Genomic DNA, 46,395 nt, shown 5'->3' with positions numbered 1-46,395 from the left:
GAGCCGAGGGCGGGACTAACTTTTCCATGACCCGAAATTAACTCAAACAGCTTCTTAGCGCAGCTGATAGGGGTGGCTACGAGCGTTTGCCGGGCCGGGCGCTTCCCCGGGTGCCCCGGCTAGAGCTTTTCGGTTTGCCTGGGCCGCTAGCTGGGCGGCCAGGGCGAGTGCCGGGCTGACCAATCGGCCGCCCTGAGCCAGCCGCCCGTCCCGCCTTAGCCAGGCCGCTGGGCTTGGCCGATTTGCGACCAGCTGGCTTCTCTACCCACGCACCAGCCGGCTTGGCTTTGGACTTGCGGGGTGCATCTTCATTGGGAGAGCCAGAGGCCGGACGCGCGATGGTAGGCTGGCCAACGCTAGGGCGGGAGGTTTTGCGCGAAGGACGGTCGGCCCACTGCTCGGCGGTGGAAACGGTTTTGCGGCGGCGTGGTACGGAGCCATCGTCGGTGCTGCTGGAATGCTCGGTCATCTCGAACAGCACTTTCAATTCTTTCTCCGTCAGTTCCCGCCACTCACCTAAGCCCAGGCCTTTGATGCTGATGTTCATGACGCGGATACGCTCCAACTGCACCACTTCGTAGCCGAAATGCTCGCACATGCGCCGGATTTGGCGGTTCATGCCCTGGATGAGCGTGATGCGGAAGATGTAGTTGGTTTCCTTCGTGACCTTGCACTTCTGCGTCATCACGCCCAAAATGGGCACACCACTGGCCATAGCCTCAATAAACGGGTCGGTCAGCGGCTTGTCCACCATCACAATGTATTCCTTCTCGTGCTTGTTGCCGGCCCGCAGAATCTTATTGACGATGTCGCCGTTGCTGGTCAGCAGAATCAAGCCCTGTGATTCTTTATCGAGCCGGCCAATCGGGAAAATCCGCACGCTGTGCTTGATGGCGCGGATAATGTTGTCCTTGATAGTGGTGTCGGTGGTCGTGACGATGCCCGGCGGCTTGTTGTAAGCGATATAGATGGCATCCTCTTCGGCCCGCGGCTCAATCACGATGCCATTCACCACCACTCGGTCTTTGCTCGTCACCTGGTCGCCGATGTTGGCGCGCTTGCCGTTCACGAGCACGTTGCCCTGCTCGATGTGGCGGTCAGCCTCGCGCCGGGAGCACACGCCGCTTTCACTGATGTATTTATTGAGTCGGGTGGACATGATGCGGAAGGATAAACAAGAGAGGAAATTGCCCACCGGAAGCAGCGGCGGACCACAAAGATACGGCGGAAGCGGAGAGGGGATATAGGAATATAAGTGCAGCCCAACTCCAAGGCTTTTCGTGGGGCATCTCTAGGTTTCGGTAAATCAGCAGGTTTGGTAAGTCTTGGATTGGCGAGTTTAGCTTCTGCGAGCCACTCACTTTCTTACAGCGCCACTTCCTTTTCGCCCTTGTTCACTCCTAAAATAAACTTGGTTAGTCCGCGCATATACGTTTGCTGGTCGTCGTAGAGGCTCATGTGGCTGCCATTGGGGCAGATGAGGGCGGTGCCGTTTTGTACCTGCGTGGCAATGCGCCGCATGTGCTCCGGGTCCATGGTATCGTATTGGCCACCGATGGAAAGCACCGGCACGGCGAGCTTGGGCAGATCCTGGGTTCGGTCCCAGTTGGCCAGCTTGCCAGCAATACCAAACTCGCTGGGCCCCTGCATGGTCACGTAGAGCGATTTATTGACTTTGGCACCAGAGCGGAGCACGGGCTCCGGCCACTGCTCTAGCGGCAGGCGGAGCACGTGCTTGGCGTAGAAGTTGGGCAGCAGTAATTCCATGTAACGCGGGTTGTCGAAGTCCCGGCGAGCTTCAATCTGCTGGATTTCGGCCAGCACTTTCGGGTCCATCTGCTTAGCCAGCACGTCTTCGGCGTACTTGTCGTACGCTGGGCAGCTCATCATCATGTTGGAGATGATGAGACCCTTGAGGTTCTGTTGGTACTTGAAGGCGTACTCCGCCGCCAGAATGCCGCCCCACGAGTGGCCGAGCAAGTAGAAATTGTCCTTGGTCAGGTTGAGGGCCTGGCGCACCTGCTCCACTTCTTCTACGTAGCGCGGCAGGCTCCACATGGCCGTATCCTTGGGATTGTCAGAATTGCCGCAGCCGAGCTGGTCATAGTAAATGATTTCGATGCCTTCGGCGGGCAGGAAATTTTCCATGCACTCGAAATACTCGTGCGTATTGCCAGGCCCGCCGTTGAGCAGCAATAGCTTCATCTTCGGGTTGTTGCCGAAACGCTTGGTCCAGACCTTGAATGTACCCTTGGGCGTCGTAATCGGAATCACCTTCACGCCGCCGTCCTGCACCGCTTCGGTGGTATCGCGGGCGAAATAAGTGGCAGTAGTAGAGGCAACTTGCTGTTCTTTGGCGGGAGAAGAGCAGGCGGTGTTGCAGAGGCTTGCGAGCAGTAAAGCAAAACCAAGTAATCTGGGTGAGGCAGGCATAGGGAGCTAGGCTAGAGCAGGTAAAAACGTGATGCCGGTGTTTGGCGCTAAACGGCGCAACGGCACGGCTGAAGCTACCCATAATTTGTACCTGTCCAAAACTCACCCGACTAAATCGCGCCCCAAAAGACCACCCTTGCTTTTGTTCATTAGGTACCCCCACAAGTCGTGGCTCGTGAACTTGGTAACTTCTCGCGCAATCCGTTGCTTCTGCGGAAGTAACAGATTTCAGGTAAAGCAACTTCCCGCTGGGTTCTGCTCCAGCAAGTGCCATAGTCATGCAATACGATAGCCTCAAATCCTTCGAGTACCACAAATTTGTGCGCAACATTCTGCGCGGCGACGCGCGGGAGCAGCCTTTCTATTTGGCTACTGAACAGGATTTTCTCAAAGGAGACCTCGTGACATATCCGTACCGGAACTACTTCTACGGTATTGGGGTGGCCCACGAAGACAGCCGGCGCTTGCGCATAGGTGTACAAGAACTAGAGTTACGCGCCCACACCATGCTCGTTATCGGGCCGGGCATTCCCCGGTTGTGGCTCGATGAAAACTGGGGTCTGAAAAACGATACGTTATTTTTCACGCCCGCTGTTTTCCAGGCACCTTTCCACAGTAGCTTTCTCGCTAGCCTGCCGTTTTTTCGGGCCGGTGCTCAACATATAGTAACCCTAAATACCGAGCAATACTCCTTTATTACGGCGCTTTTCAAACTGATGCACCAGTGTCAGCACACCGCCACGCTTAGCGGGTTGCTTTACGCGCTATTAGCCCGTGTGAGTGATATATACCACCAGCAAGAAAGTGGGCAGACGGCAGTCCTAACGCGAGCCCAACACATTGGGCGACAATTCAGCGAATTACTACACCAGCATTATCTAGAACATAAGGACATAGCTTTTTATGCTGACCAGTTACACCTCAGTGCCAAGCACCTAGGAGAAGTTATCAGGCAGGAAACCGGAAAATCTGCCAAAACGCTAATTGATGACCTCGTCATACTAGAAGCCCAAAGCCTGCTGAAGCAAACAGCAATGAGCGTGCAAGAGATAGTGTATTGGCTTGGCTACGAAGACCCATCGTATTTCGTGAAGGTCTTTCGGCGGCGTACCGGTCTGACACCCCTGGCCTACCGCCGCCACAGCTGAGCCGAAAAAAGTACCAGCTTTACCGAAATACGTGCCAGCTCGCCGGGGCAGTTTAATCTACCTTTGACTTGTTGATCGGGACAGTGTTTGCCCCGTGTGTTTCACCTCACCAACTGTCCATTATCATGACAACGAGCACCCTGCAAACCAACCAACTGTCGGCTGAAGCATTTGAGTGGTACGTGGCCTACCTCCACACCCAAGACCAGCTCGATGTGCAAGCCTACGGCGAATTTCTGGCTGATGACTGCGTACTACAATTCGCTAACAACCCAGCCGTGACTGGTAAGGCGCCTATTCTGGAAATGCTGACACCGTTCTGGTCTGGCTTGGAGCACAACAACCACACATTGCTTAATATCTTCGGTACAGACCAGAAGTTTGCCCTGGAAGCTCTAAACTCCTTCACTCGCAAAGACGGCAGCGTGGTAGCCGTGCCAGCTATGGCCGTGACCGAGCGCAACGCCCAAGGGTTGGTCTGCGCCGTGCGAGTGTTCATGGATATGGCGCCAGTGTTGGCTCACTAATCGTTGCCGAAGAAACTCCTATCAGCAAGAAGCTGCAAAACGTTGTGGCACGGTAGCTAAACCGACACCTACAACCAACTAAACTCTTCACACATACTCAAAAACAGAACGGGCCGCCCCAGCCGGAGCAGCTCGTTCTGTTGTAAACAGCGTCCACAAAATCCGTGGAATCCGCTAAAATCCGTGCTAATCCGTGATCAGCCGAGCGTATGATACACCGCCTGCACGTCGTCGTCATCTTCGAACTTCTCGATGAGGTTCATCACTTCTTCTAGTTGCTCGCCTTCGAGGTGGACGGTGGTGTTGGGTACGCGCTGGAGCTGGGCCGAAACTACGGCGAGGCCCTTTTCTTCGAGGGCCTTCTGCATCTGGCCGAAGTCCTGGAAGGTAGTTTCCACCACGATAAAATCCTTCACGTTGCCTTGCTCGTCCTCTTCCTGATCGGCGTACACGTCTTCAGCACCCGCGTCGATGAGCTCCAATTCTAGCTCGTCAAGGTCGAGGCCCTCCGCGGCGAGGCGGAACACGCCTTTGCGGGTGAACGTGTAGTCGCTGGAGCCGGCCGTGCCGAGGGCGCCGTTGCCGCGGTTGAAATACATGCGCACGTTGGCCACGGTGCGAGTGGGGTTGTCGGTGGCTGTTTCGATGACGACAGCCACGCCGTGGGGCGCGTAGCCCTCATACACCACTTCCTGGTAGTCTTTTTCCTCCTTGCTGCTGGCGCGCTTGATGGCGGCTTCCACGCGGTCCTTGGGCATGTTCACGCCCTTGGCGTTCTGCATCGCCGTGCGCAGGCGGGAGTTGGTATCGGGGTTGGGGCCCGATTCTTTCACGGCCATCACAATTTCCCGGCCGATACGGGTAAAATCCTTGGACATCCGGTCCCAGCGCTTCATTTTGCGGCCTTTGCGGAATTCAAACGCGCGTCCCATCTATACGGAGGTGATTAGGTGAGTAAGTAATTAAGTGAGTAGGCAGGCCTATGCTTGGAAAGGGGCCGCAAGTTAGCAGAAAGCCGGAGCGGGCGCAACGTGGACCCTTTTGCCCCAGCCGGACTGGAAACAGATAAAGTGTACCTTATAATTGAAGGACTAAGAAATAAGGTACAAGTGTTGTACCCTATTTTTTAATTGTTGAAAAATAAGGTACAACACTTGTACCTTATTTTCTGATTATCGAATTATAAGGTACAACCCTGTGATGGCTGCCTTCACTACTTCTGGCGAGCGTCCAGTGCTTCACCCGCCATTAACTCGGCCTGCCCCAATGGGAGTGAGCTACCTCTCCGGCTGCCGTTCCGGGAGTGGCAAAGCAGAGAAGTCACACCTGCAACCCTGGAGTTTCGACAAGGAAGCTTACTGAGCCCGTAGCGTGTAGGTGCTCTGGTTGCCGGCGGGGTAGCCTTCGATGATGAGGGTAAGCAACCCATTGGCCAGCCGAAAGATGCCCTTGTCGGTGCGGGGCTGGCCTTTTTTATCGGTGTATGAGAAGCTGATGTGGTTGCCAGCAAAAATGAAGCGGCCAGTTTGGTCGAAGCGCATGATGCCGCCGTTGGCGTTTAGAGTCAGCTGCTTGTCATAGGTACCGTCGGGGCGGAGGGTAAGGGTGCCCCCGACACCCTGGGCCGCCATTGGAGCTGGATCGGTGCCTTTATCGAGAATAGTATAAGTGAGGTAGGTGTAGGTGGCGAAGAATGACGGCGCCAGCGTGGGCACTGTCGTTTTGGCTTTGCGTTGCGCTAGAGCCGCTGGCGCAGACAGCAGCAGGCTAACAAGTAAGGGAAGCAGGCGAAGTATCATGGCCGAAATGTAGGCTTAGGGAATGAGGAAAGAGCAATGAAGAATGCAGAACGACGAACAAGGAATTGGTTTTGCCGTCTGTCATCCTGAGCTTGCGAAGGACCTTACCACCACCGACTGGTTAGCGTTGAAAGGCATCGTAGCAACAACTCATACTGGCCTGATAAGGTCCTTCGCAAGCTCAGGATGACAGACGATTTTTCAATTTTTCATCTCTGATTCTTCGTTGCTCACTCTCAATTCTTCCTATGCCAATGTTTCTGCGTGAACTTATTCGCCCCGCCGCCGAGCTGCCCGAAGCTGACGTGTGCCTCGTAGGTCTGCCGCTCGATTTTGGGACGGTGCTGGAAGGCGGCCGGGCCGGCGCAGTAGCGGCGCCCGCGGCCATCCGGCGCGAGCTGCGCCGCTACCACAAAACCTACAACCTGGAGCACAACGTGCACCTCGACGCGCTCCGCCTCGCCGATGCCGGTGACCTGGACCTGAGCCACCCCGACCACGCCACCAACCACGCCCACATCCGAGAGCAGCTAGCGCAACTCCTGCGCCAGTACCCGCGCGTCGTGGTGCTTGGCGGCTCCCACGACGGCTCCTACAGCACCGTGCGCGGCCTCTTCGATGCGGTGGGCGGCCAGCCCTTAGGCGGCATCAACCTGGATGCTCACGCCGACGTGAAGGACAAACCCGACATGATCAGCAGCGGAACGCCTTTCGGGAAGCTGCTGCGCGAAGGATTTCTGCACGGCCCACACTTCACCGAAATCGGGCTGCATTCCAACCTCAACACCTACGAAGACATCAACTTTCTGCACCAGCAGCAGGTTACCATTGTGCCGCTGGCCCACGTGCAAGCCGACGGAATGCCGCTCTATCTGGGCCGGGCGCTGTCCAGAGCGGCGGGAGCCGGTGCCGCTTTTGTGAGCTTCGATATGGATGGTTGCGCCGAGGCCTTCGCGCCGGCCGTATCGGCTCCTAGCGCCGACGGTTTTACGCCGCGCCACGCTACGGAAGCGGCTTTTTTGGCCGGCAAAAAAGCGGAGGTCCGGCTGTTTGAAGTCGTGGAGTTCAACCCGGTTTTCGACCGTGATAATCAAACCGCCCGATTGGCGGCTACCATTATCACCGCCTACCTCACGGGCGTGGCCGCCGAAATTAGCGGGTAGGCTGATGCTTGGGTCAGTAATACGTAGGCAGCATTTATCACGGACCTGATGCAGATGCTTTAGCTTGCACCCACCGTTGCTACCGGTGTTTTTATTCGGCTAACCGCTCGCACTTCCGCTATGAAATGTTTGCTCTTTCTGTTCACACTGATGACGCTAACTGGCTCCGTTGCCGCTCAAACGGCACCTGCTTTCCAAAGCCATTGCGAAACCAAACCGGATAACCAACGGCAGAAAACGTACTGCCAAACCCGCGACCTGACCATGCCCGCACCACCCGTTGGCACTGCTCTCACCATTGATGCCCGCGAAAATGGCGGTATCACGGTGCGCGGCTGGAATGGGGCCAACGTGCGAGTCCGCGCCGTCATCGAAGGGCGTTCCGCGACCGTAGAAAATGCACGGGCCCTAGCTGCTAGCGTGAAAGTAAGTACCACCGCCAACACCTTGCGCGCCACCGCTGCCAGTGGTTCCGATACTAAAGATTGGTCGGTGAGCTATGAGGTGTTTGTGCCCACCCGGACGAGCCTGTCCTTACGGGCCAACAATGGCAGCCTCCGCCTCGAAAACGTGCAGGGTAAAATCGCCTTCGAAACCGTAAATGGCGGCGTAGACCTCACGGGTCTAGACGGTGATGTGCGCGGCAAAACCACCAACGGCGGCCTTACGGTAACACTCACCGGCCCCGCCTGGACTGGCACCGGCCTCGACGTGAGCACCACCAACGGAGGCGTGACCTGCCGAGTCCCGGCTACCTACGCCGGCATTGTGGTGGCCCGCACTAGTCGGGGCCGCGCCGCGGCCGTATTAGCGCCGGAAGTGCGTAAACTGCTCCAGCCGCACAACCTCACGGCTACTTTCGGCAAAGGCGGCCCGCAGTTGCGCCTGACCACCGTAAATGGAGGCGTTACGGTGCAACAGGAGGGGGCCAAAGCGGAAGAAGCACCCGTTCCGCCCTCCCCAGCAGCGTCGCAAGAGGACGAGTAGAAATAGGGTGACAACTAACACGAGGGCTCCTTCATTCCGCAAATGCAGAGCGAAGGAGCCCTCGTTTCTGTCGCTGACTAGCTGCTAATACGTTCGAACGGTGTAGCCCACGCCAGAGTGTTGATTGGCGGCTGGTTCTTGGGGCGCGTAAGGATACCGCTTCAAGTACATATTTTGCTGGTGTTTCTGCCGGTCCCTGAGCAGCAGAGCCGTGCCAATCAAGGCCCCTAGCGCCACGCCGGCAATAGTGAGCTTGGTGGTTAGTGGATCAGATGTGGGGGCGGGCGGCAACGATGCCACGCCGTTGGCATCGAGGCGGGCCGGCTCCTGCACGTAGCGGCCTCTGGTGGGCATCGGAAAATGGTCGGCGAGGTGCTGCAAGCCTTCCGTGGCCGCCGAGCCAGTGATAGCCGGGCCGTGGCCGCAACCAATGGCCTCCGGGCGCAACACTGCCAACTTCTGTACCGATTCGCGCACCTGCTGCCAGTCGTAGTTGAAGGGCGCGCCGGCTACGCTGATTTTGGGCAGTTGCAACAACACGGAGGGCACCGACTCGTGGTTGGTCGTGGCGAAGGCGTCGCCACCCAGCAGCGTCCGGTCCGATTCGCGGAACAAGGCCAACTGGCCGGGTGCGTGGCCAGGCACGTGCAGCCAGCGCCAGCCCGGCAGAAACGGTACCTCTTCCGAATCGGTAGGGAAAACCTGCACGTAGTCGCTGAGCTGGAACGACTGCGGCGGGAAAAACCGGGCCACGAAAGCCAAGCTGCCGCCATGCTCCACGGTTGGGTCGGCGGGCGGATACACAGCGCGGGCCGTTAGAAAAGGCAGTTCCAGCGGGTGAGCCAGGATAGGCACTTTCCAGTGTTCAGCCAGGGCCTGGGCAGCGCCGGCGTGGTCCATGTGGCCGTGCGTGAGAAGTATGGCTTCTGGGTGCGTGCCGGGGTAAAAGAGCTTGTCGGCAACAGCCAAGATATCCTTTTCCGAACCCGGCAGGCCGGTATCTACCAGCACCCAGGAGCCGGGCGTGCTACTTTCCACGAAATACACATTGACAAAACGCTGAATGGTGAGTTGGTGCACACCAGGGGCTAATTCTTTCATCTTGTTTTGGTGGTTGGTGAGTAAGGCATGGCAGTAGTACGAGAACTTCGCCTAATAGGAGAAGGTTGGACTCTGCCTAAATGATAAAGTCAAGAAAACATGCCTCATACTCGCGCCTCGCCCGCTTGGCAACTCAATAGGCTGCATCAGCGAAGTGCCAACTCATCAATACTGCCAGGCAAGCCAATCAGATTAATCATGCTGAAATAGATAAATCAACCTTGGGTGGCAGGCCACAAAACAAAAAAGCCTCCCTGTTCGGGAGGCTTTTTTAATAGACTGAGAACTCAGGTCAGGTTACTGGCCAGTCGTGCTGCCACCGCCACCAGCGGTTGAGCCACCAGCAGTGCTGCCACCGGCAGTCGAGCCACCAGCCGTGCTGCCACCGGCAGTCGAGCCACCGGCCGTGCTGCCGCCAGCCGTGCTACCACCTGCGGTAGAGCCACCGGCGGTAGAGCCACCAGCCGTGCTGCCGCCAGCCGTCGAACCGCCACCGGCAGTAGAACCACCAGCCGTGCTGCCGCCCGACATATCGCCACCGGCGCCGCCCGACATAGAAGATGTGTCGGAGCTCATAGCACCGCCGGCATCAGAGGTTGAAGATTCGGTGGAAGTGCCCGAGGCGTCGCTAGTGCCGCCGCCAGCTTGGCTGCCTTCGCCGGCGTTGTTGCCGCCGCAAGAAGCTACAGAGAAAGAGGCTGCTGCCAGGGCAATAAACAATACTTTTTTCATGGTGTTGGTTGGTAAAAGTGAGGATTAAATTCAGGTTTAATGCTGAGCTACAGCAGGGTTACCTGTTGCTTTATACCTTTGCTCTTACGGAGGTAACCCGGAATAGGATAAAAATTCTTCGTTTAGTTATAACTGACGAGCTTGCCTATCCAGCTTTTTTGCAATTGTCAGGTTGTTAACTCGCTTAGCCGCAGAACTCTGATAACTCACATCCGACGAGGGTACTGGCGTCGTCAGGCGGGCAGATTGGCGCTCAATCTCCGGCCTACGGTTGGCAGCGCCAACCAGCAAAAGGTCTACGAGCACGAATACGCGAAGGAAGTTGACAAAGTGAAGCATGGAAGTTGAGTTGTTAGGTCAGTTGGAAGGGCTGTTTGGGGTCAGCCCCGCTCCGATACGGAATGCTTCATTTTCCGGCTAACAAATTCAGATTAAGATTTGGTGAATGCGAGTTGTAGCTCTGCAGTTCTGCTTTGAGCGAGTTCAACGATGTCTTGAGCAACTCAAAAAACTTATCTTCCAGCCCCAACTCACCCCACCCACTCATGGCCCACTCTGCCTTCCAAACGCCCGAGCTTAACCTCGAAGCCACCTCCTTCTCCAGTGCCACTCAACCGTCAGCCAGCTCCTCTTTCGTCACAGGCGCGGCCAGTGGGGGAGGGCGGCCCCTGTACCCGGAATTCAAGCCTACCGAAACCATCCGCGCCGCTCACGGCACCACGCTACGCTGTAAAACCTGGGAGGCCGAAGCCGCCCTGCGCATGCTCGAAAATAACCTCGATCCGGCCGTGAGCCTGGTCTACGATGAGCTGATTGTGTACGGCGGCGCTGGCCGGGCGGCCCGCAACTGGAAGGAATACCAAACCATAGTCAGCACACTCAAGAACCTCGAAGCCGACGAAACCATGCTGGTGCAATCGGGGAAGGCGGTGGGGGTGTTGCGTACGTGGGCGCACGCGCCGCGCGTGCTCATCGCCAACTCCAACCTCGTGCCCGCCTGGAGCACGCAGGAATACTTCGATGAGCTGGATAAGCAAGGTCTGATGATGTACGGGCAGATGACGGCTGGCTCCTGGATATACATTGCCACCCAAGGCATCGTGCAGGGCACCTACGAAACCTTCGCCGCCGTAGCCGACAAGCACTTCAACGGTACGCTCGCCGGCACCATCACCGTCACGGCTGGCCTTGGTGGCATGAGCGGCGCCCAGCCGCTGGCCGTCACGATGAACGATGGGGTGTGCCTTGTTATCGAGCCGATTGAGGCCCGCGTGCAGCAGAAAGTGCGCGAGGGCTACGTAGATGAGCAAGCCTGCGACTTGAACCACGCCCTAGAACTGTGCCAACAGGCCAAAGCTGCCGGCAAAGGCTGGTCGGTGGGGCTCATCGGCAATGCCGCTACCGTGCTGCCCGAACTGCTGGCCCGCGGCTTCCGCGCCGATATCGTGACCGACCAAACCTCGGCCCATGACCTGATGGACTACATTCCCGAAGGCGACATTGACGCGGTGTTGGCTCTGCGCCAGCAGCAACCCGAGGAGTTCAAACGGCAGGCGCTGGCTTCCATCGTGAAGCACGTCCAAGCCATTCTCGCCATGCAAAGCCAGGGCACCATCGCCCTCGACTACGGCAACAACTTGCGCGGCCAGGCCGAAAAAGGCGGCCTCAAAGTACGCGACGAGCACGGCCAGTTTCTCTACCCCGGCTTCGTGCCGGCTTACATTCGGCCGCTGTTCTGCGAAGGAAAAGGCCCTTTCCGTTGGGTGGCCCTCTCCGGCGACCCGCAAGACATTCTGCGCATCGACCGCGCCCTGCTCGAAACTTTCCCCGACAATCAGATGCTGCACCGCTGGATTGCTAAGGCTCAGGCCAAAGTGCCCTTCATTGGGCTGCCAGCCCGCGTGTGCTGGCTCGGCTACGGCGAGCGGGAGAAGTTCGGCTTGGTCATCAATGACCTTGTGGCCCGCGGCGAAGTGAAAGCACCCATTGTCATTGGCCGCGACCACCTCGACTGCGGCTCCGTGGCCTCACCTAACCGCGAAACCGAAGGCATGAAAGACGGCTCCGACGCCGTAGCCGACTGGCCGCTCCTGAATGCTCTAGCCAACTGCGCCTCCGGCGCCGATTGGGTGAGCCTGCACAACGGCGGCGGCGTGGGCATTGGCAACAGCACTCACGCGGGCATGGTGATAGTAGCCACCGGCACACCCGAAAAAGCCGAGCGTCTGCGCCGCGTCCTCACCACCGACCCCGGCATGGGCGTCTTCCGCCACGCCGACGCCGGCTACGAGCTGGCTCAGCAAGTAGCTCAGGAGCGCGGCGTGAAGATTCCGGGACGGGAGTAAGCAGATTACATAATGGATAATGATGACATCCGAGGCGTAAAAGGAATTTCCGCTCACATTGATAAGCTGACCAACTCCATTGAAAACGCTATTTCCAAGGAAGTATTTGCAACTGTCGTCACGCCAGTAGCCAGCAAGAGCTTAGCTCATAAATTGGATTGGGCTTTTGATTGGAAAAAGGAATTGCGCATGGCAAGTCGGGAGGTATTCCAATTGACTACCGAGGATAATCCAACCATTATACACGGCCTCATCAGTCTGGAGGAAATGCAGGGGTTCTTGTATATGCATCTGCTAGAAAGTGCCAGCTTCAACAAGGGCAAACAGAAGCTTTATCTCGGCGTGCCGGGTAATCTGGTAGCTTTTGCTTGTAAATTAGCGTTTGAGCGCGGGCACGATGGGTACGTGGCCTTTTTTTCCAAAACAGCGTTGTTACAGCATTATACCAATATCCTTGGTGCGACGCCCATTGGCGGCCAGCGTATGGCCATCGAATATAAGGCGGCCCGCAAGCTGGTCGCTCAATACTTCAAAGACTTCGAGTTTCCCAGTTAACTATAGCCATCCATGAACAAGAAACCAGGTATTGAACCCCGTGAGGTGGATTTGGTAGTTGAGCCTTCCGCGCCACTAACACCTCAGACTGCCCAGGAAATAGCGCGCTTTGTGGCCGCCAGCAAACAGCAGCAGAAGCGCCGTCGCCTTGGCGTAGCCGCCAAGCATCAACGCCAACTGCCCAGTACTAAATAATACACCCAACGTCCCTAACGCTATGTACACTCCCAGTCATTTCGCCGAAACCCGCCTTGAAGTGCTGCACGAGATGATGCGCAGCCACTCTCTGGCTACTCTAGTGGTGAACACGGCGGAGGGCTTGATAGCAAATCATATTCCGCTGCTACTCGACCCGCAACCGACGCCCTACGGCACGTTGCGCGGCCACATTGCGCGGGCCAATCCGCTGTGGAAACTGGTGGATGCCCAGACGCAGACACTCGCTATTTTCCAGGGGCCGGATTCCTACCTCACGCCCGGCTGGTACCCCACCAAGCACGAAACCGGTAAAGTGGTGCCCACCTGGAACTACGTGGTGGTACATGCCCACGGCCCGTTGCGCATCGTCGCCGACGACCCGGCCTGGCTCCGGGAGCACCTGACGCAACTCACTGCCCAGCACGAAGCGTCTCGCCCGCAGCCGTGGCAACTGACCGATGCCCCAGCTAATTTCATCGACGGTCTGGTAGCCGCCGTGGTGGGCATTGAAATTCGTATCGACCGGCTGGAGGGTAAGTGGAAGACCAGCCAGAACCAGACCGAGCGTAACCGCACCGGCGTGGCCGAAGGACTAACCGAGCGCCAGCAACCGCACGACGCGGCAATGGCGGCATTAGTAGCGCCAGCTAAATAGCGGCTATCGTTAGCGTCCGGTTCTTCCATGTGCGGATTCACTTAACCAAAGGAATAGTTTGCTCCTCGTTGGGGTTTGCTTTCGTACCTTCCAAAAAAGCAGGATATGACGCTCGTACTAATAGAAGTGCCCAACGAAGAAGCCATTGCGGCATTACGACAGCAAAAAGATGTGCGCGTGGTAGGAGTTGTTTCCGAGCCTGAAGCAGCGAATGCTCCGGCCATAGTCGTTGCGCCACCTATGCGCAAATCGTCGGTAGCCAGCCTGATTGGTAGCCTATCACCCGAGGCTGGCGAGCGTATGCTTAAAGGCGTAACGGAAATGCGCGACGAATGGGAACGGGAGTCTTAATCGATACTAATGCGGTAATTGAGTTTCAAAGCGGACAGTTGCCCACTGCTACTCTGCAATGGATGGTGCAGCTGGTCGATGGCGGCTGGGGTTTTCTTTCCGTCATCAACCGGATTGAATTGCTAATCAAACCCGGTACGGCCGCCGAAGAAACCGCCTTGCGGCAATTCATCAATAGTTGCGTGGAACTGCCGCTCAATGAGTCCGTTATTCAGCAAACCATCCGTCTGCGCCAGCAGCACCGCGTGAAGCTGCCCGACGCCATTATTGCCGCTACGGCCCTTGTCTACGGCCTGCCGCTGCTCACGCGCAACACCACCGATTTCAACGCCCTGCCGGGCTTGGCCGTGCTCAATCCTCACGATCCGGCGCAATTACCCGCCGTACTCTAGAACTGACGAGCGGTACGCTCTTTCCTTGTCGTAGTACCGGCTTCTCAATTCGTCGTTCGTATGCTCAAAAAATTATTCCTGTCACTACTGTTGCTGGCTTTTACCAGTGTAGCCGTGCGGGCGCAAACCGGCTGCGCTACGCCCATTCTGAAGGTGTTGCACAACGGCGAGGAAATACCCGCCACTGGCAGCCCCTTGTTTCCTAGTGTCCGGCTGCAACTAGTTCCCGCTCCTGATTGCATGGGCCAGGAAAGCTACCAGGTGAGCAGTGTTGAGCTGACGCTGGTACACAACGGGCGGCCCGCCATGCCTACTATACTGGTGAATCGACCCCAACTAGACTTGCGGCCCTGGATGAGCATGTACCAGCCGGGCGACCATATTATCGTCTTTATCCCGTATCAAAACCTGACCATAATATCTGCCGACGGCAGGCAAAAGCCTTACCCGAAGCCGCTCACGCCCAAATACAAGCACCTCGACATTGCCACCGACGACTCCAAGGGCATCAGCTTCATTTGGAAGCTACAAAAGTGACTTACTTAAGATAAGCCTGCGTCAATCTACTTATCACACGCTACAATCTATATGGGAGAAAGTGAGGCTTTCCAATTAATCCTGGCGAACGTGAACAAACACATTCGTCTCACGGAGACAGAAGAGCTTTGTTTTACCTCGCTACTTCGATTAAAAACGGTCAAGAAGAAAGCTTTTTTGCTGACCGAAGGGGAAGTGAATCTGTACCAAAGCTTTGTGATTAGTGGAGGGCTTTGTACCTACCAAGTAGATGCTAAGGGGAAAGAACACATTCTGACTTTCTCGCTGGAGAATTGGTGGGTTGGTGATTTGCATAGCTTTCTAACTGGAACACCAACGCCCTACTTCATTGAAGCTCTCGAAAACACTGTACTCCTGCAAATCAGTAAGCCGAAGCTAGAAAGTCTGTACGAGCGAGTTCCCCAATTCAACAAGTTCTTCCGCCTCATGCTGCAAAGTGCTTTTATTGCCCAGCAACAGCGGATTATGCAGAATATTTCTGATTCGGCTGAGGAACGTTACGTGAAGCTGATTCAGAAATACCCTCATTTTGAGCAGCGCATTCCACAAAAAAAGTTAGCTGTGTACTTGGGCATAACGCCCCAGTTCTTAAGCATGCTTCGCAATAAGTGGGCTCAGCAAGGTGCTTCTTCAAGTAGTTGAAGTTTCTTGCGGGCCTTCCGGCTTTGCTTTGTCTGAACCTTAACCAACAGAACAATGCGTACCGGAAAAACGAACAGAGCCCTCCTCATGATAGAGTTTCAGAACGATTGGCTGGATGCCAACGACACGCTAAACCAGTACATGCAAGACCGGGAGCAGCTGGAAGCTTCCATCAACAACGGAAAAACGGCCTTGGCTTTTGCTCGGGAAAACGACTGGCACGTAATACATGCCGGCTACCATTTCAATGAAGGCTATCCAGAGCTTGGCCAGAAAGAGCAGGGGATGTGGGGCCTAATCAAGAAAACCCAGACCTTTCAGATCAACCAGAAAGGCAGCGCAGCCTTCCCTGGTTTCGAACCAGCACCGGACGAGTTTGAAGTAACGGGCCGGACGGGAGTCAGCTGCTTTTCAGCGTCTAATCTGGACGCTTACCTGCGTAACAACCAGATTTCGGAGCTTTATTTGGCTGGGTACGCTACCCACGCCTGCGTAGAATCCACGTTTCGAGACGCGCATGATCGGGCGTATGAAGTAACTGTGCTATCGGATGCCTGCGCTACCTTCACCAAAGCAATGCAAGACTATTTTCTGGAAAACATAGTCTATGCGTTTGGTCAGCAAATGACCACGCAAAAGTTTACAAGCCAGTTGAAAGCGAAGGAATAAGGCTCGTGTGGTAGCCGTGACTTGCCTTTATCCCCGCCCCGCCAGCACCTCCCGCACCGGCGTCCACCGGATTTCCGGGTAGCGGGCGTTGTCGAGCGGCTCCAGTTTCGGGAGGCCGCTGAACATGTTGTGCAGGTATTGCATGCCCTGCCAGGGCGGAAATACGTCGTTGGTGCCGGGCGTGAGGGCCTTGGTTGCTTTGATGAGCGTGCCGAAAGCGCCCAGGCTACCCACCCGAAACAGGCGAAACTCCTGCCCCGTGGCGGTGCTGGCCGCCGCTTGCAACCCGCGGATGCTTTGCACGTCGCCGGCTACGCGCAGGTGACGCGGCGTGGTGGGGTCGAGGGCCGCGGCGGCAGTGAAGGTGGCCGTATCGACCATCGTAGTGAAGTCCAGTGGCTGGTCGGCGTCGCCCCAGTACACCACCCGGCGCGGACCGAACAGCACCACCGGCGCTGTGCCTTTGAGCAAGTCCGTGAACATGCCGTTGAGGATGGACGTGGCCCGGATGGACGCTGCATCCAGGTGTTGGGCAAACTCCCGGCGCAGATCGAGGTTGCGGTTGGAGCCAGGGGGCAGCTTCGTGAAATCAATGGAAAAATCGGACGGAATGAAGCGCGGTACGCCCGCCGCTACGGCCGCCTCCAGCAGCCGCTTCTGCGCCTCCACTATCACGTCGCGCAGCCCCGACAGCGCCGACACCACGCAGGTTGCGCCCGCGCAGGCTTGCGTCAGTTCCGTTACATTCCCGTAGTCTACCTCCACCACGGAGGCGCCTTGTAGCCCCAGGGAAATAGCCTCCGCCTTGGAGCCCGCTCCTGGGCGCACCAAGGCCCGCACGCTGGCGCCGCGCCGGAGCAGGTGGTGGGCAATGAGTAGGCCCAGCGCGCCGGTGGCGCCGGCTAGTACAATGGTGGCCGGTGCTTTATGGAGGCTGTTGAACGGAGCGGTTTGGGGCGCTGCTGGTGAGGTAGGGTGGTTGTCGTGCATAAAATCTGCGGTGGCTTATGTAGCAAGCTCACCAGGAAATGGTAGTACCACTTGGCCTGCCGGAAAGTTGTGTCTTGCTGATGTTGCCGCAAAATGAGTATCTAGAGTCGTCTTACTCTTAATCCGCGCGACCAAGATGAGAAGCTGGCCCATCCTCCTCCTACTGGCAAGCGGCTTGCTGCTCGCGGCACGTAGCGGCCCCACGCAAACCCCCAACCAGGTAACCATCCTGTTCGACGCCTTCGGCCAGTCGGCTAAGCTGCAACAGGACTGGGGCTTTGCCGCCCTGATCGAGTACCAGGGCAAGCGTATCCTGTTCGACACGGGCAACAACGCAGACAAGTTCGCCGCCAACGTCAAGACCCTGGGTGTCGACCTGACCCGGCTGGATTTCGTGGTCATCTCGCACCGCCACGGCGACCATACCGACGGGCTGCGGCACCTGCTCAAAGTCAACCCCAAGGTCAAAGTCTACACCCCCGACGACGAGTATTTCGGCTCCCCGGCACCGCCCGCGGCTTTCTTCCGCAACAAGGCGCCATCGTTGCCCCCGCAGATGCGCTACTTCAATGGCGGAGCAATACCCAGCAACCTGCCGCACGGCAGCCCCTGGCGCGAAGCCAACATCACCCGCGTCGATAGCACCCGGGAAGTGCTGCCTGGCTTCACGCTGGTGCGCAACCTGGCGCCGCGGGACAAGCCTTTCCCAGAAACCCCGGAGCTTTCCCTCGCCATCCAAACCCCACAGGGCCAGGTGCTGGTAGTCGGTTGCTCTCACCCCGGCATCGAGCAGATTCTGGCTTCGGTGGCGGCCAAGCAGAAGCCTGTGCAGCTGCTCATTGGCGGGCTGCATCTGGTGCAGACGCCCCCGGCCGAGCTTAACCGTTTGGCCGGTGCGTTGCACGACGAGTGGAAGGTGGTGCGCGTCGCCCCCGGCCACTGCACCGGAGAAGCCGGCTTCGCCACCCTGCAACAGCAATTCGCCGCACAATACACTTATGCCGGGCTCGGCACCGTCATTCCGCTGCCCTAATGCCGCTAGCCTGGGCTCCACGAAATGCTCGTGCCGAGTGGTCTGCCATGCGTAACCGGGCCAGAACCAGGCACACTACCGCGCCCGTGGACCTCTCCCCAAAAGGGAGGGGTGCCAGTCGACAACTAAGTCGTTGAACGCACCCCTCCCTTTTGGATTCCGCGCATCAAGCGGCGTGGGACGGGGGAGGGGTCCACGGACAGTGACCCACGAACCGCTCTAATGACCCACAGCTAAAGCCTCAGTACTCAAATCCCCGTGGGCTTGCCGTCCAGGCTGCGGACGTTCTTTTCCTGCCAGTATTCCTGCACCAGCTCCGGCCCGCGCTTTTCCATCGAGCGGTTCAGGTCGTTGCGGTCGGCGCGGTAGTCGAGCAGGGGTACGGCCGTGCCGCAGGAAGTCGTTACCAGGTCCACGTCGACCACCACAATCTGCCGGGCGCCGGGCAGCGCCGGAAACAGCGGCAGCAGCTCGGTCCATTGCGCGTCGCGGGGGTGGTACACGGTGCCCGTGCCGTAGAGGCGCAGAATGTTGGGCTTGCCCTCAAAAGCGCACCACATGAGCGTGATGCGGTTCAGCTCGCGTAGGTGCGCCGCCGTTTCGTTGCCGCTGCCCGTCAGGTTGAGCCAGGCCACGCGGTTGCTGCCGAGCACCCGCAGGGTATCCTGGCCCTTGGGCGAAACGTTGACGCGGCCATCCGGCGCGGCCGTGCCGACAAAAAACACGTGCTGCTGCTCAATGAAGGCCTGAATAGCCGGCTCTATTTCAGTGAATTGCTTGGCCATGCGGTAGGAGGGAGGCGAAAGTAAAAGGGCGTCCTGCTTTATCTGGCGTCTGCTTGCCGAAGCAGGATGGTCAAAGTAGCAGAACAACCTCTAGAAAGAAAAGCGAATGGTTGGGTAGCGCTGCGTAAGATAAAGCACGAATAGAAACCGCGCTCAGTGCGGAGTCGGAATGGGGCCTGCTCAGCAGCATAGTGGCGGGCACCCGCCTGAATTACTTACCGTTTCGCCAGCGAGCATCGCAAGCCCGCCACCACCCAATGCCGCCTCGATAGGGTTCATCGCAAGCTCGTCAGCCGGCATTACAAGTTCGTCAGCGTGCATCGCAGCCTCGCTATTGGTCGTCGCAAGCTCCCCAACGTTCGTTGCGGCCTCGCCAGTGGTCATAACAAGGTCGCAAGCTGGCATTGCAAGCTCGTCAGCGGGCATAACAAGCTCGCTAGCGGCTCATGTCACCCCCAACAGCTGCTCATGACGGCCCTGTAGCAAACTTTGCCACCTCGGCAGCGCGTAACAGAAAGGCCAGACTCCGCGCTGAAACCAACTCTCGGTTGCGGAGCATCGAGCCCCAGCGGGGCGACATATCGGTGGAATCATCGCCCGCAACACTGGATAAAGCCCCATCGGGCCGACACCAACCGTCCCACGATTTGGTGCCGCCCCGATGGGGCTTTGTCTACCTTCATGACTCCTATTTCCACCGATATGCCGCCCCACCGGGGCTCAACTGCCGACTCCGTAATTGACTAAAAACCATTTACAGTCTATTCATGAAGCCGGATGAGATGACCGTTCTGTACAAAAACCAGTCGTGGATGTACAGTTTGCTAAAAGATGAGTCTTCGGATGTGTACTACCTAGAGGTAGTCTGCGGTTCCACCTTCCTATACAATGTGTACCTGCGCCTCACCAACGAAGAAGTAGCCACCTTCCTGCCCGATATAGCCGTCGACAAGGAGCATCACATGACGGCCTTCGCCAAGCAGGTGATGCACTACGGCGCCCACGAAATTGCCGGGCGGGAGTACTTGCGACAATCCTAGGGCGGGCCGAAAGCAGATGATGCAACGAAGACTATATTCGTGTCGTAGCCACGACGCACACACACTTTCCTTATGCTGTCCGATGACCCCGCCGCTTTCACGCGGACCAGCAAGTACATTCCTGACTTGGCTCCTGAGGTGGCTTACCTTGTGAAGCCGGATTTTTTCTATGGCTCGTACAGCAAGCCCGAACCCAACGACCTGCGCACCAAAGTGGTGAAGCTCGCAGTGCCCCGGCAAGCGCGCCGCCACATAGTGCTGAGCGCCGCAGCGCAGGGCCAGGAAACCGAGTTGGTGCGCTACTACACCTCCATAGTTCGCGCCGCCGCACAGCACCGCAAGCAGCTGAAAGAGCTTCAGCATTACTTCTGGATGCGGCCCGTGCTGCTCAGTCGCGGCGAGGTAGTTCTCTCCTTCCCCTGGTACGATAGCTTTCCCGAAACCGAACTCCTGCTAAAATGCCTGCTCGACCCAACCCCGGAAAAGCTGCTCTACACCGACATGGACCAGGGCTGGTCTAGCGCCGCCTACGCCATCTCCGACCAGGTGTATTTCCTGGAGGGCGACGATGATGGCAAAATAAGTACGGCCTGCTACACCGACCGGGCCCGGCTCCAACAAGCTGCCGCCGCGGCCTTGGCCCGCACCCGACAACAACTGGAAATAATCGTCAAGCAAGTCGGGCAGGACTTCTGGCGGTTTCGGGCCTAAACCGGCCTGCTTCAGGCATCATCAAAAAAGCAGCACTTCTACGTAAGCCACCGCACGGAGAGTACCCTTCAGCCGCTATCCGTAGTCAGCTGCCGCACCATTTTCGCTGTTGTTTAAGCGTAGCGTCCTGGTAATTTTCAATCTTTACCTTTCAAGCCGTAACGCCTAACACTCAACCAAAACCATGCGCTCCGCCCCCTACAAAGAGCAAGCTGCCCCGCACCTGCAACGCGCCCGCGCCGTAGTAGCCGCCCGAGCCGCGCAACCGGGCGGTTGGCAGGTATCGGATGTGGTGGACGCGGCCGGGCACCAGTACGTGGATCTGGTGATGGAGGGCGGTGGGGTGTTAGGCGTGGCGCTGGCTGGCTACGTGTACGTGCTCGAAGAGCTGGGTGTGCGCTTTCTGCGGCTCGGCGGCACGTCGGCGGCGTCCATCAACGCGCTGCTGATGGCGGCGGCCGGCCCAGTGGAGGCGCGCAAAACCGACCGCATCATGGATGTGCTCATCACCCAAGACTTATCGGTGTTCGTGGATGGCGACGCCGACGCGCGCGGTTTTCAGCAGACGTTGGTTGGCAATAGCTCCATGCTGCGCTACCTCTGGACCGGCGCCCAGGTGATCGACAATTTCACCAACGATTACGGCCTGCACCCCGGCACCACTTTTCTGAACTGGCTGCGCGCCGTGATGACCGATTGGGGCGTGGGCACCGTGCGCGACCTCTACGCCACCACCCGCACGCTGGCGCCTGGCCAGCTCCAACTCCGCGACGGCCGGCCCTACGCCCCCGCCGGGCCGGTACGGCTGGCGCTGGTCGCGGCCGATATCACCACCAAAACCAAGGCCGTGTTTCCCGAAATGGCTCGCCTCTACTACGCCGACCCGCTGGCCGTAAATCCTGCCGATTTCGTGCGAGCGTCCATGTCGGTGCCGCTGCTGTTTCACCCGTACCGAGTGGCAGACCTGCCCAACGCCGGCCATTGGCCCTGCCCGCGCTGGCACGACATGGCCGGCTACACTGGGCCGGTGCCCGAAGCCGTGTACTTCCTCGACGGGGGCATCATGTCGAACTTTCCCATTGACTTGTTTCACGAGCGGCACCGGCTGCCGGTATGCCCCACCTTTGGCGTAAAGCTGGGCCTGAACCGTGCCCGGCCCAACCCGGTGGGTAAGTTCACGGAGTTGCTGAGCGCTATGTTCAACGCCGCCCGTCACGTCCACGACTACGACTTCATCGCCCGCAATCCCGACTTCCGCCACTTAGTCGCCTGCGTTGATACCGCGCCCTACAACTGGCTCGATTTTCACCTGCCCGAAGCCGACAAGCAGGCCTTATTCGCCGCCGGTGCCCGCGCCGCCGCCGATTTCGTTGCTAGCTTCGAATGGCCTGCCTACAAAGCGCTGCGTCAGCAGCTCGTGGAAGTTAACCGCGCCGCCGATGAAGCCCTATCGGCCGACACAGCTATTTGAAAAGCTGCATTAGGGTCTCGCAAACTAGCTTCGTATCTATCTTCATCGCCCCAAGCATCGCCCCAGGCTAGTTATGATGATAGGACTGTACTTCCCTCCACGAGTGAAACAAGCTCTGATCCTGGCGCTGGCACTGCTCGTAGCCGGTTGTGTCGGCAGCAACTTACCGGCCACCTCCTCAGTTTCAGCCAGTACCGCCCCTACGGCCTCAACCGAGCCCCAAACCACTCGCCTCGACTTGTTGGATAAGGCTCGCAACCGTGCGGTGCCGGTGATGCTCTATCTCCCATCTGTGGGTGCTACCTCGAAGCGCGCCAAACCTAAGCTGGCTCTACTCAGCCACGGCTACGGCGGCCAGAACACCGGCTACTCGTTCATCGCCCGTACGCTGGTGGCGCATGGCTACGTGGTGGCCAGCGTGCAGCACGAACTACCCACCGACGAGCCTCTGCCGCAAACCGGCATTCCGCAGATAGTCCGGCGCCCCAACTGGGAGCGGGGCGTGCACAACCTGCTGTTCGTGCGCCAGGAAATAGAGCGGCTGCATCCCGAAATAGATATCAAGCACCTGCTGCTGGTAGGCCACTCCAACGGCGGCGACATGAGCGTGCTCTTCACCGAGCAGTACCCGGAGCTGGTAGAGAAAGTCATTTCCCTCGACAACCGGCGCCTGCCGCTGCCCCGCACGCGCCAGCCGCGCATCCTGTCCATCCGCTCCACCGACCAGCCCGCCGACGAAGGCGTCCTGCCAACTCCGGCCGAGCAAGCCACCTTCGGCATCATTATTACCAAGTTGCCCAACACCATCCACAACGATATGTGGGATGGCGCCACGGAACCCCAGAAACAGGAAATGACCCAAATTATTTCTCGCTTTCTAGAAGGCTAGAGCAAGACAAAAGTTAGAACCAGAAGCCAAAAGCTAGCCTCAGAACTACTCCTGCGAAGTATTCTGCTGAAACTGCTCCTCTTGCTCCTCAATGGTATCGAGCACCTTTTCTGGCTGCACATCCTTTTCCAGCTCCGTAATTTCCGGGTCTTGCGCTTCCTCAATACCCAGCTTCTTGGCCATCTCCGCCACCAGCGTGACGAGCCGCGTAATCTCGTGTTCACTTAGCAGGCTCACTTGCAAGTTCAGTTCCGCCCGCTTATCGGCCTGCGCCGCCATCCGGTTTTGGCTGATGAGCACGAACGTGGAAAGGAAAATAGCTTCCACCGAAGCAAACATAGCCAGCACCACAAACGAAGGGTCGAGCGGATTCAGGCCCAGCCAGCCCAGGTTCCAGCAAATCCAGATGCCAAACAAAGCTAGGTGAATGAAGACGAAGGCCAGACTACCCGTGAAAGTCGTGACGGCGTCGGCTAGCTTATCCGGCCAGGTTTTGCGCTTCTCTTCGGCCTGCCTACGCTTGAGCAGCTCCGCGATATTACGCTCCACCACGTGCGCCATACCCAGGCCCTGAAAGGCACGCTGCTTGGGGTTAGATTCCATTGATTGTGTTTGATATTGCTTCAAGCACCGCGTGGCACCACGCACTACTCGTACATCTGTTAGGCGGCCTGAGCATGAGTTCCGATGTGCCGCCACTCATACTCCAGCATGCTCATCTCCACCATCGACCAGTATTCGTCGTGGTAGCGCACTACGTCGCGCAGCGTGCCCTCGCGCTGGAAGCCGCACCGCTCGTAGCAGCGAATGGCGGCGTGGTTGAAATCGTAGACACCCAGGCTGAGGCGGTGCAGGCCCAGCTCCTCGAACCCAATGGCTGCAATAGCTCTCATCATGGCCTGGCAGTGGCCCTGGCCCCGCGCTGCCGTATTGCCAACTAGCACGCGCGTAATGCGGCCCGCCTTGTTGTGCCGGCTGATACCACCTAGCGAGATATGCCCCACCACATCACCAGTACCCGTGTCGATGGCCTTGTACACGAAGACGTCGGACTGCTGCGGGTCATTGGCTTCTTGAATGTACCAGCGGAGTTTATCGGCAGTAAGTGGAAACGAAAACAACGACCCAGACCACTCCTTGAGCAGCCGCTCGTTGTTGATCCAGGCAATAAGCTGAGGAAAATCGGCTTCGGTAAAAAGCTGTAATACAATCATAAAAGCAAGATGAAGCAAACGAGACGTAGATTAAGAAAACGGGCTACCAGGCACAGCCATGCCCCAGCTTAGACGCTCATGGTCAGGCCAGTTCCCCACCAGACTCTGGCACTGATGAGTAGTGGCCGGAGCAGGTTCGCATCGGCGTACCGAAAAAGCCAAGAGCACGCGCAAGAAGCAGTTTCCTAACCGGCGAGCTAGCTCTGTGCTAGTACGCTTTGCTAGTTCCCAGAGTGCTTGCGAAACTCATTTTTGCGTACTTACTACCCGCAAATCCGTACCTGCCGTAGCTGCTCCCGAGTACTACGTAGGAGGAGAAGACGCACGAGAAAACTAGCAGCGCGTTAATGGTTTGCTCGGCTCGAATTACAAAACGAGGCCGCGAGTAGCGGGAAGCCTACGGCCCGTTTATGCGGCGGATATAGAGACATCTAAAAAATAAGGTGTACGTTTGTCACGTCCAAGGCAAATTGCCTCGTATCACTACCATTGATTCGCGTGCTGAATAATAGTAGAGTTTCGTTGTCAGTTGCTTCATCCATTCATTTCCTAGCATCATGGCAACAGGAACAGTAAAATTTTTCAATGAAACCAAAGGGTTTGGTTTCATCAACGACGCCACCACCGGTCAGGACGTATTCGTTCACGTAACGGGTCTCATCGACGAAATCCGCGACAACGACAAGGTTGAGTTCGAGGTAGAAGAAGGCCGCAAAGGTCTGAACGCCGTGAAAGTACGCCGCGCGTAGTTTCCCGTACCGCCTAAAAGAGAAGGAGCATGCTACCCAGCATGCTCCTTTTTTTGCCTCATTTGCTGCGCGGTTATGAGCAGTAAAAAAGCCTTTCTTGGGGGTAGAAAATGGGTTTTGCGGGAGCTTTCTAGGCGCTCGGGGTGTTGTAAACTACTATGACGCAAGCCCAGTTGTTTCCCTCTCTCGACATCCTTCCGGCCCCCATTGCGCCGCGCGAACATTCAGCCAAAGTGTGGCTGCCCAAGCGTGTCGTGTTCACCCCCGATGCTCTAGAACAGCCTTTCGGCCAGCAGATCCTGGAGCGCGTCACGGCGCAGGATCTGGAAGTGGAAATTCTCAAGAACAACCGCATGACCGGGCTGCGCGGCGAAGACGCGCGCGACACCTACCGTCGGGCCAAAAGCACGCTGGCCGTGGTGTGCGCCCCACCTAGCGCGCTGCGTTTGCAGCCCACGCCGCCTTCCGCCGACTGGCAAATGAACTTGGCCGAGGGCTGCCCCGCTCACTGCCAGTATTGCTACCTAGCTGGTAGCCTGCAAGGCCCACCCGTAGTGAAAGCCTTTGCTAATCTACCGCAGCTGTTGCAGAACACGCAATCCTACGAGCAAGCGGGCCGCCTCACTAGCTTTGAGGTAAGCTGCTACACCGATGTGCTCGGCATTGAGCACCTCACCGGCAGCCTGGCCGAGTGCATCCGTTACTACGGTGAGCGAGAGGGGGCCCGTCTGCGCTTCGTGAGCAAGTACAACCACGTAGATTCTCTGCTCGACCTGCCCCACCACGGCCGCACTCGCGCCCGTTTCAGCTTGAACGCTGAGCCGGCCGTGCGCAAGCTCGAAGGTGGCACGGCTTCCGTCGAGGCGCGGCTGCAAGCGTTGCGCAAGCTGGCCTTGCCGCGTGAGCAGGGGGGAGGTGCGTATCCGGTAGGCGTAGTACTGGCGCCCATCATGCCCATTCCCGACTGGCAAAACGAATACCGCCGCCTGTTCGACCGTATAGCCACCGCCCTGGATTTCGACTGCGACCTGACCGTGGAGTTCATCACGCACCGCTTCACGCCCGGCTCCAAGGATGTGCTGTTGCAATGGTACCCTAATACCACCCTGGACCTAGAAGAAGCAACCCGCGCCGTGAAGCGTAACAAGTTTGGCGGCACCAAATACGTCTACCAGCCCACCGACATGCGCCAACTCAAAGAGTTCTTTTACGCCGAGTGGCAGCAGCGTTTCCCCAACGCCCCGGTGCTGTACTGGACGTAAGTCCTCGCGGCTCGGCAGCTATTCAGCCTTGCTTCAGCGCTAGTCTACCAAAGCACTAACCCCATTCGGTTCGATGGTTGAAAACCTCGGTATCGGGTGGGGTTAGGCGCTTTTAACGAAGCGAATCAACTCCCGAACCTGATTGAGAAACTGCGCATCCTCTGAGAGCCGCGCAATAGCCGAGGCCGATTGACGAGCCAGGTCTTCGTGGTCGCGGCTGTTTTGACGAGTCTCTTTTTCTAGGCTGGCGTCGAGACGATCCAGGTGGCGCTGGAGGCTGGCGATGGTCTGGGCTTGGGTGTAGGCCCAGGAGTCAACTTGTTCCGCATCGATGGCGGCGTGCACCTCTTGTAGCTTGTACTCAAGATCTTCTACCCGGCTGCGCAGCTCTACTACGTCTTCGCGAGGGTAATGAATCTGGTGGGTGAGAGATTGCAGGCGCCGGCTCAGGTGCTCGTAGCCGCGCTGGGCGGGCCGCGCCAGCGTGAGGGCGAGAGCGGCTACGGCGGCGGGGTAGCCCACCGCAATAACTCCGTAGTAGGCCAGTGCAAATAGTACCACCGCCGAGAGCAGGTGCAGCCCTACGGCTAGCAGCAAGAAGCGCCAAGACAACCGGCGCGCAAAAGCCACGGCTTCTTCCTGCACCATAATGCCTTTCTCGCGCGAGATGCGGGCTTCTTCCAAAAAATCTTTGGCGGTGAAATGCGTGTTCCAGGGCAGCACCGTGACGGCGGCCAGCCACCAAAAGATGGCAATTCCAATCACCCAGTCGATGAGGGTGCCGGTGGAAATATGCAAGAACTGCAACCCCGTGAATGCGAGTAGCACCAGCAGGGTAAGGCCGGCCAACGTGGCTGGAAAACTGCGAAAAGGCATACAAAACAAAGCTGAAGCGGAAACGAAGAATACAGTGTCCGCTAAATATAGTTGAGTTTCAGTGTCAGGGCCTAACGCCTCCTGCTGTAGCTTGGGCAGAGGGTAGAAAATTCACCCACCCAAAACAGCATCAGTTACCATCAAGAAGGATGCAGCTATACAGTGTAGAGGCAAAGCCGGCCAGCCATAACGCGCTGCATGTCTTTCGAAGACTTCCAGCGCGGCTCCCGCACCTACTGGCTACTTATTAATTTGCCGACAGCCACTGCTGCGCCGCCAGTTCGTCTATAAAAACCCCAACCTGAAAAGGGAGGTCATTTTGAGAGCGGAATTGAGGCATTTCGCCGTGGCTTTCGAGTTCGGTCAGCAGCATCGGCGACACCAGATACGCTAAGTAAGTACGCTTGCCCGGCTGGTCGTCGGGCTGGGGAAAGAAGGTGGTGAGAAGTCCCGGTTGGTAGCAGGAATTGCGGCGTAAGTCGATGAGCCAGTGCTGGCAACCAAAATCGTTGGCCGCGTCGAGCATAAGAGAATAGGCTTCCTGGGCTTCGGTAGGCGCTAAGGGCCGCAACACACGATTAATGATAAAACATGTGTCGTCGCGGTAGCTCAGATCCAGGTAGTTCCGGGCGGGTAAAACGTGATACATGCCGGGTAAAAATTAAGGTTGCCAAATTAGCTGTACGGTAAGCTCAACACTTGGTTGGACCAGACGAGGGGATAGTGCGGCTTGAGCAGTTTCTTTGCGGTTCATATTCCGACAATTACTGCTTATGCAATCCGCCACCACCGTATTTCTGGTCCGGCCCGCCCGCTTTTCTTTCAATGCTGAAACGGCCCTCTCCAACCATTTTCAACAGGCTATAGTCGGCCTCGGCGAAGACGACGTGCAAGCGCGCGCCTTCGCTGAGTTTGATGGCATGGTGAAGAAACTGCGCGGGAAAGGCATGCACGTGCTGGTATTCGACGACACAGCAGACCCGCCCAAGCCCGATGCCGTGTTTCCCAACAACTGGCTCACGCTGCACCCCGATGGCCGCGTGCTGCTCTACCCGATGTGCGCCCCCAACCGCCGCCCCGAGCGCCGCCCCGATCTTCTGGAAGCTCTGCGCCGCGACTTTCAGATAACGGAGGTGCTAGACCTATCGGCGCACGAGCAGGAGGGGCGGTTTCTGGAAGGCACTGGCAGCATCATCTTCGACCATGTACACCGAGTAGCCTACGCCTGTCTCTCGCCCCGCACCGACGCGGCGTTGTTCGCGGAAGTGGCCGCGCAGCTAGGCTACCGGCCCGTAGCATTCCGTGCCGACGACGCGCAAGGGCAAGCCATTTACCACACCAACGTAATGCTGTGCGTGGGCGCCCGTTTCGCGGTGATATGCCTGGAAAGCATCCGCAATGCGCAGGAGCAGGCCGCCGTGGTGGAGTCGCTAACGGCTACGGGCCACGAGATAGTGGATATTTCGCTGGCGCAGGTGGCGCGGTTTGCCGGCAATATGCTCACGCTCCAACCCGCCACTGGCCCAGAATTGCTGGCCCTCTCGCAAAGTGCCTACGATGCTCTGACGCCAGCGCAACGCCACGCCCTGAGCGCCTACGTGGAATTGCTGCCGCTGCCCATTCCCACCATCGAAACTATTGGGGGCGGCAGCGCGCGGTGTATGTTGGCGGAGGTGTTTTTGCCAAGCCGCCCCTTCTGATTTTCAAAACAAAGTAGTGATGTGATAGGAGCAACTGGTACGTCCCGTAGCCAGTTGGGCAATCAATAGAAGCTACTCATCCGCTTGAAACTGCCCTCCTCCGCCAGTGGAAAGGCCTTGGCCGATGTAGTTCAGCGGTCAAGGCCGACGATTAATAACTATATAATAATGAAAAGGCCACGACCCTGATAACTTGTTGATGGCTAGTTAGGAAAAAGAAAATTCTGGTTTTCCGAAGATCTGAATGCACATCTACACATGGGAATATCTAGCTTGATACAGCCTGGACTTTACCCATACTGTTGAACTTTGCCCTACCTTAGAATTATCAATCTTTTATATAGCCGTATGAGTGATAGTCTGGAGTATATAGTCTCAGGGGCTTTGATGACGTGCAGCGAAGGAGCTGTACCCGCTCCTTTCACGGCGACGCCCCGCAAGACCAAGATATCGGGGAAAGTGGCCGGCAACGAGTCGGATCGTGGGTCTCTGACGAACATTCCTTCCTTCATTATTTGTAAAAAACTGACGCAGCAGGCCGGCGGCAACCCTGTTCCCTGCGTGCCCGCCCCGCAGCCGTGGCAGAAAACCTACCCGGCCAAAGTAGGCGGCGCCAAGGCGCTGGTTATGATGTCGTGCCTGCGTTGCTCGGCGGGGCAGGGGCTGGTCGAGTTTTTATCATCCGGGCAGATTCCCTTGTCGGCGCAAATGCTAGGCGAACTTCAGGAAGCTCGAAAAAGCGGCATGGAAGCCCTGCTACAAGCCGACCGGGAACGGAAATCCGTGGGGGAGGCGGGCCTGCTAGAAGGAATGGTGCCGGTGTGGGGCAGCGGCCGCGATTTGGTACACAGCGTGCAGACCGGCAAACCCGGCGAGGCCGTGGTCAACGGTGGGTTTCTGGTTTGGGATGTGGTTTCCGTGGCCGCCGGGCTGTTTAGTTTTGGCACCGCTACGGCGGCCGGTATGGCAGGCAAAACGGGCCTACGCGCGGCAATAGGCGCCGGCAAAAAGGTGATTATAGGCGCCGCCAAAAAAGAGATGACCAAGCTCATGGCTCGGTCAGTAGCCATTAAAACTGGTTTTCGGAGCAGCTTGGCCGCTATTCGGAAAGAGGCCGCCGGCTTAACGGTACGCGCGTGTTTCCCGGCGGGCACCGTGGTGCACACCCGCCGAGGCAACCGGCCCATCGAATCCCTACAGGTTGGCGACGAGGTGTGGGCCTACGACGAAGACAGCACGCAAACGGCTTGGAAGCACGTGTTGCAAACCCATCAAACGGAAAGCCAGGCGCTGGTAGAGATAGAGGTGGTGGGCGATGTAGTAGAAGCCACGCCCACCCACGCTTTCTTCGCCAACAACGCTTGGAAGGCAGCCCAAGAGCTACAACCCGGTGACTTACTGCACCGGGCCGACGGCGCGGTTACGGCGGTGCTGCGGGTAACGGTAAAAACGGTGAATAGCCCGGTGTACAATCTGGAAGTGGCCGATTCGCACACCTATTTCGTGGGCTCTACCGGGCTACTCGTGCACAACCAGTGCGACCCCCTAAAAATAGGCAGCGAAATAAAAAAGCTGCTAAAACCCAACCACACCTACATGCGCAACGGCGTACGGTATCGCACCGATTCTGCCGGCCGCATCATCGACGCCACGAGAGTAGCCGCGACGAGCGGAGTAGCGAAAGTTATTCGCTACAAAGGGTTTGGGGGAAATATTCGCACCCGCGCCGGTGTCACAACTACGGTTATTGGCAAATTCGACGACCCAATAAAAAAAGGAACCGGCACCCAAGTCATTCTCCAACTGCCCGAAGGCAGTTTTACCAGAATAGGCAATAATCCGGGCGGCATCAATATTCTGGATATTCCGAGCGACAAATACCAACGGCTGCTCGATACTTACGGTGTCGCGGCGGGCCAGGAAAAGTTCTGGCAAGGTTACAACAAGCCCTTCCTGGAAAATGCCTTCAAAGGTGGCCACGACATTCGGCTGCTTTCGGATCCTGTTGCCGCGCGTACGGGTTTTTACGCCCGTGAGCTACGCGAAATAGAGGGCTACGTGGATAAGGCTGGCAGAAGCGTGCCTGGTTTGGCGCGGCAATACGGGTATCGATACAATCCGGCCACCTATACCTTCGAAAAACTTATAGGAAGATAAATTCCGCTGGTATTTCTTTCTCCAACGCAAGCCCCACCAACCTCGCTGCATGTACTCGCTGCTTCTTAGTCCCACCGGCTTTACTCTCAAAGATGGCACTATTACCATCACCGACTCTATGTTCTCTTTATTTATAAAGGAGGAAATAGAGCATTTCAGAAGAATTGAGCTGGACGAGGAAATAGATATTTTCATTCACGACCAATTAGGCACTCGGTTTTGGGTGAATGAAGGCCACCCAATTGAACTACAGATTCTTTTCAGAATAGATAATAAAGAAGATAACCCCGTTTTTCCGGCGGACGCTTTCAAAGGCACATTCACATTTATGGACAGCGAATACGTGCTGCCCGTTAATTTCAAGGATCTACTTGATACATACGAGTTCGTGCAAGACACTGATAGTTTGCAGTACGGCATCATTATGTTCAAGCATTTCACGCAAACTCTGACCTACACCTTCACGCTGAGCAAAGACTCGGGCGAGGTAACGGCAATTTCCATCACCAATCTGGCTTTACCCGTGTAGCGAAAAGCTGAGTAGCATACTGTGTTCCAACCGAACTCAGGTATAGATATTTCTGCGATGACCGACGACCTTGAAGATCTCTTAGAAGACCTCAGCGCCTTGATAGCGCGGCGGGTTCCGGTGTATGCCTGGCAGTCGGTTGTGGTGGAGTGTACTACCGTTGGAAGCAGAAGCCAACTGAGCGCCACGTACTATGAGGCGCATAGTGCCGTCCCGCATGCCATGCCCACCAAGGACGAGGATCTGCCTTACGAACAAACAATAGGTTACCTATTTGAGCAATTACGGCTTCTGACTGCCGAGCAAGCGCCCTTCCGGGGAGCGTGGTATACAGCCCGCATAACCATTGACAAACAGGGCGCCTACCATTTGCAGTGCGACTACGAAGGCCGGCCGCAAATCAGCCCGGCGCTGCCGGAAGAAGAGTACGCGCAGGATTTTCAGCAGTTTCCCCGCACCGAAGCCAGTACGCCGGAGTGGCTGCGCGCTATTGTAGAGCGCCATCAACTTGTTTACTACGAGCCAGAACCATTCTGAAGATTCGCATTTCTCAGCAACAGAGCCAGCTAAGAAGCTGGCCCTGTTGCTTTACTACTGCAACTGCTCTACCAATCCTAGCACCGCGCTGGTTCGGGTGCGAACTTGCGTTACCAATTCCGGCTTGGTGGCCAGCGACTGGCCGAAGGAGGGAATCATTTCATGAAACTTGGCTTGCCACTCGGGCGAGGCCGTCTGCTGCGGAAAGCACTTCTGAATGAGGTTGAGCATGATGCTCACGGCCGTTGAGGCGCCGGGCGAGGCGCCGAGCAGTGCTGCAATGGAGCCATCGGCCGCCGTCACTACTTCGGTGCCGAATTCGAGCACGCCGCCTTGCTTTTCGTCTTTCTTGATGACTTGCACCCGCTGCCCGGCAATAGCCAGCTCCCAGTCTTCGGGGCGGGCCGTGGGCATGTACTCGCGCAAGGCCGCCACCCGGTCTTGCGGCGACTGGCGGACTTGCTGAATGAGGTACTTGGTGAGGGGCAAGTTTTTGAGGCCGGCCATAATCATGGGCCGCAGGTTGTTGAGCTGGATGGAGCCCGGCAGGTCGAGGTAAGAACCAGTCTTGAGGAATTTGGTGCTGAAACCGGCATAGGGTCCGAACAGCAACTCCTTGCGGCCCTCAATCATCCGTGTATCGAGGTGGGGCACCGACATGGGTGGTGAGCCCACGGCCGCTTTGCCGTAGACCTTGGCATCGTGGCGGGCAATGACATCGGGATTTTTGCACTTGAGCCACTGCCCGCTCACGGGGAAACCACCGAAACCATCGGCCTCCGGGATGCCCGACTTTTCGAGCAACGGCAACGAGCCACCGCCGGCCCCGATGAACACGAATTGCGCGCGCACCTTGCGGCTTTCGCTGGTTTTGCGGTCTTCGGCCTTCACCACCCAGCGGCTGTTGCCTTTGCGGCGCAGCTTGCGCACTTCGTGGTGGAAGTGGAACGTGACGCCGGGCTTGGATTGAAGCAGGTAGAACATGCCGCGGGTGAGGGAGCCGAAGTTGACGTCGGTGCCGAGGTCCATGCGGGTGGCCGCTACCGGCTGCTGCGGGTCGCGGCCTTCCATCACGAGAGGCATCCACTCGCGTAGCTTGGCGGGGTCGTCGCTGAATTCCATACCCTCAAACAGCGCCGACTGCGTGAGGGCGGCGTGGCGCTTGCGCAGGTATTCCACGTTTTCCTCACCCCACACAAAGCTCATGTGCGGAATGTGGTTGATGAAGCGCTGAATCTCCTTTACATCGTACTGCTCCGTGATGTAGGACCAGAACTGCTTGGACTCCTCGAACTGCTCGGCGATTTTGAGCGCCTTGCTGATGTCGATGGTGCCGTCGGGCTTTTCGGGGGTGTAGTTGAGCTCGCAGAAGGCCGAGTGGCCGGTGCCGGCGTTGTTCCAGGCGTCGGAGCTTTCGGCGGCAGCCACGTCGAGGCGCTCGAAGATGGTGATAGTGATATTGGGATCGAGCTCCTTGAGCATCAGGCCCAGTGTGGCACTCATGATGCCAGCGCCAATCAAAACCACATCGGTGGTTGTCGCGGTTGGCTGGGCAGAGAGGTCGGAAGTTTCCATAGGGAGAGAAAGTGAAGCAGAGATATTACGAGGGAAGCCGTAAAAAGTAGCTCCGCGGTAAACAATGGCGCCCTTTCGCCGCCGCTGCCAGGGCACAACAGCCACCCGCGGCAATGTTCTCGAACTACTATATTATGCTATTGCGATGACTATTCCTTCGCTTGGAATACCTGCCCCTCAAAGGACGCAGGGTAGGGATGGTTGCTACTCGTTGCACAACTCGCGCCGGTCCCGCAAAGCATCTTGGCGTGCTGCCGTTATTTGCTAGACCGTCATGCAGACGCAGGAAGCATCTCGCGTGCTGACATTGCAATACCAATTGATTACCACCTTAGCGAGATGCTTCGGCTAGCGCCTTCGCATGACGGTTACCAGTGCAGCATCAGCTTGCGGCGACCCGTCAGCTCGCTGAAAAAGCGAGCAGACGGGTGGCACCTCAGCCATAAACAATTCAGCTATTCGCCACTTGTCAACCCATGCACATTCTCGCAATTTCCGGCAGCCTGCGCGCCGGCTCTTCCAATACGGCCCTGCTACTAGCCGCTGCTGCCTTGACTCCAGCCGGCAGCACAGTCACGCTCGCCCACAGCCTCGCCGATTTACCTTACTTCATGCCCGGTGGCTACGATGAAGCGGCACCGCCGGCTGTAGCCGCGTTTCGGGAGCAAATTCGGGCCGCCGATGCGGTGCTGATTTGCACGCCGGAGTACGTGTTTAGTATGCCCGGTGTACTCAAAAACGCGCTGGAATGGCTGGTGTCTTCGGGCGAGCTATACCATAAGCCGGTAGCAGTGTGGAGCGCTTCACCTTCGGCCACCGGCGGTAGTGATGCTCACGCCAGCGTAGTAAAGATGCTCACGGTGATGGAAGCAGGCTTAGTGGAAGATGCCGCACTGCAAATCGCGCAGGTTTCAGCCAAAGTGAACAAGCAGGGCGAACTGACGGATGCCGCGCTGCAGGAGCAACTACGAGAAGCAGTAGCAGCACTGGCGGCAAAGAAACTGGTAGCGTAAATAAAGTGCTAGTGCTGTTTTAGCCCAAATTCTTGAGTTGCCGGATGCCAGATAGAGCGTGGTATGCCGGCTGGCTCACCAACCCAGCAGCGCGCCGCTCGTTGCTACCATTACGCATTCACTACATCTCAACACGATGAATCTGCAAGGAAATACGGTGCTCATTACGGGTGGCGCGTCGGGTATTGGACTGGCGCTGGCCGAGCGGTTTGTACGAGCTGGCAGCGAAGTAATTGCCGTGGGGCGGCGCGAAGACAAACTCCGCGAGGCCCAACAGCACGTGCCCGGCTTGCACATTCACGTCTGCGATGTAGCCCAGCCCGCCGAGCGAGTAGCGCTGCTGGCGTGGGTACGCGAGACATTTCCGCGTCTGAACGTGTTGGTGAACAATGCCGGTATTCAACGCCGGGTGCAACTCACGGACGCCGAAGAGTGGGAAGTACAGCGGCAGGAGTTAGCCATCAATCTGGAAGCCCCTATTCATCTGAGCACGCTGTTTGTGCCGCACCTGCGGGAACAGCAGCAGCCAGTGATACTCAACGTCACGTCGGGCTTGTCGTTTGCGCCCATGGCGGCGGTGCCTATCTACTGCGCCACTAAAGCCGCGCTGCACTCGTTTACGCTCTCGTTGCGGCATCAGCTGGCAGATACGCCGGTGCAAGTTTTGGAGCTAGTACCGCCCGCCGTCGACACGGATTTAGGTGGGCCCGGCCTTCACACGTTCGGGGTACCCGTCAACGACTTCGCCGATTCCGTGATGGCGCGTCTAGCGGCCGGTGAAGAGGAGGTGGGCTACGGCACGTCGGAGGAAATTCGGCGGGCTTCGCGCGAGCAGCTGGACGCACGGTTTCAGCAGATGAACAATCGGTGATGTACAAGCAGCAAAAAGCCTCCCTGCGCCACTGTGCGGGGAGGCTTTTTATTGTCATGTGCGCCGGGCTATCGAACAGGATGCAGGGCGCGCCATTCGTGGTCGAGCATGCTCATTTCTACCAGACTCCAGTACTCGCCCTCGTAGTTGAGAATGTCGCGGGAGAGACCTTCGCGCTGCATGCCGGCTTTCTCGTAGCAGCGAATGGCGGCGTGGTTGAAGTCGTACACGCCTAAATCGATGCGGTGTAGGCCAAGGTCCTCGAACCCGATGCGCAGCACAGCTTTCATCATGCCTTGGCAGATGCCGCGGCGCCGAGCCGTGGTGTCGCCGACCAGCACGCGGCTGATGCGGGCGGCGCTGTTTTTTCGGCTGATGCCGCCGAGGGAAATGTGGCCCACTACGTCGCCGGTCTTACTCTCAACGGCTTTGTACACCAGCGCGTCGGAGGTGGCAGGGTCGTTGGTGTCGGCGAGATACCAGGCCAGCTTTTCCTCTGTGAGCGGAAAGCTGAACAAGGACCCCGACCAGTTCATGAGCAGCTTGGGGTCGGTTATCCAGGTGATGAGTTGAGGGAAATCGGCGGGGGTGAAATATTCCAGTCTGATCATGAAATCGGCAGAAGAAGAGTTTGCTGTTGCCGGCAGGAACTACCGAAGCGGCAAGCAAACGAACCGACCAAGATAAAGCCTCGCTGCTTGGGAGCAGCTGTATTTGGGAAATAGCCAGCTGAATTTTTAGTGCCCGAAAAAATAGTTTACGTTATTATAACGATAATACAATAAAACAACGAACGACGCATTAGTATTGCCTCCGTGAAATTCTAAGCTGTAGCTCCAATGAAAGCATTACTTCTACTTATCCTGTTAGGTGTGGGCCTAAGTTATTATGGGCTACAATCTTCCAAAGCAGAGCCGGTGCAAGCAGCTGCCCGCGCCGCAACCTACCCGCAACGCATGTCGGCGCTGGCCGAACGCCGCACCATAATGGCGGCGCAATACCAGCAAGCTCGCACCGCCGCCGAAAAAGCCGTGGTGCTACAGCAGGCCCGGCAACTGCTCATTTCCTCGCTCGATACTGCCATTTGGCCCACTTGGTACGGCACACCCTGGGATTTTTACGGCACCACCCAAACGCCGCACCAAGGCAAAATTGCCTGCGGCTACTTCGTCACGACGACGTTGCGCGACGCTGGGCTGCGGCTGGAGCGAGTGGCTTTGGCCGAAACCACCTCGGAAAACCTCATCAAAAACCTAACCGATGAAGCCCACATCCGCCGCTACCGACTGGTGCCGCAGCGCAGCTTCGTGGAACAGGTGCAGCAACTCGGCGACGGGCTGTACGTGGTGGGCCTGGATTTTCACGTGGGCTTCCTGCTGGTCGGTAACGGGCAGGTACGCTTCATTCATTCCACTTATCTCGGCGAGGCCACCGTCGTAAACGAAGAAGCCGCCACATCGGAAGCCCTGCGCTCGAAATACCGCGTAGTAGGCCACCTCTCCGCCGATCGGCACTTCGTGGAAAACTGGTTGCAACAGAAGCCATTTGTGTATCCCACCCTTTCTCAAAAGAAGTGAGAAGTGAGAAGTTGGGGTGTGGCCATCTTCTGACTGTAAGCACTTAACAAAACGCTCAGCGTCAACCCGTACTTCTCACGTCCCATGTCTCACCTCTCACGTCTCTCCCGCCGTATCGAAAGCCTCGGTGGTGGTGCGGGTTTTGGGCAAGGAGCCGGGATAATGCTCCTGAATGTAAGCCACTAGGTGCTCACGCACGGCGCAACGCAGGTCAAAAGCATTGCCGGAGTTGGCGGCACTCACCACGCAGCGCAGCTCCACGGTGCGCTCCTTGGAATCGGTGACTTGCAGGGTGCAGACGCGCTGGTCCCAGAGTGAGTGGCCCGCCACGTAGCGTTGCAGCTCAGCGCGCACTTCTTCCACGGGAATCGTATAATCGACGTACAGGAACACGGTGCCGAGCAGTTGAGAGTTGCTGCGGGTCCAGTTCTGGAAGGGCTTCTCGATGAAGTAATTGATGGGAAGCACCAGCCGCCGGTCGTCCCAGATGCGCAGCACGACGTACGTGAACGTAATTTCCTCGACCCGGCCCCATTCGCCTTCCACCACCAGCACGTCGTCGAGGCGGATGGGCTGGGTGAAGGCAATCTGGAAACCCGCCAGCAGATTGGCAATGGAACGTTGCGCCGCAAAGCCAATAATCACGCTGGCAATACCCGCTGAAGTCAGCAAGCCGGTCCCGATTTTGCGCACCGTGGCAAAGCTCATCAAGATCAGGGCCACGGCCACGAAAACGATGAGCGAAACCGTAAGCTTCTTCACGAATTGCAGCTGCGTGAGAAGCTTGCGAATGCGCAGGTTGTCGTCATCGGTGAGGCGGTAATGGTGCCGTACGAGGTCCTCGATGACATCGACGGTTTTGATTAGGCCCCAGGCGAACGTGGTGAGCAGCGCCGTTTCTACCAGCCGCCGAGCCACTTCCAGCGGGCGAGCTTCTAGGGGCGTGAGCGGCAGCACAAAGGAGAGGGCCAGCACCGGAAAAAACCAACCGCTCGGGTGGCGCAGGTGCCGCAGTACGGAGCTGGCTAACAGCGCTGGCTCCCGGCGTACGTAGGCGCCTAGCAACCAGAAAGCCAGCATCTTCAGCAGCCCGCCCGCCGCCAAACTGCCTACCACAATGCCGGTGGTGTGCAAGATGTTCTCGGTGTTATCAGAGAGCAGGTCAGACCAGTTGATTTGCATGAGAAAAGAAGTAGAAAGCCCCGCGGGCACCTAGCAAAAACTTGGGTAAGTACCCTGCCGCGCGGGGAAAGGTTATCGGTAAACGGATTTTGGGTCAGGAGCCAACGCTGGTTGACGGCCTTGGTTTTTGTCTAGGTTTTTGGGAGATATTTATAAATTAGGTTCTTTGCAAGCAGGTGAGGCCGTCGGAAGTAAGCGGCTCTAGCTGGCAGTTTGGCTTTCTGACTATGTACCACATTGTGTACCTCAGCTCGGCGGTGGGGGAAATGAACGAACAGACCCTAAAGGCGCTGCTGCTGTTTAGTGAGGGCAACATTATGCAGGTGCTGGAAGGCGAGCAGACCACCGTAAACGCGCTCTACCACAAAATAGAGCGGGATTGTCGGCACGGGTACGTGATAAAAATAGCTGACGGCCAGATTCCTCGCCGCTCATTTTCCGATTGGTCGATGGGTTTTCTTACCGCTTCGCCCACTGAGTTTGCGCAACTAGCTGGCTACCGCAACCTCGCCACCGCCGACTTTCTCACGGTCTGGCCCCGCAACATGGAAAAGGCCCTTTTTGAGCTGCTCCGGGAATTTGCTGCCGACAAAGTACCCGCCCTGTAAATCTCTCTCATGCAGCCGTACCCCAACAACTACGCGGAGCTGAACCGCCGCCTCTGGAACGCCAAAACCGACTACCATCTAGCTTCCGAATTTTACGACGTGGCCGGTTTTCGAGCGGGCAAAACGTCCCTCAATGCTATTGAGTTGGATCTGTTGGGCGACGTAGCCAGCCAGCAAATTCTGCATTTGCAGTGTCATTTTGGGCAAGATTCGTTGTCGCTAAGCCGCTTGGGGGCCGATGTTACGGGCGCGGACTTATCGGACATAGCCATTGCCGAAGCGCGCAAACTGGCGCAGCAGCTGGAACTGCCAGCTAAATTTATCTGGTCCAATGTCTACGAGCTGCCGCAGCACTTGCATCAGCAATTTGATGTGGTATTCACCACCTACGGCGTGCTTGGCTGGCTGCCCGATATGGAGCGTTGGGCGGCCGTGGTGGCGCATTTTTTGAAGCCCGGCGGCCGGCTGATACTGGTGGAGTTTCACCCCGTGGTGTGGATGTTCGACAACGATTTCACCCGCGTCGACTATTCCTACTTCAACCGCGAAACCATCACGGAAACCGAAATCGGCACCTACGCCGACCGCGCTGCGCCCATCCAGGAAACGGCCGTGTCCTGGAATCACAGTCTGGGCGAAGTGCTAGGTGCTTTGCTCCAGCAAAATCTGGAAATCACGCATTTCAACGAGTACGACTATTCGCCCTACAACTGCTTCGCGCAGCTAGAGCAAACCGGCGAACGGCACTACCAACTCAAGCACCTACCAGGCAAGCTGCCGATGGTGTATTCTGTGGTAGCCCGGAAGAAAGAGTAGCTCGCTAATTAAGGGTTAAGCCCAGCGGGGCGGCATATCGGTAGTCTTGGCGTTTCAATTGTAGTTTTCGAGCCCCATCGGGGTGACACCGCACATAGCCGAGTGTCGCCCCGATGGGGCTTTGTAACAGTAGGAAAGCATTACAACTACCAACATGCCGCCCCGCTGGGGCTTGCCTTCCTTCACAAGCAATAATGAAGCAGGCTTCTGGCTCTTTTCCATCCCGTGCTGAAGCCTCGACGCCTGTCTCACTTCTCATGTCCCATAGCCCATGTCTTCCGTCCGGTCAAACAACGTCGGTGACGGCTACAAACTGGGCGCCGCGTTGCGCCAGGTCTTGGCGGGCCTGCTGGTAGCCGTCGGCGCTGATGGCACGGGTGGCTTCTTCGATGAAGAAAACGTCGAATCCTTCTTGCAAAGCGTCTTTGGCGGAGAAATACACGCAGTAGTCGGCGGCGAGGCCAGCGAGGTACACTTGCGTTACGCCGCGACCTCTGAGGTAATCGGCCAGGCCGGTGCTTTTGCGGTGGCCGTTGTCGAAGAAGCCGCTGTAGGAGTCGAGGGCGGGGTTGGTGCCTTTGCGGAAAACGGCTTCGATGCGGTGCTGGTCGAGGGCGGGGTGGAAGTCGGCGCCGGATGTGCCTTGCACGCAGTGGTCGGGCCAAAGCGTTTGGGGTAGGCCGTGCAGGTCGATTTGCTCGAAGGGCTGGTGGCCGGGGTGGCTGCTGGCGAAGCTACCGTGGCCGGCCGGATGCCAGTCCTGGGTGGCTACCACCAGCTCGAAGTGCGGTTGTAGCTCATTAGCTAGCGCAATAATGGCGTCACCGCCGGGTACCGCCAGCGCCCCACCGGGCACGAAATCGTTCTGAATGTCAATCAGCAGCAGGGCTTTCATGGGCAAGAGCAGCAAGTGAAACGCGGTAAATCAGTCAGCCGCAAAGATAAACTAACCGGGCTCTCGGCGTGCTGGCCGCGTCTTGGCTACTGTAGGCTATGGATTAGAGCTACGAGCTAGTTTCCCTCCTTGGAAAGGAGGGGCTAGGGGTGGTTGATATACACCAGAACGATTGGTAGAGCTAGTTTTAGTAATTGTTCAACGATGGTCAACCACCCCTAGCCCCTCCTTTCCAAGGAGGGGAACTAACTTGTAGCTCTAGTTTTCAACTAGAAATAGCTGTTGCGGATGTGTCTCCAGTGCTTCGTAAGCTTGCCAGCGAAAACAATATCGTTGCAACCATCTTTTGCAAGCGCGTTCTTCCAATCTTCTTCACACAACTGTGCCTTCCTCCATCATGCCTAAAATCGTTTCGCCCCAAGTTGAATTCAGTGGCTTATTGAGCCAAATGAAAGCCATCACGCCCGAAGTCTTCACCTCGGATGGCAAGCTCCTGAACCTGCTGGAAGGCCGCTGGCAGGAGCCCGGCAAGCCCCGCCCGTTCACTTCGCCCGTCGATGGCTCCGAACTAGGCGCCCTGCCCATGCTCGACCACGACACCGCGCTGCGAGCCGTTCATTTTGCCAAGCAGGAAGCCGCCGCCTGGGCCGCCACCGACCTCGACGAGCGGAAGCGCCGCGTACAAGACTGCCTCGACCAGCTGCGCGAGCAAATCGACCTGACCGGCAAGCTGTTGATCTGGGAAATCGGCAAAACCTATAAGCTCGGCGTCACCGATATCGACCGCGCCGTGGAAGGCGTGCAGTGGTACGTCGATAACATTGAAGGCATGCTGGGCTCGCGCACGCCGCTGGGGTTGGTGAGCAACATTGCCTCCTGGAACTACCCCATGTCGGTGCTGCTGCACGCGGTGCTGGTGCAGGTGCTGTGCGGCAACTCGGTCATCGCCAAAACGCCTACTGATGGCGGCTTTATTTCGCTGAGTTTGACCTTTGCCATTGCCCGCCGCTGCGGCCTGCCCGTGACGCTGGTGAGCGGCTCGGGCGGCGAGCTGAGCGACGTGCTGGTGAAAAACGACGCCGTGGACTGCCTTTCCTTCGTGGGCGGGCGCTACAACGGCCGCAACATCGCCGACGCCCTGAGCCAGGAGCACAAGCGCTACATGCTGGAAATGGAAGGCGTGAACACCTACGGCATCTGGAACTACAGCGACTGGGACAGCATGGCCGAGCAGCTCAAGAAAGGCTACGACTACGGCAAGCAGCGCTGCACGGCCTACGTGCGCTTCGTGGTGGAGCGGCGCCTCTTTCCGCAGTTTCTGGAAACCTACTGGAACGCCATTCGCAGCCTGAAAGTGGGCAACCCCACCATCGTAGATAATGCCGATGACAAACTGCCCGACCTAGCTTTCGGGCCCGTCATCAACAAAGCCCAGGCCGAAGACCTGGACCGCCTCTACGAAAACGCCCTGAAAACCGGCGCCACGCCCATTTTCGAAGGCAAGCTGGACGACAATCTGTTCCTGCCCGGCCAGGACCGTTCGGCCTACCGGGCCCCGCGGGCCCTCGTAAACCTGCCGCGTCAGAGCGAGCTATACTTCAAAGAGCCCTTCGGCCCCATCGACTCCATCGTGCTGGTAGACCGCCCGGAAGAACTGGTGGGCGAAATGAACATCAGCAACGGCGCCCTCGTAGCCGCCCTCGCCTCCGACGACCCGAAGTGGGCCGCCCGCACTGCTAAAGAAGTGCGCGCCTTCAAAATCGGCCTCAACAAACTCCGCTCCCGCGGCGACCGGGAAGAGGTATTCGGCGGCCTCGGCGAATCCTGGAAAGGCGCCTTCGTAGGCGGCTCGCTGTTGGTAGAGGCTGTCACGAACGGCGAAAAAGCCATCCTCGGCAACTTCGAAGACGCACTGCTGCTGCCGGAGAAGATTTGAGTAACTCCCGTTAAAAACGAGAAAAATCTGCAAACGGCCACTAGCCATTTTTAGGTTTTAATTAATAAAGGCTAGTGAACGACGCTAGCCTTTATTAATTAAAACCTAAAAATGGCTAGTGGCCGTTTAGCGCTGTTAGTGAGCACAACTTCTTTTTTATCAGCCCATTTGGTGTAATCGCTGGCAGCGAATGACAACTCAGAAATGGATGGATTGTAAACGAGTGGAAAAGATCAGCTACAGCTGGTATGTGCATCTGGCACCATTGGCGCTTGAACTCGTGTGTTGAAACAGAAAATGCTTATTTTCAGGCCTTTTCAACCTTAACCTCATCAGTCATGGAGAATCCTGCTAGCGCCCTTCCACTGGAGACGCATCAGCACCTGACCACCATCAATGAAGAATGGGTGCGCCGTTTCTTCGCGGAGGCTGACCAAGTCAATGCCGCTGATTACGCGCGTCACTTTACCGCCGATGGTCATTTGCGTTTCGGTAATGCCGAAACGTTAGTGGGGCGACCGGCCATTGCGCAAGCCATCAGCGGCTTTTTCAGCACGATTTCCGGCATGCACCACGAAATACAACACATCTGGATTCACCCGGATACCGTGATTTGCCAAGCCGATGCCACTTACACGTTGCCCGATGGCCGGCGCGTCACGCTACCCGTAGTTACCATCCTGACGCTGGAGGGCGAGGCGGTGCGCAACGCACAGATTTTCATGGACACCAGTCCGCTGCAAGCACATTAATTGCGCTGATTGTCCCTTAGTGTAGTGTTTCCCTGGCTAACACTTGCAATTTCTTAGCTTATAATTCAGCGAAACTGGGAGTTAGTATGTTCTATGGACTATTCAGTGGAACTCGTGCTTACATCTTCAGCCCGCGCCAAACGCAAATGTCCGCAGCGCCTCCCACGGCCCATCCCGGTAAGCCCACAAATGCAGGCCGGTGCCAGTAGCAGCAAAAGGCTGAAAGCTGGCAGTCAACTCTTGGTGCAGGGCGCGGGCCACGGTTGGGTCTACTTTGTTTTGCACCGTGACGTGCGGCATGAGCTTCTGCTGGTCCTGGGGTGTTAGGCTGGGCTGCCAGAGCGTTTGGAGCTGTTTGTGCAGCGCTTGCAGCCGGGCGTTTTCGAGCGTGTACGCCACGCCCCGGCCTAAGAACCGCACTCCCGTTACAGCCAAGGGTAGGGCTTGTTCGACTGCGGCCACGTCGCTTAGCTCGGCGCAGATACGGTCGTAGTTGGTGCCGGGCAGGTGATGGAATAGGGTGAGGTGGGCCCGCAAGAAATTGCGCTCCGGTGGAAAGTGTTGCTGCCGTAAATCGTCGAAAAACTGCTGGCTGGCTGGGTCGAGAGCCAGGGTGAGAATGAGTGGAGCAGAGGCATCGGACATATCTGGGAAACTGCCACGCGTCGGGTTTGGTTGAGGCTGGAAAACAAAAACCGCCTGTAGCTCAAGCTACGGGCGGTTTTTGTTTTAGATAGATAGGACTACTGAACCTTGTTCGACGTCAGCACAATGGGCACGGTACTCACGGAGCCCGGTTGCTGGACGCGCAGGTAATACAGGCCGCCGGGCAAGTCGTGCGCATCGAGGGGGATGGTGTTGAGGCCAGCTTCGGGTTGGACGCGGCGAGCTACTTGGCCCGTGGCGGTGAGTAGTTCCAACGTGGTGCCTACGGCGGTAGCCTGCGGTAGCTGCACCGTGAAGTGCCCATCAGACGGGTTGGGAAAGGTCTGGACGGCAACTTTCCCGGCCAGCGCCACGGATTGCACGGGCGAGTAAGCCATGCTGCCGTCGATGTCGCGCATGCCTAGCCGGTAGTACGACTGTCCGGCCAGCGGTGCCGCATCAATGGCGTTGTAGGTATGGCCGCTGGCGGTGTTGGCAGCTCGCACTGTTTGGATGGTTTGCCAGTTGGTGCCGCTGCTGCTGCGCTGAATCAGAAAAGACTCGGCGTTTTGTTCATTGGCGGTAGCCCAGTCGAGGCGGACGGTGCGGCCACTAGCTGCGGCGCTGAACCGCGTAAGCGTGACGGGTAGGGGCAGAGCGCCGGGCAAACTCACAGCATCGCCGCGCGAGCAGCCAAAAGCCGAGCCATAGGAGCTACCGGTGTAGTTGCCAGTTACGCGGTCAATCTTATAAATTGTTCCACCGTCGGCGTCCACGGCGTAAATGTTGCCTTCGCGGTCCGTAAACATGGAGCCAATATCCTGCTGCGTGGGGATAGGAGAAGCGACAGGCACCGTAAGCGCCACCGGATCGGTGGCCGGGGTGCTGATGGTGAGATATTTATCGTCCTGTCCCAGATAGCTCACCAGATTGCCGGTCCGCTCATCAAATACCCAGTCCTGAAGGCCGCCCTGCGGCACGGGCAAAGTACCGTTGCTGTTTAGATAAGCCTGTACTTGCGCCTGATAGGCACTCACTACCGCTGCCGTGTTCGGGTCGGATGTATTGAGCTGCCGCCAAACCGGGCTCGCCGTAGTGAAGGGCGAGAACTGAATAACTCCCACGTACAGCCGCACATCAGCTACGCGAGCAGTAAGCGTAACTGCATTGATAAAAACCCGAGCGGTAGCGCCACTAGCGTAATAGTCGGAGTTGTTGCCACCGTCGCCAATAAAATTGAACGTCTGCCGGATGTCGCGAGTCAATTCACCAAACGCCGGTGACGAGAGTCCCGACGCGGGCGTAGGGGGCGGCGTTACAGCGCCGAGGTTGGTGGCCTGCGCTGAGCTTAGGGTGATGCGGTAAAAATTTGGTGGGGTCTCGAAGTTGGCTAGCGTGATGGGTTGCACCACGTTCATACCGTAGACTACCGTCTGGTTGGCCGGGTTACTGTCGAAACCCAACGCGTTAATGATTAGGGGTGTTGTCCCATCCGTAACAGTGCCAACTGGCGTGAGCGAGCCATCCGTATTCACCTTCTGCAGCACCGATGGATTACCCGCACTGGCCGGACAAGTCGACGTTACGGCAAAGCTATTGGTGGGGAGTTGGGCCAGCAAGTCATGGCCGCAGGCAAAGAGAAAAAGCGCAAGTAGGGTCTTTTTCATTTTCGGAAACATGACGGAAAAGTTGAGAGAATGAGAAGCACGAATCAATTGTCTGCCGGGTCTGCTGCCCGCAGCAGTGTACTCAATTTTCAGCTAAATAGATACAGGAAATATAGCAGAATGTTGCCAGAGGCATAGCTCTATGTAGCTGGTGCAAAAGTATTAGGATGACGCCTATTATCAGCTATTTAAGGGCCCTGTCGGTAGTGTTTTCCGGTTGCTGGAAATTGATTTCTCAACTGTACTCAAGTGTCTTAAAGGCTTCTATGCATCTTTGTTGCGCCAGCTTTTTCGCGTTTCTGCTACTTTCTGTGCCATGTCTTATACGCTCCTTATCCGTAACTGTGGTCAACTCCTCACGCTTACTGGTGGGTTCACCAACCGGCCGCTCACCGGCTCTGCCCTGCACGAGTGGCAGGTTCTGCAAGATGCCTACGTAGCGTGTGAAAACAATCAAATTGTGGCGCTAGGGCCAATGGCCGAGCTGGATGCCAGCCAGATAACTCCAGCCACGCGCGTGCTCGATGCCGCAGGCCGCGTGGTGATGCCAGGTTTGGTGGAATGCCACACCCATCTGGTATTCGGTGGCAACCGGGCCCACGAGTTTCAGCGCAAGCTTCAGGGCGAATCTTACCTTGATATATTGGCTTCGGGTGGTGG

The 46,395-nt window shown here is 57.4% G+C and carries 50 protein-coding genes (1 of these 50 cut by a window edge); 32 read left to right on the top strand and 18 right to left on the bottom strand.

Annotated elements, in window-relative coordinates; translation table 11 throughout:
* Positions 1 to 76 precede the first annotated feature (76 nt).
* Positions 77 to 1,159, bottom strand: coding sequence for a 23S rRNA pseudouridine(2604) synthase RluF (rluF, locus tag ACYSMN_RS20240; protein ID WP_488925730.1), 1,083 nt, complete (start codon positions 1,157 to 1,159; stop codon positions 77 to 79).
* Positions 1,160 to 1,365: 206 nt separating this feature from the next.
* Complete coding sequence (locus ACYSMN_RS20235; RefSeq protein WP_488925729.1) at positions 1,366 to 2,433, bottom strand: proline iminopeptidase-family hydrolase; 1,068 nt, start codon at positions 2,431 to 2,433, stop codon at positions 1,366 to 1,368.
* A 278-nt stretch (positions 2,434 to 2,711) separates the two neighbouring features.
* On the opposite strand from ACYSMN_RS20235, the gene ACYSMN_RS20230 reads away from it, so the two are divergent.
* Both ACYSMN_RS20230 and ACYSMN_RS20225 read left to right on the top strand, forming a co-directional pair.
* Positions 2,712 to 3,581 (top strand): helix-turn-helix domain-containing protein, encoded by an 870-nt coding sequence (locus ACYSMN_RS20230; RefSeq protein ID WP_488925728.1) that lies wholly within the window; start codon positions 2,712 to 2,714, stop codon positions 3,579 to 3,581.
* Between the two features lie 125 nt (positions 3,582 to 3,706).
* Complete coding sequence (locus tag ACYSMN_RS20225) at positions 3,707 to 4,108, top strand: nuclear transport factor 2 family protein (protein WP_488925727.1); 402 nt, start codon at positions 3,707 to 3,709, stop codon at positions 4,106 to 4,108.
* A 197-nt stretch (positions 4,109 to 4,305) separates the two neighbouring features.
* Here ACYSMN_RS20225 and ACYSMN_RS20220 read toward each other — a convergent pair whose 3' ends face one another.
* The gene (locus ACYSMN_RS20220; RefSeq protein ID WP_488925726.1) at positions 4,306 to 5,040 is read right to left on the bottom strand and encodes a YebC/PmpR family DNA-binding transcriptional regulator; all 735 of its coding nucleotides are present in this window, start codon (positions 5,038 to 5,040) and stop codon (positions 4,306 to 4,308) included.
* Between the two features lie 423 nt (positions 5,041 to 5,463).
* Positions 5,464 to 5,907, bottom strand: coding sequence for a hypothetical protein (locus ACYSMN_RS20215; RefSeq protein ID WP_488925725.1), 444 nt, complete (start codon positions 5,905 to 5,907; stop codon positions 5,464 to 5,466).
* A gap of 254 nt (positions 5,908 to 6,161) precedes the next feature.
* Between ACYSMN_RS20215 and ACYSMN_RS20210 the strand changes: the two genes are divergently transcribed.
* Together ACYSMN_RS20210 and ACYSMN_RS20205 are read left to right on the top strand one after the other, a co-directional pair.
* A complete protein-coding gene (locus tag ACYSMN_RS20210) occupies positions 6,162 to 7,070 on the top strand; it encodes an arginase family protein (protein WP_488925724.1) in 909 nt (302 codons plus the stop codon).
* A 120-nt stretch (positions 7,071 to 7,190) separates the two neighbouring features.
* On the top strand, positions 7,191 to 8,057 hold the full coding sequence (locus tag ACYSMN_RS20205) for a DUF4097 family beta strand repeat-containing protein (RefSeq protein WP_488925723.1): 867 nt from the start codon (positions 7,191 to 7,193) through the stop codon (positions 8,055 to 8,057).
* Positions 8,058 to 8,141: 84 nt separating this feature from the next.
* Here ACYSMN_RS20205 and ACYSMN_RS20200 read toward each other — a convergent pair whose 3' ends face one another.
* Both ACYSMN_RS20200 and ACYSMN_RS20195 read right to left on the bottom strand, forming a co-directional pair.
* Positions 8,142 to 9,158, bottom strand: a complete 1,017-nt coding sequence (locus ACYSMN_RS20200) for an MBL fold metallo-hydrolase (protein WP_488925722.1) — start codon at positions 9,156 to 9,158, stop codon at positions 8,142 to 8,144.
* A 297-nt stretch (positions 9,159 to 9,455) separates the two neighbouring features.
* Positions 9,456 to 9,890, bottom strand: a complete 435-nt coding sequence (locus tag ACYSMN_RS20195; RefSeq protein WP_488925721.1) for a hypothetical protein — start codon at positions 9,888 to 9,890, stop codon at positions 9,456 to 9,458.
* A 545-nt stretch (positions 9,891 to 10,435) separates the two neighbouring features.
* Here ACYSMN_RS20195 and hutU point away from each other — a divergent pair.
* The 9 genes from hutU to ACYSMN_RS20150 all read left to right on the top strand — a co-directional run bounded on the left by hutU (position 10,436) and on the right by ACYSMN_RS20150 (position 16,255).
* Positions 10,436 to 12,235, top strand: coding sequence for a urocanate hydratase (gene hutU, locus ACYSMN_RS20190; RefSeq protein WP_488925720.1), 1,800 nt, complete (start codon positions 10,436 to 10,438; stop codon positions 12,233 to 12,235).
* A gap of 12 nt (positions 12,236 to 12,247) precedes the next feature.
* On the top strand, positions 12,248 to 12,790 hold the full coding sequence (locus ACYSMN_RS20185; protein WP_488925719.1) for a hypothetical protein: 543 nt from the start codon (positions 12,248 to 12,250) through the stop codon (positions 12,788 to 12,790).
* A gap of 12 nt (positions 12,791 to 12,802) precedes the next feature.
* Positions 12,803 to 12,985: a hypothetical protein gene (locus ACYSMN_RS20180; RefSeq protein ID WP_488925718.1), complete on the top strand. Its 183-nt coding sequence runs from the start codon at positions 12,803 to 12,805 to the stop codon at positions 12,983 to 12,985.
* Positions 12,986 to 13,007: 22 nt separating this feature from the next.
* Positions 13,008 to 13,643 carry an FMN-binding negative transcriptional regulator gene (locus ACYSMN_RS20175; RefSeq protein WP_488925717.1) on the top strand — a complete coding sequence of 212 codons (636 nt, stop codon included), beginning with the start codon at positions 13,008 to 13,010 and terminating at the stop codon, positions 13,641 to 13,643.
* Positions 13,644 to 13,748: 105 nt separating this feature from the next.
* A complete protein-coding gene (locus ACYSMN_RS20170; protein WP_488925716.1) occupies positions 13,749 to 13,994 on the top strand; it encodes a hypothetical protein in 246 nt (81 codons plus the stop codon).
* 38 nt (positions 13,995 to 14,032) lie between these two features.
* A complete protein-coding gene (locus ACYSMN_RS20165) occupies positions 14,033 to 14,386 on the top strand; it encodes a type II toxin-antitoxin system VapC family toxin (protein WP_488925715.1) in 354 nt (117 codons plus the stop codon).
* 60 nt (positions 14,387 to 14,446) lie between these two features.
* Positions 14,447 to 14,923, top strand: coding sequence for a hypothetical protein (locus ACYSMN_RS20160; protein ID WP_488925714.1), 477 nt, complete (start codon positions 14,447 to 14,449; stop codon positions 14,921 to 14,923).
* A 90-nt stretch (positions 14,924 to 15,013) separates the two neighbouring features.
* A complete protein-coding gene (locus ACYSMN_RS20155; protein ID WP_488925713.1) occupies positions 15,014 to 15,586 on the top strand; it encodes a Crp/Fnr family transcriptional regulator in 573 nt (190 codons plus the stop codon).
* Positions 15,587 to 15,640: 54 nt separating this feature from the next.
* Positions 15,641 to 16,255, top strand: a complete 615-nt coding sequence (locus ACYSMN_RS20150) for a cysteine hydrolase family protein (RefSeq protein ID WP_488925712.1) — start codon at positions 15,641 to 15,643, stop codon at positions 16,253 to 16,255.
* A gap of 27 nt (positions 16,256 to 16,282) precedes the next feature.
* Here the strand turns inward: ACYSMN_RS20150 and ACYSMN_RS20145 are convergent, their stop codons facing one another.
* Positions 16,283 to 17,245, bottom strand: coding sequence for an NmrA family NAD(P)-binding protein (locus tag ACYSMN_RS20145; RefSeq protein ID WP_488925711.1), 963 nt, complete (start codon positions 17,243 to 17,245; stop codon positions 16,283 to 16,285).
* Between the two features lie 136 nt (positions 17,246 to 17,381).
* On the opposite strand from ACYSMN_RS20145, the gene ACYSMN_RS20140 reads away from it, so the two are divergent.
* Complete coding sequence (locus ACYSMN_RS20140) at positions 17,382 to 18,278, top strand: MBL fold metallo-hydrolase (protein WP_488925710.1); 897 nt, start codon at positions 17,382 to 17,384, stop codon at positions 18,276 to 18,278.
* A 248-nt stretch (positions 18,279 to 18,526) separates the two neighbouring features.
* Here the strand turns inward: ACYSMN_RS20140 and ACYSMN_RS20135 are convergent, their stop codons facing one another.
* Positions 18,527 to 19,063, bottom strand: coding sequence for a pyridoxamine 5'-phosphate oxidase family protein (locus tag ACYSMN_RS20135; RefSeq protein WP_488925709.1), 537 nt, complete (start codon positions 19,061 to 19,063; stop codon positions 18,527 to 18,529).
* 782 nt (positions 19,064 to 19,845) lie between these two features.
* Between ACYSMN_RS20135 and ACYSMN_RS20130 the strand changes: the two genes are divergently transcribed.
* The 4 genes from ACYSMN_RS20130 to ACYSMN_RS20115 all read left to right on the top strand — a co-directional run bounded on the left by ACYSMN_RS20130 (position 19,846) and on the right by ACYSMN_RS20115 (position 23,174).
* A complete protein-coding gene (locus ACYSMN_RS20130) occupies positions 19,846 to 20,103 on the top strand; it encodes a hypothetical protein (RefSeq protein WP_488925708.1) in 258 nt (85 codons plus the stop codon).
* 72 nt (positions 20,104 to 20,175) lie between these two features.
* Positions 20,176 to 20,814 (top strand): hypothetical protein, encoded by a 639-nt coding sequence (locus tag ACYSMN_RS20125; protein WP_488925707.1) that lies wholly within the window; start codon positions 20,176 to 20,178, stop codon positions 20,812 to 20,814.
* Positions 20,815 to 20,998: 184 nt separating this feature from the next.
* Positions 20,999 to 22,285 (top strand): patatin-like phospholipase family protein, encoded by a 1,287-nt coding sequence (locus tag ACYSMN_RS20120; RefSeq protein WP_488925706.1) that lies wholly within the window; start codon positions 20,999 to 21,001, stop codon positions 22,283 to 22,285.
* A 103-nt stretch (positions 22,286 to 22,388) separates the two neighbouring features.
* Positions 22,389 to 23,174 carry an alpha/beta hydrolase gene (locus ACYSMN_RS20115; RefSeq protein ID WP_488925705.1) on the top strand — a complete coding sequence of 262 codons (786 nt, stop codon included), beginning with the start codon at positions 22,389 to 22,391 and terminating at the stop codon, positions 23,172 to 23,174.
* Between the two features lie 45 nt (positions 23,175 to 23,219).
* Here the strand turns inward: ACYSMN_RS20115 and ACYSMN_RS20110 are convergent, their stop codons facing one another.
* Complete coding sequence (locus tag ACYSMN_RS20110) at positions 23,220 to 23,777, bottom strand: DUF1003 domain-containing protein (RefSeq protein WP_488925704.1); 558 nt, start codon at positions 23,775 to 23,777, stop codon at positions 23,220 to 23,222.
* Positions 23,778 to 23,836: 59 nt separating this feature from the next.
* A complete protein-coding gene (locus ACYSMN_RS20105; RefSeq protein ID WP_488925703.1) occupies positions 23,837 to 24,388 on the bottom strand; it encodes a GNAT family N-acetyltransferase in 552 nt (183 codons plus the stop codon).
* A 557-nt stretch (positions 24,389 to 24,945) separates the two neighbouring features.
* Between ACYSMN_RS20105 and ACYSMN_RS20100 the strand changes: the two genes are divergently transcribed.
* Together ACYSMN_RS20100 and ACYSMN_RS20095 are read left to right on the top strand one after the other, a co-directional pair.
* Positions 24,946 to 25,137, top strand: coding sequence for a cold-shock protein (locus tag ACYSMN_RS20100; RefSeq protein WP_488925702.1), 192 nt, complete (start codon positions 24,946 to 24,948; stop codon positions 25,135 to 25,137).
* Positions 25,138 to 25,295: 158 nt separating this feature from the next.
* Positions 25,296 to 26,399, top strand: coding sequence for a spore photoproduct lyase family protein (locus ACYSMN_RS20095; protein ID WP_488925701.1), 1,104 nt, complete (start codon positions 25,296 to 25,298; stop codon positions 26,397 to 26,399).
* A 102-nt stretch (positions 26,400 to 26,501) separates the two neighbouring features.
* Here the strand turns inward: ACYSMN_RS20095 and ACYSMN_RS20090 are convergent, their stop codons facing one another.
* Both ACYSMN_RS20090 and ACYSMN_RS20085 read right to left on the bottom strand, forming a co-directional pair.
* Positions 26,502 to 27,275: a hypothetical protein gene (locus ACYSMN_RS20090; protein WP_488925700.1), complete on the bottom strand. Its 774-nt coding sequence runs from the start codon at positions 27,273 to 27,275 to the stop codon at positions 26,502 to 26,504.
* A gap of 247 nt (positions 27,276 to 27,522) precedes the next feature.
* A complete protein-coding gene (locus ACYSMN_RS20085; RefSeq protein ID WP_488925699.1) occupies positions 27,523 to 27,924 on the bottom strand; it encodes a hypothetical protein in 402 nt (133 codons plus the stop codon).
* 124 nt (positions 27,925 to 28,048) lie between these two features.
* On the opposite strand from ACYSMN_RS20085, the gene ctlX reads away from it, so the two are divergent.
* The 4 genes from ctlX to ACYSMN_RS20065 all read left to right on the top strand — a co-directional run bounded on the left by ctlX (position 28,049) and on the right by ACYSMN_RS20065 (position 32,198).
* Positions 28,049 to 28,975, top strand: coding sequence for a citrulline utilization hydrolase CtlX (gene ctlX / locus ACYSMN_RS20080; RefSeq protein WP_488925698.1), 927 nt, complete (start codon positions 28,049 to 28,051; stop codon positions 28,973 to 28,975).
* A 348-nt stretch (positions 28,976 to 29,323) separates the two neighbouring features.
* Positions 29,324 to 31,132, top strand: coding sequence for a polymorphic toxin-type HINT domain-containing protein (locus tag ACYSMN_RS20075; RefSeq protein ID WP_488925697.1), 1,809 nt, complete (start codon positions 29,324 to 29,326; stop codon positions 31,130 to 31,132).
* 49 nt (positions 31,133 to 31,181) lie between these two features.
* On the top strand, positions 31,182 to 31,661 hold the full coding sequence (locus tag ACYSMN_RS20070) for a hypothetical protein (RefSeq protein WP_488925696.1): 480 nt from the start codon (positions 31,182 to 31,184) through the stop codon (positions 31,659 to 31,661).
* 57 nt (positions 31,662 to 31,718) lie between these two features.
* The gene (locus ACYSMN_RS20065; protein WP_488925695.1) at positions 31,719 to 32,198 is read left to right on the top strand and encodes a hypothetical protein; all 480 of its coding nucleotides are present in this window, start codon (positions 31,719 to 31,721) and stop codon (positions 32,196 to 32,198) included.
* Between the two features lie 54 nt (positions 32,199 to 32,252).
* On the opposite strand, the gene ACYSMN_RS20060 is transcribed toward ACYSMN_RS20065, so the two are convergent.
* Positions 32,253 to 33,773 (bottom strand): malate:quinone oxidoreductase, encoded by a 1,521-nt coding sequence (locus ACYSMN_RS20060; RefSeq protein ID WP_488925694.1) that lies wholly within the window; start codon positions 33,771 to 33,773, stop codon positions 32,253 to 32,255.
* A gap of 476 nt (positions 33,774 to 34,249) precedes the next feature.
* Between ACYSMN_RS20060 and ACYSMN_RS20055 the strand changes: the two genes are divergently transcribed.
* Positions 34,250 to 34,786: an NADPH-dependent FMN reductase gene (locus ACYSMN_RS20055; RefSeq protein ID WP_488925693.1), complete on the top strand. Its 537-nt coding sequence runs from the start codon at positions 34,250 to 34,252 to the stop codon at positions 34,784 to 34,786.
* A 136-nt stretch (positions 34,787 to 34,922) separates the two neighbouring features.
* On the top strand, positions 34,923 to 35,657 hold the full coding sequence (locus ACYSMN_RS20050) for an SDR family oxidoreductase (protein WP_488925692.1): 735 nt from the start codon (positions 34,923 to 34,925) through the stop codon (positions 35,655 to 35,657).
* Positions 35,658 to 35,725: 68 nt separating this feature from the next.
* On the opposite strand, the gene ACYSMN_RS20045 is transcribed toward ACYSMN_RS20050, so the two are convergent.
* Positions 35,726 to 36,268: a GNAT family N-acetyltransferase gene (locus ACYSMN_RS20045; RefSeq protein ID WP_488925691.1), complete on the bottom strand. Its 543-nt coding sequence runs from the start codon at positions 36,266 to 36,268 to the stop codon at positions 35,726 to 35,728.
* 228 nt (positions 36,269 to 36,496) lie between these two features.
* Between ACYSMN_RS20045 and ACYSMN_RS20040 the strand changes: the two genes are divergently transcribed.
* The gene (locus tag ACYSMN_RS20040) at positions 36,497 to 37,234 is read left to right on the top strand and encodes a hypothetical protein (RefSeq protein WP_488925690.1); all 738 of its coding nucleotides are present in this window, start codon (positions 36,497 to 36,499) and stop codon (positions 37,232 to 37,234) included.
* Between the two features lie 96 nt (positions 37,235 to 37,330).
* Here ACYSMN_RS20040 and ACYSMN_RS20035 read toward each other — a convergent pair whose 3' ends face one another.
* Positions 37,331 to 38,416, bottom strand: a complete 1,086-nt coding sequence (locus ACYSMN_RS20035; RefSeq protein WP_488925689.1) for a mechanosensitive ion channel family protein — start codon at positions 38,414 to 38,416, stop codon at positions 37,331 to 37,333.
* Between the two features lie 227 nt (positions 38,417 to 38,643).
* Between ACYSMN_RS20035 and ACYSMN_RS20030 the strand changes: the two genes are divergently transcribed.
* Together ACYSMN_RS20030 and ACYSMN_RS20025 are read left to right on the top strand one after the other, a co-directional pair.
* Positions 38,644 to 39,024 carry a BLUF domain-containing protein gene (locus ACYSMN_RS20030; RefSeq protein ID WP_488925688.1) on the top strand — a complete coding sequence of 127 codons (381 nt, stop codon included), beginning with the start codon at positions 38,644 to 38,646 and terminating at the stop codon, positions 39,022 to 39,024.
* Between the two features lie 9 nt (positions 39,025 to 39,033).
* Positions 39,034 to 39,840: a class I SAM-dependent methyltransferase gene (locus tag ACYSMN_RS20025; protein WP_488925687.1), complete on the top strand. Its 807-nt coding sequence runs from the start codon at positions 39,034 to 39,036 to the stop codon at positions 39,838 to 39,840.
* A 286-nt stretch (positions 39,841 to 40,126) separates the two neighbouring features.
* Here ACYSMN_RS20025 and pncA read toward each other — a convergent pair whose 3' ends face one another.
* Entirely contained in the window at positions 40,127 to 40,735 is a 609-nt protein-coding gene (pncA, locus tag ACYSMN_RS20020) for a bifunctional nicotinamidase/pyrazinamidase (RefSeq protein WP_488925686.1), read from the bottom strand.
* A 397-nt stretch (positions 40,736 to 41,132) separates the two neighbouring features.
* Between pncA and ACYSMN_RS20015 the strand changes: the two genes are divergently transcribed.
* Together ACYSMN_RS20015 and ACYSMN_RS20010 are read left to right on the top strand one after the other, a co-directional pair.
* Positions 41,133 to 42,671, top strand: a complete 1,539-nt coding sequence (locus ACYSMN_RS20015) for an aldehyde dehydrogenase family protein (protein WP_488925685.1) — start codon at positions 41,133 to 41,135, stop codon at positions 42,669 to 42,671.
* 338 nt (positions 42,672 to 43,009) lie between these two features.
* Positions 43,010 to 43,423 (top strand): nuclear transport factor 2 family protein, encoded by a 414-nt coding sequence (locus ACYSMN_RS20010; RefSeq protein WP_488925684.1) that lies wholly within the window; start codon positions 43,010 to 43,012, stop codon positions 43,421 to 43,423.
* 126 nt (positions 43,424 to 43,549) lie between these two features.
* On the opposite strand, the gene ACYSMN_RS20005 is transcribed toward ACYSMN_RS20010, so the two are convergent.
* Together ACYSMN_RS20005 and ACYSMN_RS20000 are read right to left on the bottom strand one after the other, a co-directional pair.
* Positions 43,550 to 44,068, bottom strand: coding sequence for a 2'-5' RNA ligase family protein (locus tag ACYSMN_RS20005; protein WP_488925683.1), 519 nt, complete (start codon positions 44,066 to 44,068; stop codon positions 43,550 to 43,552).
* 98 nt (positions 44,069 to 44,166) lie between these two features.
* Positions 44,167 to 45,735: a T9SS type A sorting domain-containing protein gene (locus tag ACYSMN_RS20000; protein WP_488925682.1), complete on the bottom strand. Its 1,569-nt coding sequence runs from the start codon at positions 45,733 to 45,735 to the stop codon at positions 44,167 to 44,169.
* A gap of 316 nt (positions 45,736 to 46,051) precedes the next feature.
* Here ACYSMN_RS20000 and hutI point away from each other — a divergent pair, with 316 nt between their 5' ends.
* A protein-coding gene (gene hutI, locus ACYSMN_RS19995; protein WP_488925681.1) for an imidazolonepropionase crosses the window boundary here: on the top strand, positions 46,052 to 46,395 show its beginning. 919 nt of this gene lie beyond the right edge of the window; the window shows 344 of its 1,263 coding nt (coding positions 1-344); its start codon is at positions 46,052 to 46,054; its stop codon lies beyond the right edge, outside the window.

Source organism: Hymenobacter sp. M1-2 (assembly GCF_057808495.1).
The sequence above is the reverse complement of the archived record's forward strand: the minus strand, read 5'-3'. Positions and strand labels throughout refer to the sequence as shown.

Excerpts from the sequence above, each read along its gene's own strand:
- rluF (WP_488925730.1), bottom strand. The coding sequence starts at position 1,159 with ATGTCCACCCGACTCAATAAATACATCAGTGAAAGCGGCGTGTGCTCC.
- ACYSMN_RS20235 (WP_488925729.1), bottom strand. The coding sequence starts at position 2,433 with ATGCCTGCCTCACCCAGATTACTTGGTTTTGCTTTACTGCTCGCAAGC.
- ACYSMN_RS20230 (WP_488925728.1), top strand. The coding sequence starts at position 2,712 with ATGCAATACGATAGCCTCAAATCCTTCGAGTACCACAAATTTGTGCGC.
- ACYSMN_RS20225 (WP_488925727.1), top strand. The coding sequence starts at position 3,707 with ATGACAACGAGCACCCTGCAAACCAACCAACTGTCGGCTGAAGCATTT.
- ACYSMN_RS20220 (WP_488925726.1), bottom strand. The coding sequence starts at position 5,040 with ATGGGACGCGCGTTTGAATTCCGCAAAGGCCGCAAAATGAAGCGCTGG.
- ACYSMN_RS20215 (WP_488925725.1), bottom strand. The coding sequence starts at position 5,907 with ATGATACTTCGCCTGCTTCCCTTACTTGTTAGCCTGCTGCTGTCTGCG.
- ACYSMN_RS20210 (WP_488925724.1), top strand. The coding sequence starts at position 6,162 with ATGTTTCTGCGTGAACTTATTCGCCCCGCCGCCGAGCTGCCCGAAGCT.
- ACYSMN_RS20205 (WP_488925723.1), top strand. The coding sequence starts at position 7,191 with ATGAAATGTTTGCTCTTTCTGTTCACACTGATGACGCTAACTGGCTCC.
- ACYSMN_RS20200 (WP_488925722.1), bottom strand. The coding sequence starts at position 9,158 with ATGAAAGAATTAGCCCCTGGTGTGCACCAACTCACCATTCAGCGTTTT.
- ACYSMN_RS20195 (WP_488925721.1), bottom strand. The coding sequence starts at position 9,890 with ATGAAAAAAGTATTGTTTATTGCCCTGGCAGCAGCCTCTTTCTCTGTA.
- hutU (WP_488925720.1), top strand. The coding sequence starts at position 10,436 with ATGGCCCACTCTGCCTTCCAAACGCCCGAGCTTAACCTCGAAGCCACC.
- ACYSMN_RS20185 (WP_488925719.1), top strand. The coding sequence starts at position 12,248 with ATGGATAATGATGACATCCGAGGCGTAAAAGGAATTTCCGCTCACATT.
- ACYSMN_RS20180 (WP_488925718.1), top strand. The coding sequence starts at position 12,803 with ATGAACAAGAAACCAGGTATTGAACCCCGTGAGGTGGATTTGGTAGTT.
- ACYSMN_RS20175 (WP_488925717.1), top strand. The coding sequence starts at position 13,008 with ATGTACACTCCCAGTCATTTCGCCGAAACCCGCCTTGAAGTGCTGCAC.
- ACYSMN_RS20170 (WP_488925716.1), top strand. The coding sequence starts at position 13,749 with ATGACGCTCGTACTAATAGAAGTGCCCAACGAAGAAGCCATTGCGGCA.
- ACYSMN_RS20160 (WP_488925714.1), top strand. The coding sequence starts at position 14,447 with ATGCTCAAAAAATTATTCCTGTCACTACTGTTGCTGGCTTTTACCAGT.
- ACYSMN_RS20150 (WP_488925712.1), top strand. The coding sequence starts at position 15,641 with ATGCGTACCGGAAAAACGAACAGAGCCCTCCTCATGATAGAGTTTCAG.
- ACYSMN_RS20145 (WP_488925711.1), bottom strand. The coding sequence starts at position 17,245 with ATGCACGACAACCACCCTACCTCACCAGCAGCGCCCCAAACCGCTCCG.
- ACYSMN_RS20140 (WP_488925710.1), top strand. The coding sequence starts at position 17,382 with ATGAGAAGCTGGCCCATCCTCCTCCTACTGGCAAGCGGCTTGCTGCTC.
- ACYSMN_RS20135 (WP_488925709.1), bottom strand. The coding sequence starts at position 19,063 with ATGGCCAAGCAATTCACTGAAATAGAGCCGGCTATTCAGGCCTTCATT.
- ACYSMN_RS20130 (WP_488925708.1), top strand. The coding sequence starts at position 19,846 with ATGACCGTTCTGTACAAAAACCAGTCGTGGATGTACAGTTTGCTAAAA.
- ACYSMN_RS20125 (WP_488925707.1), top strand. The coding sequence starts at position 20,176 with ATGCTGTCCGATGACCCCGCCGCTTTCACGCGGACCAGCAAGTACATT.
- ACYSMN_RS20120 (WP_488925706.1), top strand. The coding sequence starts at position 20,999 with ATGCGCTCCGCCCCCTACAAAGAGCAAGCTGCCCCGCACCTGCAACGC.
- ACYSMN_RS20110 (WP_488925704.1), bottom strand. The coding sequence starts at position 23,777 with ATGGAATCTAACCCCAAGCAGCGTGCCTTTCAGGGCCTGGGTATGGCG.
- ACYSMN_RS20105 (WP_488925703.1), bottom strand. The coding sequence starts at position 24,388 with ATGATTGTATTACAGCTTTTTACCGAAGCCGATTTTCCTCAGCTTATT.
- ACYSMN_RS20100 (WP_488925702.1), top strand. The coding sequence starts at position 24,946 with ATGGCAACAGGAACAGTAAAATTTTTCAATGAAACCAAAGGGTTTGGT.
- ACYSMN_RS20095 (WP_488925701.1), top strand. The coding sequence starts at position 25,296 with ATGACGCAAGCCCAGTTGTTTCCCTCTCTCGACATCCTTCCGGCCCCC.
- ACYSMN_RS20090 (WP_488925700.1), bottom strand. The coding sequence starts at position 27,275 with ATGCCTTTTCGCAGTTTTCCAGCCACGTTGGCCGGCCTTACCCTGCTG.
- ACYSMN_RS20085 (WP_488925699.1), bottom strand. The coding sequence starts at position 27,924 with ATGTATCACGTTTTACCCGCCCGGAACTACCTGGATCTGAGCTACCGC.
- ctlX (WP_488925698.1), top strand. The coding sequence starts at position 28,049 with ATGCAATCCGCCACCACCGTATTTCTGGTCCGGCCCGCCCGCTTTTCT.
- ACYSMN_RS20075 (WP_488925697.1), top strand. The coding sequence starts at position 29,324 with ATGAGTGATAGTCTGGAGTATATAGTCTCAGGGGCTTTGATGACGTGC.
- ACYSMN_RS20070 (WP_488925696.1), top strand. The coding sequence starts at position 31,182 with ATGTACTCGCTGCTTCTTAGTCCCACCGGCTTTACTCTCAAAGATGGC.
- ACYSMN_RS20065 (WP_488925695.1), top strand. The coding sequence starts at position 31,719 with ATGACCGACGACCTTGAAGATCTCTTAGAAGACCTCAGCGCCTTGATA.
- ACYSMN_RS20060 (WP_488925694.1), bottom strand. The coding sequence starts at position 33,773 with ATGGAAACTTCCGACCTCTCTGCCCAGCCAACCGCGACAACCACCGAT.
- ACYSMN_RS20055 (WP_488925693.1), top strand. The coding sequence starts at position 34,250 with ATGCACATTCTCGCAATTTCCGGCAGCCTGCGCGCCGGCTCTTCCAAT.
- ACYSMN_RS20050 (WP_488925692.1), top strand. The coding sequence starts at position 34,923 with ATGAATCTGCAAGGAAATACGGTGCTCATTACGGGTGGCGCGTCGGGT.
- ACYSMN_RS20045 (WP_488925691.1), bottom strand. The coding sequence starts at position 36,268 with ATGATCAGACTGGAATATTTCACCCCCGCCGATTTCCCTCAACTCATC.
- ACYSMN_RS20040 (WP_488925690.1), top strand. The coding sequence starts at position 36,497 with ATGAAAGCATTACTTCTACTTATCCTGTTAGGTGTGGGCCTAAGTTAT.
- ACYSMN_RS20035 (WP_488925689.1), bottom strand. The coding sequence starts at position 38,416 with ATGCAAATCAACTGGTCTGACCTGCTCTCTGATAACACCGAGAACATC.
- ACYSMN_RS20030 (WP_488925688.1), top strand. The coding sequence starts at position 38,644 with ATGTACCACATTGTGTACCTCAGCTCGGCGGTGGGGGAAATGAACGAA.
- ACYSMN_RS20025 (WP_488925687.1), top strand. The coding sequence starts at position 39,034 with ATGCAGCCGTACCCCAACAACTACGCGGAGCTGAACCGCCGCCTCTGG.
- pncA (WP_488925686.1), bottom strand. The coding sequence starts at position 40,735 with ATGAAAGCCCTGCTGCTGATTGACATTCAGAACGATTTCGTGCCCGGT.
- ACYSMN_RS20015 (WP_488925685.1), top strand. The coding sequence starts at position 41,133 with ATGCCTAAAATCGTTTCGCCCCAAGTTGAATTCAGTGGCTTATTGAGC.
- ACYSMN_RS20010 (WP_488925684.1), top strand. The coding sequence starts at position 43,010 with ATGGAGAATCCTGCTAGCGCCCTTCCACTGGAGACGCATCAGCACCTG.
- ACYSMN_RS20005 (WP_488925683.1), bottom strand. The coding sequence starts at position 44,068 with ATGTCCGATGCCTCTGCTCCACTCATTCTCACCCTGGCTCTCGACCCA.
- ACYSMN_RS20000 (WP_488925682.1), bottom strand. The coding sequence starts at position 45,735 with ATGAAAAAGACCCTACTTGCGCTTTTTCTCTTTGCCTGCGGCCATGAC.